This is a genomic window from Scandinavium lactucae, from assembly GCF_033843265.1.
In the GTDB taxonomy this organism is placed as follows: Bacteria; Pseudomonadota; Gammaproteobacteria; order Enterobacterales; family Enterobacteriaceae; genus Scandinavium; species Scandinavium lactucae.
Window position 1 is genome coordinate 57,488 of sequence record NZ_JAWXRD010000005.1, and the last position, 57,671, is coordinate 115,158.

50 protein-coding genes, 1 tRNA gene and 1 pseudogene (2 of these 52 running past the window's edge) are annotated in these 57,671 nt (G+C 50.9%); 28 read left to right on the forward strand and 24 right to left on the reverse strand.

Annotated features, from left to right (window positions below; all coding sequences use genetic code 11):
- Positions 1 to 504 carry the 5' portion of a MurR/RpiR family transcriptional regulator gene (locus tag SIK69_RS06275; RefSeq protein ID WP_319628760.1) on the reverse strand. 225 nt of this gene lie to the left of the window's left edge, so only the first 504 of its 729 coding nucleotides appear in the window; it begins with the start codon at positions 502 to 504; its stop codon lies beyond the left edge, outside the window.
- A 50-nt stretch (positions 505 to 554) separates the two neighbouring features.
- Here SIK69_RS06275 and yqfB point away from each other — a divergent pair, with 50 nt between their 5' ends.
- Together yqfB and trhA are read left to right on the forward strand one after the other, a co-directional pair.
- Entirely contained in the window at positions 555 to 866 is a 312-nt protein-coding gene (yqfB, locus tag SIK69_RS06280; protein ID WP_319628528.1) for a N(4)-acetylcytidine aminohydrolase, read from the forward strand.
- A 158-nt stretch (positions 867 to 1,024) separates the two neighbouring features.
- Entirely contained in the window at positions 1,025 to 1,684 is a 660-nt protein-coding gene (gene trhA, locus SIK69_RS06285) for a PAQR family membrane homeostasis protein TrhA (protein ID WP_319785673.1), read from the forward strand.
- Between the two features lie 156 nt (positions 1,685 to 1,840).
- Here trhA and SIK69_RS06290 read toward each other — a convergent pair whose 3' ends face one another.
- The 5 genes from SIK69_RS06290 to ygfZ all read right to left on the reverse strand — a co-directional run bounded on the left by SIK69_RS06290 (position 1,841) and on the right by ygfZ (position 6,147).
- Entirely contained in the window at positions 1,841 to 2,998 is a 1,158-nt protein-coding gene (locus SIK69_RS06290; RefSeq protein ID WP_319785674.1) for a fatty acid desaturase, read from the reverse strand.
- Positions 2,999 to 3,016: 18 nt separating this feature from the next.
- Positions 3,017 to 3,331, reverse strand: coding sequence for a branched-chain amino acid transport AzlD family protein (locus SIK69_RS06295; RefSeq protein WP_319628525.1), 315 nt, complete (start codon positions 3,329 to 3,331; stop codon positions 3,017 to 3,019).
- Complete coding sequence (locus SIK69_RS06300; RefSeq protein WP_319785695.1) at positions 3,332 to 3,997, reverse strand: AzlC family ABC transporter permease; 666 nt, start codon at positions 3,995 to 3,997, stop codon at positions 3,332 to 3,334. It lies immediately after the preceding gene.
- Between the two features lie 272 nt (positions 3,998 to 4,269).
- Complete coding sequence (locus SIK69_RS06305; protein WP_319628524.1) at positions 4,270 to 5,094, reverse strand: AraC family transcriptional regulator; 825 nt, start codon at positions 5,092 to 5,094, stop codon at positions 4,270 to 4,272.
- 69 nt (positions 5,095 to 5,163) lie between these two features.
- The gene (gene ygfZ / locus SIK69_RS06310) at positions 5,164 to 6,147 is read right to left on the reverse strand and encodes a tRNA-modifying protein YgfZ (protein ID WP_319628523.1); all 984 of its coding nucleotides are present in this window, start codon (positions 6,145 to 6,147) and stop codon (positions 5,164 to 5,166) included.
- 247 nt (positions 6,148 to 6,394) lie between these two features.
- On the opposite strand from ygfZ, the gene sdhE reads away from it, so the two are divergent.
- Both sdhE and SIK69_RS06320 read left to right on the forward strand, forming a co-directional pair.
- On the forward strand, positions 6,395 to 6,661 hold the full coding sequence (sdhE, locus tag SIK69_RS06315) for an FAD assembly factor SdhE (RefSeq protein ID WP_319628522.1): 267 nt from the start codon (positions 6,395 to 6,397) through the stop codon (positions 6,659 to 6,661).
- On the forward strand, positions 6,642 to 7,052 hold the full coding sequence (locus SIK69_RS06320; protein ID WP_319628521.1) for a protein YgfX: 411 nt from the start codon (positions 6,642 to 6,644) through the stop codon (positions 7,050 to 7,052). The genes sdhE and SIK69_RS06320 overlap by 20 nt, the downstream gene beginning before the upstream one ends.
- An 8-nt stretch (positions 7,053 to 7,060) precedes the next feature.
- On the opposite strand, the gene fldB is transcribed toward SIK69_RS06320, so the two are convergent.
- Positions 7,061 to 7,582: a flavodoxin FldB gene (fldB, locus tag SIK69_RS06325; RefSeq protein WP_319628520.1), complete on the reverse strand. Its 522-nt coding sequence runs from the start codon at positions 7,580 to 7,582 to the stop codon at positions 7,061 to 7,063.
- 100 nt (positions 7,583 to 7,682) lie between these two features.
- On the opposite strand from fldB, the gene xerD reads away from it, so the two are divergent.
- From xerD to lysS, 5 genes are all read left to right on the forward strand, one after another.
- Positions 7,683 to 8,579 carry a site-specific tyrosine recombinase XerD gene (gene xerD, locus SIK69_RS06330; protein WP_319628519.1) on the forward strand — a complete coding sequence of 299 codons (897 nt, stop codon included), beginning with the start codon at positions 7,683 to 7,685 and terminating at the stop codon, positions 8,577 to 8,579.
- A gap of 28 nt (positions 8,580 to 8,607) precedes the next feature.
- Positions 8,608 to 9,321 (forward strand): bifunctional protein-disulfide isomerase/oxidoreductase DsbC, encoded by a 714-nt coding sequence (dsbC, locus tag SIK69_RS06335; protein WP_319628518.1) that lies wholly within the window; start codon positions 8,608 to 8,610, stop codon positions 9,319 to 9,321.
- A 5-nt stretch (positions 9,322 to 9,326) separates the two neighbouring features.
- Entirely contained in the window at positions 9,327 to 11,060 is a 1,734-nt protein-coding gene (gene recJ / locus SIK69_RS06340; protein WP_319628517.1) for a single-stranded-DNA-specific exonuclease RecJ, read from the forward strand.
- 90 nt (positions 11,061 to 11,150) lie between these two features.
- Positions 11,151 to 12,249 (forward strand): peptide chain release factor 2 gene (prfB, locus tag SIK69_RS06345; protein WP_319628516.1). Its coding sequence is split into 2 segments (ribosomal slippage): positions 11,151 to 11,225 and positions 11,227 to 12,249, totalling 1,098 coding nucleotides; the frame shifts between segments, so codons are not numbered across the junction.
- Positions 12,250 to 12,258: 9 nt separating this feature from the next.
- Complete coding sequence (lysS, locus tag SIK69_RS06350) at positions 12,259 to 13,776, forward strand: lysine--tRNA ligase (protein ID WP_319628515.1); 1,518 nt, start codon at positions 12,259 to 12,261, stop codon at positions 13,774 to 13,776.
- Positions 13,777 to 13,822: 46 nt separating this feature from the next.
- On the opposite strand, the gene idi is transcribed toward lysS, so the two are convergent.
- Positions 13,823 to 14,377 (reverse strand): isopentenyl-diphosphate Delta-isomerase, encoded by a 555-nt coding sequence (gene idi / locus SIK69_RS06355; RefSeq protein ID WP_319628514.1) that lies wholly within the window; start codon positions 14,375 to 14,377, stop codon positions 13,823 to 13,825.
- Positions 14,378 to 14,610: 233 nt separating this feature from the next.
- Here idi and actS point away from each other — a divergent pair, with 233 nt between their 5' ends.
- The gene (gene actS / locus SIK69_RS06360) at positions 14,611 to 15,318 is read left to right on the forward strand and encodes an amidase activator ActS (protein ID WP_319628513.1); all 708 of its coding nucleotides are present in this window, start codon (positions 14,611 to 14,613) and stop codon (positions 15,316 to 15,318) included.
- A gap of 93 nt (positions 15,319 to 15,411) precedes the next feature.
- A tRNA-Gly gene (locus tag SIK69_RS06365) sits at positions 15,412 to 15,485 on the forward strand.
- Between the two features lie 108 nt (positions 15,486 to 15,593).
- On the opposite strand, the gene SIK69_RS06370 is transcribed toward SIK69_RS06365, so the two are convergent.
- The gene (locus SIK69_RS06370) at positions 15,594 to 15,947 is read right to left on the reverse strand and encodes a hypothetical protein (protein WP_319628512.1); all 354 of its coding nucleotides are present in this window, start codon (positions 15,945 to 15,947) and stop codon (positions 15,594 to 15,596) included.
- 480 nt (positions 15,948 to 16,427) lie between these two features.
- Here SIK69_RS06370 and SIK69_RS06375 point away from each other — a divergent pair, with 480 nt between their 5' ends.
- A complete protein-coding gene (locus SIK69_RS06375; protein WP_319628511.1) occupies positions 16,428 to 17,066 on the forward strand; it encodes a helix-turn-helix domain-containing protein in 639 nt (212 codons plus the stop codon).
- A gap of 114 nt (positions 17,067 to 17,180) precedes the next feature.
- On the opposite strand, the gene SIK69_RS06380 is transcribed toward SIK69_RS06375, so the two are convergent.
- The 9 genes from SIK69_RS06380 to fimA form a co-directional block, all read right to left on the reverse strand.
- Complete coding sequence (locus tag SIK69_RS06380) at positions 17,181 to 17,945, reverse strand: fimbrial biogenesis chaperone (protein ID WP_319628510.1); 765 nt, start codon at positions 17,943 to 17,945, stop codon at positions 17,181 to 17,183.
- Positions 17,946 to 17,957: 12 nt separating this feature from the next.
- Entirely contained in the window at positions 17,958 to 18,503 is a 546-nt protein-coding gene (locus tag SIK69_RS06385) for a fimbrial protein (protein WP_319628509.1), read from the reverse strand.
- Positions 18,504 to 18,514: 11 nt separating this feature from the next.
- On the reverse strand, positions 18,515 to 19,081 hold the full coding sequence (locus SIK69_RS06390; RefSeq protein ID WP_319628508.1) for a fimbrial protein: 567 nt from the start codon (positions 19,079 to 19,081) through the stop codon (positions 18,515 to 18,517).
- Between the two features lie 8 nt (positions 19,082 to 19,089).
- Complete coding sequence (locus SIK69_RS06395) at positions 19,090 to 19,623, reverse strand: fimbrial protein (RefSeq protein ID WP_319628507.1); 534 nt, start codon at positions 19,621 to 19,623, stop codon at positions 19,090 to 19,092.
- Entirely contained in the window at positions 19,620 to 20,720 is a 1,101-nt protein-coding gene (locus SIK69_RS06400) for a fimbrial protein (RefSeq protein WP_319628758.1), read from the reverse strand. The genes SIK69_RS06395 and SIK69_RS06400 overlap by 4 nt, the downstream gene beginning before the upstream one ends.
- 152 nt (positions 20,721 to 20,872) lie before the next feature.
- Entirely contained in the window at positions 20,873 to 23,611 is a 2,739-nt protein-coding gene (locus SIK69_RS06405) for a fimbrial biogenesis usher protein (protein WP_319628506.1), read from the reverse strand.
- A 102-nt stretch (positions 23,612 to 23,713) separates the two neighbouring features.
- Positions 23,714 to 24,421, reverse strand: a complete 708-nt coding sequence (locus tag SIK69_RS06410; RefSeq protein WP_319628505.1) for a fimbrial biogenesis chaperone — start codon at positions 24,419 to 24,421, stop codon at positions 23,714 to 23,716.
- Between the two features lie 90 nt (positions 24,422 to 24,511).
- Entirely contained in the window at positions 24,512 to 25,054 is a 543-nt protein-coding gene (locus tag SIK69_RS06415; RefSeq protein WP_319628504.1) for a fimbrial protein, read from the reverse strand.
- An 80-nt stretch (positions 25,055 to 25,134) separates the two neighbouring features.
- On the reverse strand, positions 25,135 to 25,686 hold the full coding sequence (gene fimA, locus SIK69_RS06420; protein ID WP_445582678.1) for a type 1 fimbrial major subunit FimA: 552 nt from the start codon (positions 25,684 to 25,686) through the stop codon (positions 25,135 to 25,137).
- A 561-nt stretch (positions 25,687 to 26,247) separates the two neighbouring features.
- Here fimA and SIK69_RS06425 point away from each other — a divergent pair.
- Positions 26,248 to 27,972, forward strand: coding sequence for a PglL family O-oligosaccharyltransferase (locus SIK69_RS06425; RefSeq protein WP_319628502.1), 1,725 nt, complete (start codon positions 26,248 to 26,250; stop codon positions 27,970 to 27,972).
- A 100-nt stretch (positions 27,973 to 28,072) separates the two neighbouring features.
- On the opposite strand, the pseudogene SIK69_RS06430 reads toward SIK69_RS06425, so the two are convergent.
- Positions 28,073 to 28,387 (reverse strand): annotated as a pseudogene (locus SIK69_RS06430) (transposase domain-containing protein); the annotation flags it as partial.
- Positions 28,388 to 29,126: 739 nt separating this feature from the next.
- On the opposite strand from SIK69_RS06430, the gene SIK69_RS06435 reads away from it, so the two are divergent.
- The 6 genes from SIK69_RS06435 to SIK69_RS06460 all read left to right on the forward strand — a co-directional run bounded on the left by SIK69_RS06435 (position 29,127) and on the right by SIK69_RS06460 (position 42,753).
- Entirely contained in the window at positions 29,127 to 29,726 is a 600-nt protein-coding gene (locus SIK69_RS06435; RefSeq protein ID WP_319628501.1) for a common pilus major fimbrillin subunit EcpA, read from the forward strand.
- Positions 29,727 to 29,881: 155 nt separating this feature from the next.
- Positions 29,882 to 30,538, forward strand: coding sequence for an EcpB family pilus assembly chaperone (locus tag SIK69_RS06440; RefSeq protein WP_319628500.1), 657 nt, complete (start codon positions 29,882 to 29,884; stop codon positions 30,536 to 30,538).
- Positions 30,539 to 30,599: 61 nt separating this feature from the next.
- The gene (locus tag SIK69_RS06445) at positions 30,600 to 33,125 is read left to right on the forward strand and encodes a CS1-pili formation C-terminal domain-containing protein (RefSeq protein WP_319628499.1); all 2,526 of its coding nucleotides are present in this window, start codon (positions 30,600 to 30,602) and stop codon (positions 33,123 to 33,125) included.
- A 73-nt stretch (positions 33,126 to 33,198) separates the two neighbouring features.
- Positions 33,199 to 40,644 carry a beta strand repeat-containing protein gene (locus tag SIK69_RS06450; protein ID WP_319628498.1) on the forward strand — a complete coding sequence of 2,482 codons (7,446 nt, stop codon included), beginning with the start codon at positions 33,199 to 33,201 and terminating at the stop codon, positions 40,642 to 40,644.
- A gap of 315 nt (positions 40,645 to 40,959) precedes the next feature.
- Positions 40,960 to 42,042, forward strand: a complete 1,083-nt coding sequence (gene wzz(fepE) / locus SIK69_RS06455; RefSeq protein ID WP_319628497.1) for an LPS O-antigen length regulator Wzz(fepE) — start codon at positions 40,960 to 40,962, stop codon at positions 42,040 to 42,042.
- Positions 42,043 to 42,264: 222 nt separating this feature from the next.
- The gene (locus tag SIK69_RS06460; protein ID WP_319785675.1) at positions 42,265 to 42,753 is read left to right on the forward strand and encodes a cold-shock protein; all 489 of its coding nucleotides are present in this window, start codon (positions 42,265 to 42,267) and stop codon (positions 42,751 to 42,753) included.
- Between the two features lie 3 nt (positions 42,754 to 42,756).
- Here the strand turns inward: SIK69_RS06460 and SIK69_RS06465 are convergent, their stop codons facing one another.
- Together SIK69_RS06465 and SIK69_RS06470 are read right to left on the reverse strand one after the other, a co-directional pair.
- Positions 42,757 to 43,632 (reverse strand): aldo/keto reductase family oxidoreductase, encoded by an 876-nt coding sequence (locus SIK69_RS06465; RefSeq protein WP_319785676.1) that lies wholly within the window; start codon positions 43,630 to 43,632, stop codon positions 42,757 to 42,759.
- Positions 43,633 to 43,677: 45 nt separating this feature from the next.
- On the reverse strand, positions 43,678 to 44,907 hold the full coding sequence (locus SIK69_RS06470; protein WP_319628494.1) for an amino acid permease: 1,230 nt from the start codon (positions 44,905 to 44,907) through the stop codon (positions 43,678 to 43,680).
- A gap of 218 nt (positions 44,908 to 45,125) precedes the next feature.
- Here SIK69_RS06470 and SIK69_RS06475 point away from each other — a divergent pair, with 218 nt between their 5' ends.
- The 4 genes from SIK69_RS06475 (at position 45,126) to wzz(fepE) (SIK69_RS06490) (ending at position 49,774) form a co-directional block, all read left to right on the forward strand.
- Positions 45,126 to 46,307 carry an acetyl-CoA C-acetyltransferase gene (locus SIK69_RS06475; protein WP_319628493.1) on the forward strand — a complete coding sequence of 394 codons (1,182 nt, stop codon included), beginning with the start codon at positions 45,126 to 45,128 and terminating at the stop codon, positions 46,305 to 46,307.
- A 326-nt stretch (positions 46,308 to 46,633) separates the two neighbouring features.
- A complete protein-coding gene (gene kduI / locus SIK69_RS06480; protein ID WP_319785677.1) occupies positions 46,634 to 47,470 on the forward strand; it encodes a 5-dehydro-4-deoxy-D-glucuronate isomerase in 837 nt (278 codons plus the stop codon).
- Between the two features lie 61 nt (positions 47,471 to 47,531).
- Positions 47,532 to 48,293 carry a 2-dehydro-3-deoxy-D-gluconate 5-dehydrogenase KduD gene (kduD, locus tag SIK69_RS06485; protein ID WP_319628491.1) on the forward strand — a complete coding sequence of 254 codons (762 nt, stop codon included), beginning with the start codon at positions 47,532 to 47,534 and terminating at the stop codon, positions 48,291 to 48,293.
- Positions 48,294 to 48,637: 344 nt separating this feature from the next.
- Positions 48,638 to 49,774, forward strand: a complete 1,137-nt coding sequence (wzz(fepE), locus tag SIK69_RS06490; RefSeq protein ID WP_319785678.1) for an LPS O-antigen length regulator Wzz(fepE) — start codon at positions 48,638 to 48,640, stop codon at positions 49,772 to 49,774.
- Positions 49,775 to 49,834: 60 nt separating this feature from the next.
- Here the strand turns inward: wzz(fepE) (SIK69_RS06490) and SIK69_RS06495 are convergent, their stop codons facing one another.
- A complete protein-coding gene (locus tag SIK69_RS06495; protein ID WP_319628489.1) occupies positions 49,835 to 50,158 on the reverse strand; it encodes a cupin domain-containing protein in 324 nt (107 codons plus the stop codon).
- Positions 50,159 to 50,293: 135 nt separating this feature from the next.
- On the opposite strand from SIK69_RS06495, the gene SIK69_RS06500 reads away from it, so the two are divergent.
- Positions 50,294 to 50,986, forward strand: coding sequence for an aspartate/glutamate racemase (locus SIK69_RS06500; RefSeq protein WP_319628488.1), 693 nt, complete (start codon positions 50,294 to 50,296; stop codon positions 50,984 to 50,986).
- On the opposite strand, the gene SIK69_RS06505 is transcribed toward SIK69_RS06500, so the two are convergent.
- Entirely contained in the window at positions 50,973 to 51,920 is a 948-nt protein-coding gene (locus SIK69_RS06505) for a LysR family transcriptional regulator (RefSeq protein ID WP_319785679.1), read from the reverse strand. The genes SIK69_RS06500 and SIK69_RS06505 overlap by 14 nt on opposite strands.
- A gap of 120 nt (positions 51,921 to 52,040) precedes the next feature.
- On the opposite strand from SIK69_RS06505, the gene lysA reads away from it, so the two are divergent.
- Positions 52,041 to 53,303 carry a diaminopimelate decarboxylase gene (gene lysA, locus SIK69_RS06510; RefSeq protein ID WP_319785681.1) on the forward strand — a complete coding sequence of 421 codons (1,263 nt, stop codon included), beginning with the start codon at positions 52,041 to 52,043 and terminating at the stop codon, positions 53,301 to 53,303.
- Here lysA and SIK69_RS06515 read toward each other — a convergent pair.
- Positions 53,264 to 54,307 (reverse strand): LacI family DNA-binding transcriptional regulator, encoded by a 1,044-nt coding sequence (locus SIK69_RS06515; protein ID WP_319628485.1) that lies wholly within the window; start codon positions 54,305 to 54,307, stop codon positions 53,264 to 53,266. The genes lysA and SIK69_RS06515 overlap by 40 nt on opposite strands.
- 299 nt (positions 54,308 to 54,606) lie before the next feature.
- On the opposite strand from SIK69_RS06515, the gene SIK69_RS06520 reads away from it, so the two are divergent.
- The 3 genes from SIK69_RS06520 to SIK69_RS06530 form a co-directional block, all read left to right on the forward strand.
- Positions 54,607 to 55,938 carry a PTS sugar transporter subunit IIC gene (locus tag SIK69_RS06520; protein WP_319628484.1) on the forward strand — a complete coding sequence of 444 codons (1,332 nt, stop codon included), beginning with the start codon at positions 54,607 to 54,609 and terminating at the stop codon, positions 55,936 to 55,938.
- A gap of 7 nt (positions 55,939 to 55,945) precedes the next feature.
- Complete coding sequence (locus tag SIK69_RS06525) at positions 55,946 to 57,373, forward strand: glycoside hydrolase family 1 protein (RefSeq protein ID WP_319628483.1); 1,428 nt, start codon at positions 55,946 to 55,948, stop codon at positions 57,371 to 57,373.
- A gap of 82 nt (positions 57,374 to 57,455) precedes the next feature.
- Positions 57,456 to 57,671: the beginning of a GntR family transcriptional regulator gene (locus tag SIK69_RS06530; RefSeq protein WP_319628482.1), read on the forward strand. The gene runs 558 nt beyond the window's last position; 216 of the gene's 774 nt are visible here — the first part of the coding sequence; it begins with the start codon at positions 57,456 to 57,458; the stop codon falls past the right edge of the window.

A 57,671-nucleotide genomic window follows, 5' to 3' on the forward strand; every position in this document is an offset into this window, starting at 1 on the left:
CTCACCTGAGACAGAAAGGACAATCGCTAACGCATTTCTGGCCATATCATTAGTGACCGGGAAATAAGGGTCGTCAATGTGATTACTGAATTTACCGACGTTAGAAAAGAATCTCGCACCATATTTCGCTAATGCCCCGGAGGTGCCTGCTCCGACAAAAATAATGCGTTCCGAGGCTAAAATAATATCCACGGCGTCATCAAGCAGTTTATCAAACTCATCGTTATTGACGCTTTTGAAAAAGCTGATAATTTCACTGGCGGCAAAATGACTTTGCTGCGGCTCATTCTGTTCCAGATACAGTTTAAAGCGTACGCGAAACTCCGAATAGCCTTCGCAGTTCAGCTTCCGGCAAAACCGCAGGACCGTGGTGGTCGACACGCCCGCCGCGTCGGCCAGTTCGCGAATGGTCATATACATGACTTTGTCACGGTTTTTAATGACATACTGATAGACCATCATCTCAAGATTGTTGAGACTTGCGATGGCGGCGTGGGAGAACAGACTCACGTTGGCAGGCACTCATCAGGCAAATTCAATACAGGAATCATAACATGGCCCCGAACGACATCACTTTTTTTCAACGCTTTCAGGAAGACATTCTGGCCGGACGTAAGACCATCACCCTCCGTGATGCCAGTGAATCGCACTTCAAAACCGGGGATGTATTGCGCGTAGGGCGCTTCGAGGACGACGGCTATTTCTGCACCCTTCGCGTGACCGCCACCTCGCAAGTAACCCTGGAGACCCTGACGCAGCAGCATGCCGATCAGGAAAACATGACCCTGCCTGAACTGAAAGCGGTGATTGCTGAAATCTACCCGGGTCAGCAGCAGTTTTACGTCATTGAATTTGAGTGTGTTTGATTTTAGGAAACATCTGTACGGTGGGATTAAGCGTTAAGTTAATGATTGTAATGTGATTATAGATTAGCCTGTTTTTATTTTAGCGAACAGGTGTTCACTGGAATCATTCTCAGTTAGGCTAGAGAAGCATTAACGTCTTTTCCTTCCGGAGTTCACATATGGTTAGCAAACCATTAATTACGCGCGGTTATTCACTGGCAGAGGAAATTGCCAACAGCATCAGCCACGGTATCGGGCTGGTGTTCGGGATTGTCGGTCTGGTACTGCTGCTGGTTCAGGCAGTCGATTCCAATGCCAGCGCCACGGCAATCACCAGTTACAGCCTTTACGGCGGCAGTATGATCCTGCTGTTTCTCGCTTCTACCCTTTACCATGCGGTGCCGCACCAGCGGGCCAAGCTGTGGCTGAAGAAATTCGACCACTGCGCCATCTATCTGTTGATAGCCGGGACCTACACGCCTTTTTTGCTGGTGGGGCTGGATTCAACGCTGGCGCGTGGATTAATGATTGTTATCTGGAACCTGGCGCTGCTGGGGATCCTGTTCAAGCTGACGATTGCGCATCGCTTTAAGGTGCTGTCGCTGGTGACCTATCTGCTGATGGGCTGGCTGTCGCTGATTGTGGTGTATCAACTGGCGATGAAGCTTTCTGTCGGCGGAGTGACGTTGCTGGCGGCGGGCGGGGTGATTTATTCCCTCGGGGTGATTTTTTACGTCTGTAAGCGTATTCCTTATAACCACGCTATCTGGCATGGCTTCGTGCTTGGCGGCAGCGTCTGCCATTTCCTGGCGATTTATCTCTACGTCGGACAGATGTAAGGGATTACAGGCGAAAAAAAACCTGATCGTCAGCCGTATACGGACCTACGATCAGGCGGTCAATGACCATTAACAACACCAGGGGATAATGCCAACCGCCGACGGGCAGAAGGCATTAATTCTTGAAAAATAACTATTAAGACAGAGGGTTAACGGTTAGTTCAGGCGATAAGCCAGATGCTCGATTTCCACTTCCTGCTCCTCGCTCAGTGAACTGAGCACATAATCCAGCGCGTTATGCACACCCCAGATATCGATGTAGTCATACTTCTCCTCCGCAGAGAGTTTCTGCGCATGGCGTTCGCGCAGTTGCGCGTAGTCATACCACTGGCGCACGCTGCCGAAGCGGTGGTGCCAGTCGTGACACACCAGCGACCCCTGCACAATCAACATCCGGCTTGGCAAGTGGACAAACAGGTGCATGGCGGTCCATTTACCCCAGCGGCCCCATTGCTTAACGCTGAAATCCGGTGGGCATGCCGACCCACAGAAGCGTGCCAGGCAGTTATTGATATGGCTGTCACGCACCGACTCACCTTCTTTGCGCACCAACCAGACGTGTTCGGTTATCAGGTGCATCAGCGACGCCATCTGGTACAGCACCACGAAAGGTAGCACCAGGATGAACACCGTTCCCGCCACACCAAGCAAATAACCCACGCAGCCGAGGGTAACCAGCCACACCAGGGTCATCATCAGTCGGTAAAACGGCACCCCAATCAGATTGGATTTAAGCCGACCGTAGAAGAAGACCAAATGGAATTTTGGGCTCAGCAGGGTCAGGATCAGCCGGGTGTACAGCGCCGATTTCTTTTTGCCCGGCGTAAAGCCAAGCTGATAAATGGCGGCGAGGTCCTTATCATCAAAGGTCGAAAATTCGCGGCCGTGATGCTCGTAAACGTGAAACTGGCGATAGGATTCATAGGGCTGAACAATGAACAGCGTCGACAGAATTTCGCACAGGACTTTATTCACCGTTTGCGATTTATACAGATGCCCGTGCACCCCATGGTGAATAATGGTGGCGACAATGTAACGTGCTCCCGACGTCGCAAAGAGTGCGCCAATCAACCAACACAAGAGTTGCAGCGCGGTATTTTGGAGGGTGAAAACTGACAGCGCGGTTAGCGCCACACCCACTACCACCCAGCTTAGCGACCACAATACTCTCTCGGTGGAATTGCTTTGCCATAGCGGTTTGCGCTCTGGCAGCTCTTTTCCGGTAAGCCACGTCCATACTCCCTGAAAAGGCAGGATTTCATATGACCGCCTTATTTCCGTTGACTGGTGATATCCTTTTACTGGACGACGCATAATCGCTCCTGTTGAGACTTACTGAAGAAAATGGTTAATGAGATAAAACACCGCGAGGCTCAATAAAACCGCGCTGACAATATTCCGGATAACCAGCGCAATCACCACACTGATGATCGCCCCAAGAAAATAGGGATTCAGCGGAAATTCCCGCACCACGCCGTGGTCCATTAAAATAATCGGGCCGCAAATAGCAGTCAGCAAACAGGGTGCCGAATATTTCAGTGCTTTATTAATCAGGCCCGGTATTTTCAGTGGAACGTTAGGCTCAAGAAAAACGTAGCGATTAAAAAAGACAATGGCGGCCAGGGTCAGAATTAAAAACCAACTCATTTACTTCTCCTTGAGGATGCCAGAGATAACCACCGAGCAGAACATGCCGCCCAGCCCCGCCAGCACAATCGCGCCTTCGAACTGGTAGTAGCTCAGCACCATTGACAGAACCAGTGAAATTACCACTCCCGCCAGGGTGCTCAATTTCTTCACCATCGGTACCACGATGGTAATAAAGGTAGCGACGATGGAATAATCCAGATGATACTCATCAAGGTTCGGCACCGATGAGGCCATAATAATCCCCATGAAGCTAAAGATATTCCATGAAAGATAAAACGTCAGCCCGGCACCAATCATATAACTCGGGGTTAATTCCGTGCGTTTATCCTTCGTTTCGCTGAGGGCGAATAATTCATCGGTCAGTAAAAAACCAATCGGCAGGCGTAATTTTGTTTTCAGGCAGGAAACAAATTCCCGTAACGTCAGCCCATAAATAAAATGCTGTGAGGTAATAAAGAATACCGACACAATAATCGTAAATACGCTGGCCCCGGTCATGGTCATACCCAGTGTTACCAGCTGTGCGGCACCGGCGAAAATGATGGCGGACATGCCGATGCTCTGCCAAAACGTCAGCCCGGCCTGAATGGCCATTGAACCGGCGAGGATCCCCCACGGAATAACCGACACGCAGAGTGGTAGCATTTCAATAGCACCACGCATGAATGATGAACGCGACGAGGTTTGCAGCTCTTCATACGAACTGGATTCAACAATGGCTTTTCTCATGGGAACGTTAACTGGTGTCAGGACATGTCGTTAACGCTATACAAGCGGCGGAGCAGTGTATTGAACGTTATTGCTCATAGCCGTTCTACTTCAAGCCGCATCTTTATTGGCGGCATTCGCTCACCAGAATTACTGACTCAGGTAAGCTCATAGGGATGAACACCCTACCGCCTCAATGCCACTCGAATTATTTTAGCTCTACAGGATCAGGCTTTGAGGAACTCCCCCGGCGTCAGACCGATAGAGTTTTTGAAGTGGCGATGAAAATGACTTTGGTCGGTGAAGCCGCAGATGATGGAGGTATCGAGGATGGTTAAGCCCTGACGCAGCAGGGCGCGGGCTTTACGTAACCGGGCCTGAACCAGATACGCATGCGGCGTCATGCCGGTGACCGCTTTGAATTGCCTGAGAAAATGCCAATGGCTGAGGCCTGCCAGTTCGGCTAAGCGGGTCAAGGTGTGGTCTTCTTCCGGGCAGCTGTCGATGAAATCTTTCGCCCGCAAAATACGTTGAGTAGCGGCAGGCAGCTCAAGCGGAGCCTTTCGCGTGCGGCTATAGCGAACGCTAAGTAGCGTCAGAGAGGAGAGCAGCAGCGTCTCTTTCAGCAGGTTATTGCCTTCTTTGTCGAGCATGCTGAAAGTCAGCAACAGCTGTTCTGAAAGACCTGGATCGTGGATCACCGCATCGGGAAACCACGGTATAAAATCTTTGCCGTCCGGCACCTGGCGGAGAATATTGTTCAGCATATCCGGGTGCGGATAGATGGCGCGATAGGCCCAGCCATGTTCCAGTTCCGAACTGCCGGTATGCACGTCGTCCGCGTTGACGATAATGATATCACCGCGCGGCGCGACGTGTTCAGCGCCTGAACGGTAAAAGCGTTGGGCACCCTGATCGATAACACCAATGCAGAAGGTGTCATGCACATGGCGGGCAAAACGCTGTTTGTAATAGCGCGCCTGCAGCATGTCGATGCCGCCCAGAGCGTCGATGCGATGGAAGTGGGTTTGTTCTTTGATATTCAGTTTCATGTCACCCCTCCGCATTAGCTTTGTATAAAATTGCTGTCGCCGGGGCGAATTAATCCGGCGACAGGTCAGTCAAACGTCTTCGAGTGAGTATGGCAGAGGTTCAATGCGCAGCGAGCCGGAATCCTCACGCACGCGGAAGACGCTGTCGGGCTCCATATCGTTGTTCATGACCACCTGAACACGCACGCTGCCGTCATCCAGCTGAACGGCAGCCAGAACCGTACCGGTGCGACGCCAGTTCTCACCCATTTGCATTTCCAGGTCTTCACCCGCTTCCGGGACACGGCTGGCACTGCCTGCCAACGACCATAGCGCGCGTTTGTTGGCCCCACGGAATTTCGCGCGTGCCACCATTTCCTGGCCGGTATAGCAGCCTTTCTTGAAGCTGATGCCGCCCAGCGCCTGAATATTGGTCGCCTGTGGAATAAACTGCGCACTGTTAACGGTGTCGATTATCGGTAAACCTGCCTCAATATTGAGGGCCAGCCACTGTTGGCTGTTGTTCAGTGCCGCTTCGCCACGCAACGCGTCGGTGACGCGTTGGGCAGTTTCTTCACTGACGACCAGTAAGAAACGCTCGGCAGGGTGTTCCAGCCACAGCAGGGTGCTGTCGCCGTCGCGAACAACCTGATTCTCGCCGTCAGGCAGGGTGGAAAAGACATTTGCCAGTGCGGCACGGGCCTGGAAGCCGGCCACGCCGAGCAGCACGCGGGTGTCGTCAGCGGCAATGGTGACCTTCGAGAACACGGCGTATTTTTTGAGTTCGGTCAGCTGTGAGTCGCGAAGGCTACGACGCTCAATCCAGGCAAAACCTTCCGGCTCGCGGAACAGACGCAGATTGCTCCACATTTTGCCTTTGGCATCACAGTGCGCCACCAGTAAATGCTGGTGCTCAGTCATTTGCGCGACATCCGCCGTCACCTGGCCTTGCAGATAGCTCTCGCCGTCGTTGCCGGTAATGGTCGCCAGCGCCCAGTCATCAAGGGTCATCAGCGTTAACGGCAGGCGTGCAGAGGAAGAGGGCTGACGCGGAGGAAAAGGAGTAAAAGCCATAGTCGTATCCTGAATAGCTTAACGCAACGTTAATGACTAATGGTAAAAGAGCTATTGCGCATTGCAAGCGCTTTCCGAAGCCCATTTGTGCCATTATTCTGTTTTACGGCGCTGCGCGGAAAATAATGTAACACCTTGCAGTTAGTGAGGTATTTCTCTGAAACCGCGCCGCATTAAACGATATTCCTGTAAAGTAAGTGAATAAAACGCGTTAAACTACTCTGTATCGATATTCAGGAAGGACAACATGGACATCAACAATAAAGCCAGAATCCATTGGGCATGCCGTCGAGGAATGCGCGAGCTCGATATTTCCATCATGCCGTTTTTTGAGTATGAGTACGACACGCTGAGCGACAGCGATAAAGCGCTGTTTATTCGCCTTCTGGAAAGTGACGACCCGGATCTGTTTAACTGGCTGATGAATCACGGCAAGCCTGCAGATACGGAACTGCAACGGATGGTGCAACTTATTCAAACACGGAATCGGGAACGTGGTCCTGTGGCAATCTGATTTACGCGTCTCATGGCGCGCGCAGTGGGTCTCTTTATTACTCCACGGGCTGGTGGCGGGGTTTATCTTGCTGATGCCCTGGCCGCTAAACTACACCCCGTTATGGCTCCTGTTGCTGTCGCTGGTGGTGTTCGACTGCGTGCGCAGCCAGCGGCGAATTAACACCTGTCAGGGGGAGATAAAACTGCTGATGGATTCCCGTCTGCGCTGGCAAAACCAGGAGTGGGATCTGCTCGGCACACCCTGGGTGCTGAACAGCGGCATGATGCTGCGCCTGCGTCGGGTTGATGGTCGTAAGAAAACGCACCTGTGGCTGGCGGCAGACAGTATGGATTCGGGGGAGTGGCGGGATTTGCGCCGGACGATTTTACAACAGCCAGCGCAACAGTAACGATAACGTCAGGAGAACTGTTCGGCCATTTCGCTGAGGATCTGTTCGCACCAGCTTTGCAGGCGCTCGTCGCTCAGGTCGTATTGATTGGTCTCATCCAGCGCCAGGCCGACAAACAGTTGGCCGTCGGCAATGACCGGTTTCGGGCTGGTGAACTCATAGCCTTCGGTCGGCCAGTAGCCGATGAACTTCACGGCTTTGGTGGCGAGCTTGTCATGCAGCATACCCAGGGCGTCGAGGAACCACTCGCCGTAGCCTAACTGGTCGCCCATGCCGTAAAGCGCCACGATTTTACCGTCCAGTTTCAGGTTATCCAGCTGTTCCCAGACCGCTTCCCAGTCTTCCTGAATCTCACCAAAATCCCAGGTGGGAATGCCGAGGATCAGCACGTCATACTGCTCCATCAGCGACGGGGAATCATCTTTCAGATTATGCAACGTCACCAGCTCTGCGCCGATTATGTCGCGGATCTTCTCCGCTGCCATTTCGGTGTAACAGGTACTGGAACCGTAAAACAGTCCAATTTTCATCGCGAAAACTCTCAGTGCTTGCTATGTCTTTGCGCTAGTGTATCAGAAAGGTGCCACCTTAAGGCATAATGAGGCTGAATGCCGCTTCCAGGAGGCTGATGTGGAAAAGGATCTCGCACAAATCGAACATTTTCTCGATGCGCTTTGGCTGGAGAAAAATCTCGCTGAGAACACGCTCAGCGCCTATCGACGCGATTTAACCATGGTGGTCGAATGGCTGCATAAACACGGCCTGTCGAGCGAAACCGTGCAGAGTTCAGATCTGCAACAGCTGCTGGCGGAGCGTGTCGAAGGGGGCTACAAGGCCACCAGTTCAGCGCGCTTACTGAGTGCGATGCGTCGCTTTTTTCAGCATTTGTACCGGGAAAAACAGCGCCCTGACGATCCTAGCGCGCTGTTGGCCTCGCCGAAGCTGCCGCAGCGTTTGCCGAAAGATCTGAGTGAGGCGCAGGTCAGCCGCCTGCTCCAGGCACCGGTGGTAGATATTCCTCTGGAATTGCGTGATAAAGCGATGCTTGAAGTGCTTTACGCCACTGGGCTTCGCGTGACGGAATTGGTAGGGCTGACGATGAGTGATATCAGCCTGCGACAGGGCGTGGTGCGGGTCATTGGCAAGGGCAATAAAGAACGGCTGGTCCCGCTTGGCGAAGAGGCGGTGTACTGGCTGGAGAACTATCTGGAACACGGTCGTCCCTGGTTGTTAAACGGTGTATCCATTGATGTGCTGTTTCCCAGCCAGCGCGCGCAGCAGATGACGCGCCAGACCTTTTGGCACCGCATTAAACACTATGCGGTACTGGCGGGAATCGACAGTGAAAAACTGTCTCCGCATGTGCTGCGTCATGCGTTTGCTACCCATCTGCTCAACCACGGCGCAGACTTGCGTGTGGTGCAGATGCTGCTTGGGCATAGCGACCTGTCGACCACTCAAATTTACACGCACGTCGCCACCGAGCGGCTGCGGCAACTTCATCAACAGCATCACCCTCGAGCGTGAGCTGATAACGGAATACACAGGAAAGGTTATGAAAAAAAGTTTAGCGATGTTCTCCCTGCTGGCAGCCGCACTTTGCGGCACTGCTCATGCTGACGATGCGGCCGTTCAGAAGTCGCTGGCAAAATTGGGCGTGCAGAGCACGGATATCCAGACTTCTCCGGTTGCAGGCATGAAAACCGTGCTGACCAACAGCGGCGTATTGTACGTGACTGAAGATGGCAAGCACATTATCCAGGGCCCAATGTATGACGTCAGCGGAGCGCATCCGGTGAATGTGACCAACCAGCTGCTGATGGGGAAACTTAACGCGCTGGATAAAGAGATGATTGTCTACAAAGCCGCGCAGGAAAAACACGTGATTACCGTGTTTACCGACATCACCTGCGGTTATTGCCACAAGCTTCATGAACAGATGAAAGACTACAACGCGCTGGGGATTACCGTGCGCTATCTGGCCTTCCCGCGTCAGGGCGTGCAAAGCCCGGCCGAGCAGGACATGAAATCTATCTGGTGTGCGAAAGACCGCAACAAAGCCTTCGATGACGCGATGAACGGCAAAGGCGTACAGCCTGCCAGCTGCGACATTGATATCGCGAAACACTACGCGCTCGGCGTTCAGTTTGGTGTCAACGGCACTCCGGCTATCGTGTTGAACGATGGTTACGTCGTGCCGGGTTATCAAGGGCCGCAGGAAATGAAAGCCTTCCTCGACGAGCATAAAAAACAGACCAGCGGTAAATAATCGGCGTGAAACAACCAATACAGCTTCGTCGCCGGGAAGTGGACAGCTCGGCGCAACTGCCTGCGGATCTTCCACCTTTGCTCCAGCGCCTGTATGCCAGCCGTGGCGTTCTGAGCGCGACCGATCTTGAACGTAGCGTGAAAGGTATGCTGCCGTGGCAGCAGCTGTCCGGCGTGGAGAAGGCGGTCGAGGTGCTTTATAGCGCCTTTCGCGAAGGGCTGCGGATTGTGGTGGTGGGCGATTTTGATGCCGATGGTGCCACCAGCACCGCGCTGAGCGTGCTGGGCCTGCGCCAGCTCGGTTGCAGTAACGTCACCTATCTGGTGCCGAACCGGTTTGAAGATGGCTACGGCCTGAGTCCGGAAGTCGTCGATCAGGCACATGCCCGTGGCGCACAGCTGATCCTCACCGTCGACAACGGGATCTCCTCCCATGCCGGGGTCGACAGGGCCCATGCGCTGGGCATCCCGGTGCTGGTGACCGATCACCACCTGCCCGGCGATACGCTGCCTGCGGCAGAGGCCATCATCAACCCGAACCTGCGCGATTGCGCCTTCCCGTCGAAATCACTGGCGGGCGTTGGCGTCGCCTTTTACCTGATGTTGGCGCTGCGTACCCATTTGCGCGATCAGGGCTGGTTCGAGGCCCAGGGCATTGCGGTGCCTAATCTGGCCGAGTTGCTCGATTTAGTGGCACTGGGCACCGTGGCGGATGTGGTTCCGCTTGATGCCAATAACCGCATTCTGACGTGGCAAGGGCTGAGCCGTATCCGCGCCGGGAAGTGTCGGCCAGGCATTAAGGCGCTGCTGGAAGTGTCTAATCGGGACGCACAAAAACTGGCGGCCAGCGATTTAGGTTTTGCGCTCGGACCCCGTCTGAACGCCGCCGGTCGTCTGGACGATATGTCCGTCGGGGTGGCGCTATTGCTGAGCGACAACATCGGTGAAGCGCGTCAACTGGCCAATGAGCTGGATGCGTTGAATCAGACCCGCAAAGAGATTGAGCAGGGGATGCAGGCTGAAGCCTTGACCCTGTGCGAGAAACTGGAGCGCAGCAGTGAAGCGCTGCCCGGTGGCCTGGCGATGTACCACCCTGAATGGCATCAGGGCGTCGTGGGCATTCTGGCATCACGCATCAAAGAACGTTTCCACCGACCGGTGATTGCGTTTGCCCCTGCGGGCGACGGTACGTTGAAAGGTTCCGGGCGTTCAATTCAGGGTTTGCATATGCGTGATGCGCTGGAACGACTTGATACGCTGTATCCGGGCATGATGATCAAGTTCGGCGGTCACGCGATGGCGGCGGGGTTATCCCTGGAAGAAGCGCAATTTGATGCGTTCCAACAGCGTTTTGGCGAGCTGGTAACAGAGTGGCTGGATCCGGCCCTGTTACAGGGTGAAGTGGTTTCCGACGGCCCATTAGCAGCGGCTGAAATGACCATGGAAATCGCGCAGATGCTACGGGATGCAGGTCCGTGGGGCCAGATGTTCCCGGAACCGCTATTTGATGGGCGCTTCCGTCTACTGCAACAGCGGCTGGTGGGCGAGCGTCATCTGAAGGTGATGGTCGAACCGCTGGGCGGTGGACCGCTGCTCGATGGCATCGCATTCAACGTGGATACCGCCTGCTGGCCTGATAACGGCGTGCGTGAAGTGGAACTGGCCTACAAGTTGGATATCAACGAGTTTCGCGGAAACCGCAGCCTGCAACTGATCATAGACAATATCTGGCCAATTTAGCGTCAGTATTTCCTATAAAAAAGGGCGTGGATCCGTTAAAATCCCGCTCTTATCACCGCATTTTTACAAGCCCAGAAAAGATAAACGACCATGTTTGAAATTAATCCGGTAAAAAATCGCATTCAGGACCTCACGGAGCGCTCCGACGTTCTTAGGGGGTATCTTTGACTATGATGCCAAGAAAGAGCGTCTGGAAGAAGTAAACGCCGAGCTGGAACAGCCGGATGTGTGGAACGAACCTGAGCGCGCACAGGCGCTGGGTAAAGAGCGTTCCTCACTCGAAGCTATCGTCGACACGCTCGATCAGATGGCGCAAGGTCTGGAAGACGTCTCCGGCCTGCTGGAATTGGCTGTTGAAGCCGATGACGAAGAAACCTTCAATGAAGCCGTTGCCGAGCTTGACGTGCTCGACGAAAAACTGGCTCAGCTGGAATTCCGCCGTATGTTCTCCGGCGAATATGACAGCGCCGATTGCTACCTCGATATTCAGGCGGGTTCCGGCGGCACCGAAGCGCAGGACTGGGCCAGCATGCTGATGCGTATGTATCTGCGCTGGGCTGAAGCTCGCGGTTTCAAAACCGAAATTATCGAAGAGTCTGAAGGCGAAGTGGCGGGTATCAAGTCCGTGACTATCCGTATTCAGGGTGAATACGCCTTTGGCTGGCTGCGTACCGAAACAGGCGTTCACCGCCTGGTGCGTAAGAGCCCGTTCGACTCCGGCGGTCGCCGTCATACCTCTTTCAGTTCCGCATTTGTCTACCCGGAAGTGGACGACGATATTGATATCGAAATCAACCCGGCAGATTTACGTATCGACGTGTACCGCGCCTCCGGTGCCGGTGGTCAGCACGTTAACCGTACCGAATCTGCGGTGCGTATTACCCACCTTCCAACCAACACCGTGACTCAGTGCCAGAACGACCGTTCGCAGCATAAGAACAAAGATCAGGCGATGAAGCAGATGAAAGCGAAGCTGTACGAGCTGGAAATGCAGAAGAAAAATGCTGAGAAGCAGGCGGCGGAAGAGAACAAATCGGATATCGGTTGGGGCAGCCAGATTCGTTCCTACGTACTGGACGATTCCCGTATTAAAGACCTGCGTACCGGCGTTGAAACCCGCAATACGCAGGCGGTACTGGACGGTAGTCTCGACCAATTTATCGAAGCAAGTTTGAAAGCAGGGCTATGAGGAACCAATATGTCTGAACAACAAGCACAGGGCGCTGACGAAGTCGTCGATCTTAATAACGAACTGAAATCCCGTCGTGAGAAGCTGGCTGCGCTGCGTGAGCAGGGCATTGCATTCCCGAACGATTTCCGTCGCGGAAATACCTCCGACCAGCTGCACGCCGAATTCGGCGCAAAAGAAAATGAAGAGCTGGAAGCGCTGAACGTTGAAGTGACCGTTGCTGGCCGCATGATGACCCGTCGTATTATGGGTAAAGCGTCGTTCGTGACTCTGCAGGACGTGGGTGGCCGCATTCAGCTGTACGTGGCCCGAGACGATCTGCCTGAAGGCGTTTATAACGACCAGTTCAAGAAATGGGATCTGGGCGATATCCTCGGCGCTAAAGGTAAGCTGTTCAAAACCAAAACCGGTGAGTTGTCCATCCACTGTACCGAACTGCGTCTGCTGACTAAAGCCCTGCGTCCGCTGCCGGATAAATTCCACGGTCTGCAGGATCAGGAAGCGCGCTACCGTCAGCGTTACCTGGATCTCATCTCTAACGATGAATCCCGCAAAACCTTCCAGATCCGTTCCCAGATCCTGGCCGGTATCCGCCAGTTCATGGTGGGTCGTGGCTTTATGGAAGTGGAAACCCCGATGATGCAGGTGATCCCGGGTGGCGCATCTGCGCGTCCGTTCATCACCCATCACAATGCCCTGGACCTCGACATGTACCTGCGCATCGCGCCGGAACTGTATCTGAAGCGTCTGGTGGTCGGTGGCTTCGAACGCGTGTTCGAAATCAACCGTAACTTCCGCAACGAAGGTATCTCCGTACGTCATAACCCAGAGTTCACCATGATGGAACTCTATATGGCTTACGCGGATTACAAAGACCTGATCGAGCTGACCGAATCCCTGTTCCGTACGCTGGCACAGAACATCCTCGGCAACACTGAAGTGCCATACGGCGAGCAGACGTTCGATTTCGGCAAACCGTTCGTGAAGCTGACCATGCGCGAAGCTATCAAGAAATACCGTCCGGAAACCAACATGGCCGATCTGGATAACTTCGAAGCAGCGAAGGCCATTGCGGCTGACGTGGGTATCAAAGTTGAGAAGAGCTGGGGTCTGGGCCGCGTTGTTACTGAGATCTTCGAAGAAGTTGCAGAAGCGCACCTGATTCAGCCAACCTTTATCACCGAATATCCGGCAGAAGTGTCTCCGCTGGCACGTCGTAACGACGAGAACCCGGAAATTACCGATCGCTTTGAATTCTTCATCGGCGGCCGTGAAATCGGCAACGGCTTTAGCGAGCTGAACGATGCAGAAGATCAGGCGCAGCGCTTCTTGGATCAGGTGAATGCGAAAGCCGCTGGCGATGACGAAGCGATGTTCTACGACGAAGACTACGTGACCGCACTGGAACATGGCCTGCCGCCGACCGCAGGTCTGGGTATTGGTATCGACCGTATGGTTATGCTGTTCACCAACAGCCACACCATCCGTGACGTTATCCTGTTCCCGGCAATGCGTCCGACCAAGTAAGTTTCAGTGAAAGTAAAAACCCCGAAGTCTTGGCTTCGGGGTTTTTTTATGCCTGCTGTGTCGCGAAACGGGTCAGTTGGTTTCGCATCTGCGGTGAGCCAGCCTGTAACACCATCCACGGACTGAAAGCCCAGGGCGTGGCATCCAGCGAAGCGAATATTGCCTGAGGCGAGACCCAGCGGCCTTCAAGTACCTCATTCGGATTGAGTTCAAGCGTGTTCGTCAGGCGGGCGGCGTAGACCGGGCAGAGTTCGTTCTCGACGATACCAGACGGATCGGTTTCGCGGTAACGAAACGCCGGGAGCACCGACGTTATATCTGCCAACTCAGCGCCCACTTCGAAACGGCAGCGGCGACGTAACGCTTGTTCAAAAGTTTCACCTTCCTGAGGATGGCCGCAAACTGAGTTGGTCCACACACCGGGCCAGGCTTTTTTCGCCAGCGCCCGACGGGTCAGTAACAGTTCGCCCTGATCATTGAACAGCCAGCAGGAAAATGCCAGATGCAGTGGGGTAGATGCATGATGAGCCGAATGCTTTTCCTGCGTGCCGCAAATCTCACCCTGATCATTGACTAAAATCACATGTTCTTGCTTGCTCATTCCCTCTCCGGACTCAACGACCCAACCTACGGGTCGGGTCTATTATACGACAATCTCTAACGTCCTGAATGCCCAGAGCGGCAGAGAAGCCTGATACCAGGACGTATCCGCAGTTTTTGTCAAAACACCGTTCATCAAAAAGCATGCTAACCATTGGCATACGGGTTATGGCTGGTATCATATGCCATCCGTTTGACTGACACCGAGGACTCGCTTTGAGAGCAGGACGCCTGATGAAACACCCGATACGCCTATTTCTGTGCCTGTTTATTGGGCTGGTTCTGGCTGGTTGTTCCGGCAATAAATCCGGCTCAGACGGGGTCTACACCGTTAAACGCGGCGATACCTTATATAAAATATCGCGCATGACCGGAACCAGCGTGCGAGACCTGGCCAGCATGAACGGCATTTCGCCGCCGTACACCATTGAAATCGGGCAGCGGCTGAAGGTTAAAGGCAGTTCGGGCACGAAAAAATCTTCTGGCAGTAGCCGTACAGCAAAGGTAACGCCGTCCTCTGCGGTACCGCAGTCGTCATGGCCACCGGTGGGACAACGCTGCTGGCGTTGGCCGACGAGTGGGAAAGTGGTGATGCCGTATTCCACGGCCGATGGCGGTAATAAAGGGATTGATATCGCGGGCTCTCGCGGTCAGCCGATTTATGCCTCGGGCGCAGGAAAGGTGGTCTACGTCGGCAACCAACTGCGCGGTTACGGTAACCTGATCATGATTAAGCACAGTGAAGATTACATCACCGCGTATGCGCACAACGATAAAATGATGGTCAATAACGGTCAGTCGGTGAAGATAGGCCAGCAGATTGCCACCATGGGCAGCAGCGATGCCGATTCGGTGAAGCTACACTTCCAGATTCGCTATCGCGCTACCGCCATCGATCCGCTGCGCTATTTACCGCCGCAGGGCAGCAAGCCGAAGTGCTAATCGGTTATATTATCGCCACTTAGACGCAGAAAGGCTTGTCAATGAAGGTGTTAAGTCTATAATGCCTTCACCCCTTTCACGGGGACGCCTTATGCGGGTGTAGTTCAATGGTAGAACGGTAGCTTCCCAAGCTGCATACGAGGGTTCGATTCCCTTCACCCGCTCCAGTTTTCACTTCAGAAGTTAACTGTCTACTCAGAGTATACCCATTCAGCTATTTTATTCCGTTCCGCGCCAACACTGGGATTAAAGAATAAAATCTTGCTAAAGGTGGCTTATTTTATACGGGACATCGCATTTCTAAATTTTCTACGCCAGCGGTAGGGCATGATATGAAGACCCTGGCTAACCAATTTACCACTGTGTCCCTGTCCATACCGAAGCAAGGTATCGAGGATTTTATCACTGCGGATAAGTGCCGACTCAATTGAGTCTGCATCAATGTTGTGTGCCCCCAGTAACGCTCTTAACTCAGCAATTTCTTGCTCAAATGCCCGACGTTCAATGCGTGTTTGTTCAATCAACAATGCGAGATGATGATTCAATGTAAGATCCTGGTCTAACTCAGTTGTGGGCATGAAACTCTGCCAAAATTTATTGTTATCATCTATTTTTGGACCACGAGTCATAGTAATGTGCTCTTTTAAAGGTGATTTTAAAATTATATTTAGTGGTTCGCCCACCAGATGTAAATTAACCTAATCTATTAGCATTAAATCGCTAGTTATTTATTGTCATGGTTGAATTTTAAGGTATTTAATTCCAAACAATAACTTGATGCTATTAGTTCGTATTACGTTAATTTTCACTTCTTTATTCAGTGACGTATTCCTTCCCGCGTTCATTATCCGCAGGCACACACCAGTTTCAAGTCCAAAAACAGATGATATGTGGTCTTTTACACCAAGCGACATAGGAGCTAACCAGCAAAAGCAATGATCAAAATTGACTATTTGTTAACTTGGAATATAATGTTTGGTAGACGAGTTATGGACTTGCTATTAATTTTATTTTTACATCCATTAATTCGCTACTTACCTTTGAGTTAAGCAAGACAAACATTGTTAACCTACCTTTTTTTGTAGGAGCCATGGCGGGAGAAAGAGCACATGACACTTTTATTTGATTCCTCTGAAAAAATATACTCATCGATAGACTTTAGCCTGTTGAAAGAAGAATTTCTTACCGTAGGTCGGGAGTTGACTATACAGGCAGGTATGACTATTAGGCCAAAAAAAAACGAGATACTGGTTGTTTTATCAGGTCAAATGACAGTCTCGGCGAGTCAAAATCATGAGCTGATATTAGGGCATACTTTTCCTTTTATGCCAATCGGGTTATTAGAGCGAAATTATAATTTACCACTCTATTACCATGCAGAGAATGACGTTGCTTTCGTCCAGTTAACGGAGGAAGAATTTGATAAAATCGTCTTTAGTGACCCTCAGCACGCCGAGTTACTCAGCCAAATATTGCTGTATATGTCCACGACGTTGATCCACATATATTATGAGCGAAATAATGATTCAGGATATGCAACGATACGGGAGATGCTTAAACGCTATTTATTTAAGAGTGAAGACGGCACCCTCAATGACGAAGGTATAGCTTCGTTCATCCTCAAAAGAACCCGGCTGTCACGAAGTTATGTTTTTCAGATTTTATCTGGGCTAAAAGCAGGGGGATATATCACAGTAAAGAATGGGAAGTTAGTTTCAATCAATCGCGAAATTCCGAAACGTTTCTAACGATAGAAATATTAATTTATTTCTTGATTGCGAATTTGTTCGACCCTCTAAATGCTCACCCAACCTGCATGTATTATGGTGTGGTGAGCAAAATTCGTTATCTTCACATCAGGCTCATTTGGCCACTGCATTTCCAGCCATGGCGACAGCCGTTGGTGAAACGGACCATGCCGGGCTAATCCCGCCAAAATCATTCAGCGACTGCCATTTTATATCGCAGCCACCCGCCGTCGGACACCACGGCTGAGTCCGGGTTGAATAAGGTGCAACCATACCGGCATTTCGCACAGGTTTATTGTTCACATTCATATCAAACAGGGTCACGTAGTAAGGTGTCGGATTGCGAACCACCACATTGGCCCCCTGACGTTTCCACTGCAGCTGCTCATAAGCATGAATGGCATCCCCTGGTAACCCAGCAGGACGGTAAAACAATTTAAAGGTTGAGCGTACGGCTAGTTGCACGCTGTTCGCCGCCGGTTTACCGCCAGGGATCGCGCTTATCCCCAATCGATACAGCGATTCACGGTCAGCAGGAAGCGTCTGACAACTTAAACATTCCAGTCGCAATTGGCTGCTTTTACCTGCACCGAGTAAAAAGAGGGGTGGGGTAATAACAAAGGGCATATCGCTATTACTCGCGTTGCCCGGCTTGTCGCTTACGCTACCCGACATATCTGCACCCGTATCGGCAATCACCACAGATTTAACGAGAAAAGCTTCTTTTCCCGTATTTTTGACACCAACACTTTTGGAATGATCCGCTCCAGAGAGTACAAAACGCGTGCCGCCCACCACCAGACCGGCGTGCCCTTGTGTTGAAAACAGGCCGACAGTGGCGATAACGCCTACTATCAGGCTATGTTGAAATGTGTTCATAATAACCTTTGCTTAGTCATAGACCAGTTTGAAAGCCACCGTCGTGTCAGCCCGGCCAGCCTGAACAGCTGTACCGTTGGCCGTATACAGTGCATAAAATTGTAGTGCAATGTCTGTTGCAGTGGCATCAAGCGGGTAACTTTTTGACAACGTATTCACCGGGATTTGTAATTTGTCTTTGTCCATCAACTGAATACCGATGCCTGTTGCTCCGCCTTTCGCCAGGGCATAAATATCTGGTTTGTTAGGGTCGGGTTTACCAAAAAAACCCACTGACACGCCAGGGGCGATGCCATTACAGCCTTTCAGATTAATGGTGAACGGCGTTGAGGGTAACCCTTTTGTCGTGCCATTAATAAAAACCTGACTGTCCACCTTACCCATATCTACCGTCATGTCGTTAGTCGAGACGGTACAGGTATTCGCCGTAATCTTGCCAGACACATTAACCTCCCCATCATAAGCATGACTTATTCCGGCAGGAAGTAACCAGCCAATCACAATGATAAGCTGGAACAGGAAAGGCAAATGCAGACGACTTTTGTATGCATTTTGCATTGAATCGGGTCCTATTGATAATAGAGGTCGAAGTACATGACAGCATTACCTGTACCCACCGTCACTGGAGTAGCTGTTGCCTCATATTGCAAGGTGTAAGTCAATGTATTATCGCCAGCCTCTAATGCACTGTCAGCCACGAGCTTCATATTCAGAGGTATAGAGACATAATTAGTGAAATCACCCCAATCAGGTTGGCGAATCCTAATGCCCACATTTTGTGCCACCCCAGCTTCCTGCGTCAATTCAAGCAATTGCCCGTTACCCGGAACGCTTTTACCTATAAACATGATCTGCGCTTCAGTAACCGATGAGGAACAATTCTTTAGAAGAATATCAAAGGGGACAGGGTTGCTGACATCACCTTTATTAGCAAAAGAGGCAGCCTGAACGCTCCCAAGGGCGACATTAATCGTCTGCGTGTCGGTACTGATATCGCAGGAACCGTCAACGATATTTCCGGTGACATTAATCGTGCCGTCATAAGCCCAGGTTTGGCTGGATAATAAAAGTGCCGAACCAGTGGCCATAAATAAAAGACCTTTAAGGCTAGTACTTAGTAAGGTTTTATACTGCATAACTTCCTCTATTGGTAAGCCAGGTCAAAATACATGACGGCATCTGCGGAACCCGCCGTCACGGTGCCAAGCGTTGATTTATAACGTAACTGGTATTTTAGATTATTATCACTGGCGATATTCAGCGACTTAACCGCTGTCGCTTTACCCAAGGGGATGGGGTCCCCGGTCGTTTCATCGATCACTTCTACCCCAACGCCGGTTGCAGAGCCGGTATCCTTGGTGATTTGCAGCAGGTCAGGGTTATCTGAATCGCTGGTACCCGTGAAGGTTATCGTTGCCCCTGCCACACCTTCGTCGCAGTCGGTCAGAGTGATGACGAATTCTTTTTTAGGGCTTGCATCACCTACCTGGGTAAACAGACCCGAGAGCATATCACCCATAGGAACATTCAAATTTTGCGAGTCGGTTCCCACAGCACAGGCGTCAGTGGTCACCGTTCCGGTAATAATGAGGTTTGGCGTTCTGTCATCAGCAAACGCCCTCATTCCCCCGCCAATGAGAGCGAGGGGAAGTAATATAGATATCGTAAACAGTTTCATTGGTAATCCAACTGTAAATAAGATTGAGCAGTATAATTACCCTTGGCTGGTTGATTGGCTCCCAGCCACACGGGTGATATCCCAAGCGTTGCTGCGCCAGTGCCATCTTCACCCAGTTGAATAGTGCTCACTGAAGATGCATCGTTAGGTACAATCGGTTGTCCATTGTTTCCGCTGCCAGCAGTACGGTCTACGAGTTTTACCCCTACATCAGCATTCGATGTCGCCAGATTAGAGGCATAATTCGTCGCATTAGTGCCATGTAAGGACATTGCGACTGTGCCTGCGCCGCCACCCTGACATTGAATAGGAACACTCACCGTTTTTTCATTGAATCCATGCGGCGAATTACCCGCACCGCCTTTTACGAAGGCGCTACCGGAGGCAGAACCTAGATCCACGTTTACGGTCTGCCCACTGTTTACCGTACAGGACTGCGGAACAGTAATCGTGATATTGGCAGCAAGATACGTAGTTGAGACAACCCCTGTTTGTGCGCTACACACTTCTTCTCCGTAACCCGGAGTGGACTTACAGATAATAAGTTTATCGATATTCATCGACGGGAAAGTATGTACTCCAACGGGCAGAGTATTCAGCAGCTTAACCGAAAAATGATAGTCCCGTGCCGGTATGTTATATGAGCCATCGGCTTGTGCGGTGTAACCTTCCAGTTTGTAAGTGGATTTGTAAGGCGTATACAGTAATCCATTAGGGGTAGATACCGCCGATGCGATATCAACACAATTACCCCCCGTACAACTTTTTTTATAAGTCCAGGTTGGTTGTGAGGTCGGCATCGGAGCATAGGCATTATTAGAGCACCACGTATTATTCCCGCTGGTGTCACATTCTTTTATGCCTACCTGACCGTTTATCAGGGTGGAACCGAGTACAAAAGGCACGGTGGCTTCGGTGGAACCGCCGACGATGTTATCGCTGGAGTGCAGCGTGAAAGCAAGATCTACCGTTTGGTCAGCAATTGCCGGTAAACATATAGACAAAATTAAGATAAGTAACTTACGCAAGTGGTCACCCGGTATCAGTTTGGTTATGTAACGTCGGAGCATCGCGCCTAAAAATATTTTGGCGATCACGCTCAACCTGTTCACCGTTATTTTCCGTCGGCCTGATAGCCGTTCTTATTAGAAAGAGCGTCTATAAGGCCGGTAAAATGTACGATGATTCGATAGCGCACTGGGCGCTATCGTTGTCGTGTTTTAATTGAATCAGATCTCAAAATGTAATATCAATTACAGGCAATGGTCGCCCGTACAATAGATTGAGTCAGACTGTCTTTCGGTAATTGATAGTTGGCCTTACACTGTTTATCTGCACTATCTCCCCACTGAGCCGTCAGTTTCCCGTTCAATTGCAGACCGGAAAGATAAACTTGCCCATCATCTCCGACGATGCCAGCATTGTTGTTTTCTCCAGTGCTTACCGTCGTCCCAAACGGCAGGGGTTTACCGTTATGGGTCATGATTAACATTGCGCGGACACCGACTCGGGCTTTAAATGATGCCTGAACCAGTGCGCCTTTCGTCGGCACTACCGTGGTTACCGCTTCATCAATATCGGTGTGGTCGTTAAGGGTGGTGGTATCTAATGCGATTCGGTTCAACCGATAATCATTGCCATATGGCAGGACCGCGTAACCGCGCCAGTCCGTCTTGACGCCTGTCTGGTTCTCAACATCGATACCTTTCGCACCCGGCGCAGCCACCAGAATATTGGTTTCCCCCAACGGTTGACTCAAAGTGACGCCATGCTGATGCACCACAACACCGCCGGAAAGGCCATAGTTAAGCTGACGATAACCCTTGCTGTAGCTATAGCTGACATTGCTGTTACCGTAGGCGCCCTGATAGTTCATTGACGCCATACCGTTATAGCCCTCACCATCATGATTGCTATAACCCTGCTGAACGCTGTAACTCAGGTTGTTGTCTCGTAACAGTGTCCCACTGATACCGGCCTGCTGAGTCATTTTGCCTTCAGCATCGACGTTACCGCTGTAAGTCGCATACGTCGCATTGTGAGATGACCCTTCATCGCCACCCGGCATTAACCATTTACTGATCGGTAACGACACATTAAATGAGAAGACCCGATCGGCGTGTTCTTGCTCGGTTGCTTTGTTGTAGCTGTAGTTCAGGCCATAGTTGATATCTTTCCAGACACCGCTATACCCTACCTGCAATAACGACGTGGTTTCGTCCGTGTGCCAATACGACTGGTTACTGGCCGTGATATATATTGAGCCTTCTTCCCCGATGCTTTGAGAGAGATTAAGCTGTATTTGGCCGCGCTTGGTATAATAGAGATTGTAATAATCGGAGTAGGTTGGTACATACCCCGCCTTATTCTCATCATTTGGGTCGTTATACCCTTCCATCATTTTAAGGGTCGTATCTTCAAGGGTATAATACCCTTTGGTCGAGTAACGATACCCCAGCAACTGGAAGTCAGTTCCCCAAGAGTTCAAGGACTTCGCATACAGGAAACGTACGGACGACCCATGATGTTCGCTATCATCGGCCAGCACGCTGTTTGCTTGCGTCACATCGACAGAAAGCCCGCCCCATTCACCGAGGTTTTTACCGACGCCTAAAGCCCAGGCATTATAGTTCTCGGAATATTGCGCCCCGCCATAGAGAGTAAAGCCTTTTGATACCCCCCAAATAGCCGTGGCCTGAACAAAACTTGGGTCATCTTCATCACTGCTGCCGCTACGGAATTTACCGGCGGTCAACGCATATTTCACCCGCCCCTCACGCTGTAGAATCGGCACGGTGGAATAAGGCACGGTGAAGGTGTTAATGCTGCCATCTGCTTCCTCGACGCTGACGGTAAGGTCACCGCTCGACGATGTCGGATACAAATCATCAATAACAAACGCGCCCGGAGGAACGGAAGTCTGATAAATCTTATAGCCGTTCTGCTTGATGGTAACCTGAGCATTACTTTTCGCAATACCGCGGATAGTCGGCGCAAAGCCTTTCATACTGTCCGGCAGCATATTGTCATCTGATGCCAGCTGCACACCGCGGAAACCAAGACTGTCAAAGACATCTGAAGACGTGTTGCTGTCACCCGCCACCAACTCACCTTTAAGGGCGATAATGGTTCGCTCAATATAGGTGGAGACATGCTGCCAATCGTGGGTCGCATTCTCACCATGTTTGCCGGTGCTATAGTTCCAGTTTGAGGTATCACGCAGACGCCAGGCACCAAAATTAAGCCCACCGTTCAAGCTCAGAAAGTAGTTATTGGTGGTCGAATCACCCTCATTATGGCTTCCGTTAAAATTGTAGTTCAACAGAAATGCGGGAATCCCCTGATCCCATTGTGAGGGGGGAATATACCCTCGAGCCGAATTGCTGAGCGCTGCTTGCGGGATACTGATATCCAGTCGTAAGTGCTCGAAATCCAGCGATGTACTGGCATCTTTGATGGCTGAAGGTAAGTCGACGCAATCATCCGGGGCTAATTTCGCCAATTCCGGAAAAGCCTTGATAGCCACACCCATAACTTCCAGATTTTTTACCGTAATGCAGGCAACAATCCCGGTGCCATCAGACGTCGTGGTTTGTTCTTCTGCATTATTCGAGGTGTCGGAAACGGGTTGACCGGCGGCAGCAGCGTTATCTGCATCCGCGTTATGAACTTCCGTGCCAGACGATTTAGTGGTTGCGGCATTGAAGGTTACATTCCGACGGGTAATGTAGTTATTATTCAGATAAACATCTACCCGATAATTCCCAGGCGCCTGTTGGTTTTTCTCGAAACGTGACAAATCTGCCACGCCATCCGTACTCGCGCCATTCAACCCTGTCAGAAAAGCAGGGTTGAAGTAGTTATCCGCGAATGCGCTGAAAGGGCTTAATGCTAAAAGTAATGACACGGCAACAGGTGTTTTACGCAACAACCTGCGATGTGCGCTCATCCTGTTATTTTTTGTGAATATATTATTTGTGCGAACCATTTATATCTACCGTGTCATATATGTTATTGCTTTGAATAAGCAATAAAGTAAAAGCCAATCGATCAAGCCCTTATCATCACCAATTAAGACTCTTCCCCGGTATCAGCTACCTTGGCATGTAATTTGTTTTGATGCCGCACCATAATCATTAATAGCGGTATATTTCACAGTACCCAGGCCACTCCCTGATGCTTTAACCGTGACCGAGCTTTTAGGCGGGACCATAGTATTTGGCAGGGTGGCGGTGCCACTGTACAGTTTGACTAAAGAAACATAATAAGGTGATGGGTTTTTCAGTGTTACCTGGTTACCTGAACGGCTACAAGTTAAAGACGTTTCCGCCTGAGTTTCTGTTGTATTCAGTCCGTTAGGACGCCAGAACACTTTGATCACACTTTCTACGGCAATCTGAAGAACGTTAGCACCGGATACTTTTTTGGGGTCAACAGACGGAATCGCTCTGCTGTGCAGATAAAACACGGACTCCCTGTCTTTAGGTAAAGCAGGCCCGGCATACATCAGTCGTAACGTATTTTCTGATTTTGCTTTACTGACAAATAAAGGTGGAGTCAGAACAAAGTCGTTTATTTTTTTACTATTCGCGTCAGCTATCCACGACTGAATTAAAAAACTTCCTGATTTTGTGGTGTTACTCAACGAGATCGAAGTTTCCTTTTGACCTTCATGATAAATCATGCGGGTTGCTCCCAAAGCAACGCCTCCCGCACCGGCCGCATGGGCAGTGATGGTTGAACAAAGTAATGCAGTTCCTGCCAGGGAAAGCCACAGGGTCATTGGTTTAATTTTCATAGTTAATCCACTGTTACGAAAAAAGAAATTGGATAATTAGTTTTAAAACAGCATCCCTGACAAAAAGATGAAACCTGATTAATAAAATTGTTATGGGTAATACAGAGAGAAATAGACAACGGCGCTGGCATCACCCCCTTCCACAATTCGGTCGGTCGCACGATACTTAGCCATTAAGGGTACTGTAACTGTTCCATTTTGCAGAAGCGTTAAATGTTGGGCTTTTGTTTCAGGAACGATCAAGCTACCGGAGCTGTCAAATATTCCGATCCCAACACCCTTTGCTGCCTCCGGGCCTTCACCGGCATGAAAAACAAGCGGGTCTTTTCCATCCAAAACACCGGTAAATATCATTCCCACCTGCTGGCTGATTTTGGTATCACAATTCACTAATTCGAGAGAAAATGCGACTGGGTCAGCCCAGCTGCCTAATTCTTTAAATTGGTTGTTTCGCACTTGCCCCATGAGTACCTTTTTATCTTCACTTTCGGTACTAACGGCGCATGCCCCCCCGATGACTGAACCGGTCATATGGACCGTTCCCCCGGGAAGAATTACGGTATGGGCTATCGCTCCCCCACCACACAACAAAGGTAAGAGAAATACATATCGCATTAAATTGCCGATCATCATCCTGAGCTTCTCTTAACTTTAGAAAATAAGGAGGCCATCCTGAATGGCCCTTTATTACATTCCTTGTAGTTTATCGAAACTTAGTTATAAGTGATGTTGAAAGTCGCATCAGCGTCAGCAGCACCCGCAGTCGCGGCACCACCGGTAGCAACAAACTGCGCGTTGAACGGCAGAACGTTGGTACCATCGACCAGCGTAATTGGAGAGCTCGTCTCGCCGCCATTTGGAGTAATCACTTTGCTATCGCTCAGGATCTGGATGCCGACGTTGGTCGCAGCGTTGCCCGGAGTGGTGATGCTGCTCACAGCCAGCGCAGTCGGGTCAGTTGCATCTACAGTACCGTTGAAGGAAACAGCTGCAGTGGAAGCCGCCGTGGTAGAACAATCATCCAGGGTGATATTGAACTGTTTAGTGTTTGCGATGTCACCAGCCGCTGCCAGATCGGCCATTTTTACCTGGCCCAGCTCAACAGTCTGCTCCTGGCTACCGGTATCTACTACACAAGCAGCATCAACAACTTCACCGGTGAAGTGAACGGTGCCACCAGCAACGGTGGTGCTGGACGCAGCAGCAAACGCACCAGCAGAAGCGAACGATGCGGTAGCGATAAGGGCGACAGACAGTGCTTTCATTTTGAACGACATTGTTAAATCCTTAAAAGTAATAATAGCTATACATTTATTTATGTATAGGCTCTTGAGTGTTTTCTTAAGCCAAACAGGTAGTAAACGTGTTCTAACTCAGGAGGTCATATTTTAAGCATGTTGTCAGTTTTTGTAAGTCCGCTTATTACACATCCGCAATCCAAAAATGGACGCGTTACTTTTTTTCCCAAACGGGTAAAAGCAGGGGGGCTCAGTAGTAAATTATATATTTCGATTTCAGCCTTATAAGTAAACGAAGAGTCCATTAGTGGATTGGTTGATCGGTGATATTGGACGTTTTTGTGGTCGTTGATTCTGTAATATATAAAGCAGTGACCTATCTCTTTTTGAAGAATATTTAGAAACACTGAGTCCACTCTGCAACTGCTAAATGGAAGGATGGGAGGTAATTACCGCTCCGTTCACCGGCCAAATGAGTATTTTAAACCTAACTTTTAGAAAATGGCGTCTATTTTATAGGTTGCAACTATTTGTTATCGCTGAAAAGCAAAATCTCAGCACTCAAAAATTTAACAGCTGGATAATCCCATGTACAACATTACTCTAAATGCTAAAGCCATCCGAAGACTGGATTTAGCCTGCTTGCTTCTGGCATTTGGATTGGCAGGGTATTTTCTCACTTTTTTACATATCGGATGGTTGAGTAACGGAGGAACAGGTTCAGACCTCCCTTATAATTTATTGGCGTGGTGCTTTACATCGTTAACGTGTGCGGCCTTTTGGATTGTTCGTCCTTCAACATCTAAAATGGTAATAACCCCATTACTATCCTTGCTGCTTATCGGCGCTGTACTGATGAGTTTACCATTGATGTGGTCGCCATCTTCGGCCGCATTTTATAATGCGTTACCAAGGATTGGCGGTTTATGGGCCGGGATGGTTTTTTTTCTGACGATCCGCCAGGCTCCTTTTACGAAAAATCATAAGCTGCTTTTACTCTATAGCCTTACCGGTGCAGGTGCGATAGAAGCCATTATTGTATTAGTTGAATTGTACGGTCCTACAGACTGGTTACCTGTTATCTGGCAAAAACTTATTGATAAGTATGGCCGTGGGGGGGTAGGAGTCTTTCAACAAGTGAATGTCACCTCCAGTTTTCTTGCGGTATCATTGGCATCCAGCTTATTTCTTTTCGCATTCAAAGATAAATCAACAGAGACGGTTAGATTCGAAAAATTCCGCCTGTTGAGCCTTGCTGTAATCGCTATCCTGGTGTCTTCAGTATTGACCCTTGTCTACTCTCGAGTTGGTTGGTTAGGCGGGATTTGTTCTATTGCTGGCATCTATATCATGCTAACGTTTAGCCAGTATAAGAATGAAAGTCGGTATCAAATCTTTATACTTTTACTGCCAGCTATCGGAATAATAGTAGGTTATAATTTAATGCACTTTTCAGTGGGGCAGGCACTGGCCGCGCATGCCGGATCGAATAAACAGCGAATTTTAACGCTGTATCATACCGTCATCTATGCCAACAAATATCCTGTTTTAGGTTATGGTGCAGGTACGTATGAAGGTGGTTATCAATCATTTATGGCAAAACTCCTCGATGGCAACTTATCGAGAGAATTAATGAGCCATCCCCATAATGAACTGCTTTATCAGTATGCTGAGGGAGGCGTTATTGCTTTAGCTGGCGTCCTGATTTGGTGCTGCCTATATATTAGATTATGGTTGCGGGCAAAAAATGTTACCCAAATTGCTGCTCTTTTAGCAATGTTACCCCTGATCTTGCACACACAGGTTGAGTATCCATTGTATTACTCTGTACCTCACTGGGTCATGTTGTTGATACTCATTCGGCTTGCAGATGATGAAAAAAAAATAAAATTCGAACAAAGCAATAAACGCCATTATGCGTTGGTGGGTAAATTTGTTTTAGTGCTGTTGTCTTTGTATGGGGCAGTGATTTCGTTTCAAGCCAATGAAAATGCAAAAGTATTGAGTAAATTCGAAAGTAATGAATTACCCACGGGGGCATCAATCGCCGGTTTGCGCGTCTCCTGGATTCAGCATTTACGATATGAAGAGGACAAAAACCTGGCTCGTTTGATTGACTTTCAGCAGACACATGACACTGAATCTTTACTTTTTTTTGTTAAAGAAAATGAAAGAATCATTTCTGTTCACCCCTGTCCTGAGCTTTATAGTAATCAAATTGCTGTCCTCAATTATTTGCATGAATATAAAAAAGCCAAACAATGGCTGATGCGCGCGAGATACACGCTTCCCTGGATGACAGAGTTTCAATGATAAAGATGATAGTGCGAATAAGAGAGTGTGCTTGATTCTCTAAAACTACGACTACAACGATATCAGCGAGGTATGTTTTCTCGGAAAGCGCCTGTTTCTGGCTATTTTCCCAGTAGTTTCCATCTCGACTCATATTCTGCTTGATCTGATACTGCCACAGTAACGGCCTGCTTGTACAATGACTGCCCTGGACGCAGCGGAACATCACTCCGCTTGGTTTGCCGCGCGCTTCCCATGCCACTTCCAGCGCTTATCTGTCCAGATTTACTTCACGTCTGCGCAACACACCTGATTTGGCTCTGTCACTGCGAACTGCCGCTCAAGGTGATTCGGGGGGATAGAAGACCACCGCGTTTATAGTGATGGGGATCAGTCGGCAACTGACGCGTCCCAGCGATTTCATGAGCCTGCCGGCATGCACCTGTTTGAGCTGAATGTCAGCACTTTGGGTCCACAGTAGTTGATAAAATATTTTTACCGGTGAGAGGCATACTGGCATATGGCGCGTTTCTCTGACTGGCACCGAGTGTGAACGGGTGTGGCAACTGCTGGGATACTGATACTAATAAACTTTCAAATATTGGATCGGACTGACCCATGTTCGAACTGGCTTCATTGTGAGGATAGGAACTGTCTCCTGTCAGGGGGAGTCCATTAAATTAAATACGCGAACCATAAATTTATATTTAAACGCATCCGGTATTCTCTTGAACATACCTGAAAATTCAGGCGGGTGGCATGAGTGTCTTATATGAAGGTTATCTTGATCCACTAATGGACTTAGCTTTCTTTACAAATCTTGGCATACTTTTGGCATGTCACTTAGGCATTAACTAGTGACTTTTTATTGACGCTTAACGGATAGGAAGTTAAATGGGCCTGCATAACTCAGGGCAACATTTTCATGCTTATTATTCGTAAAGGTGTTTAAGGAAATTTTTGCAGCTCGGGATGAATGTTTGATTTCAAAATCTCCTGATTGAAATCATTTTGTCCGGCCATCAACGGCTGTGCGGAATGTCAGGGAGTTTTACTGATGATTCATATTTGTCATGAGATGTAGAAAGCAAAAAGATTATTTTGCGCAACGGTGTTTAATGAAATTACATTGGCACCATTGTGGCGAATAAATATTGATTTATAAAGGATATAAAATGAAAAACATTGCGCGTATTGCCGTACTCACAGCTCTTGCTCTGTCCACCGCATCAGCATTTGCTGCGGATACCGTAGCTAACGATTCTGCTTCCTGGAATGTCACTGCAACCAAAGACAGCACTGCAAAACTGGTTGTGACTCCGCGTGGCTCAATTGATTTCCAGTATGCGAAAAGCACTGACGGTACTACCGGTAACTTCAACCAGGCACAGGCGCTGTTTGATGTAACCGTTGATAACACCGGTATGTCTGCAACAGCATTCAAACTGGAAAGCCGTGCTAACGCACAGAAATCTGTACAGGATGCGAACGGTGCTTCCATGGACGTCATCTTAAGCGCCAACGGCACTCCGCTGGAGCAGGATACCTGGACAGTCCTGAACGATGAGACTAACACGTTCCATGGTCTGGAAACGATTTCCGGTCTGTCTGACGGCATTGAAAAAGGCAGTTCTTACTTTGAAGCACGCCTGGGTAACTTCACCGATGCTACCGGTGCAACTGTTACCGATGCAAGCTTGATGCCAGACGGCATTTACTCCGGTGTTGTGACTGCTGAGTTCCAGGCAACCTGGACTGCTGACGACGCTGCATAAGCTAAATATTTGAGCCGCCATAACGGTTGACTCAAATTCCATTAAAAAAGGAACCCTTTAGGTTCCTTTTTTTCCGCAAGTTTACAGAGATTATTTTTATGCTCTTAAGTCAACCTAATAATTTTTTTCGCGACTCATTCACTATGGGAACATTGTTGACCACACTGTTCATTTCAAGTCAAGTTATGGCTATGGGAATCAGTGCGCCGACAGCTGAGATTAATCCAGCCACTAATAAAGTTTCGATAGCCATTGATAACCCGGATACCAAATCAGCGCACCTGATTACTATCAATGTTGATAAGATCGATTCTCCCTATACTGGAAAATCTCTCAAGCGCGCCAATGATGAAGTGCTTTACACACCATCAAAGCTCCTATTATCACCAGGGCAGAAAGCACGTATTCAATTTAATTACAAAGGCCCGAAGGATGACACCGAACGCTATTATGCAATTAAGTGGCAGGATGAAGCTATTTCCTCAAGTGACCACCCTGATTCGCAAAAGGTAACACAGGTAATGGCTGTGGCGAAAATTTCTACTATTTTGGTCGCCCCACCCATAAATCCAAATTATTCGGCGAAATATGATTCGGGTAAAAATGGTATCACCAACTCTGGGAATGTTTCCTTTAAAGCGGTGGCTTACGGGGACTGTATTAAGCCAAGTCCAGAAACGAATAATATTTGTCAAGAAAATAGTTATGTGGGTCCAGGCAGAGAATATGTTTTCAAGATGGTTAAAATTAGTAGCAAACACTCTTCTCTTGGATTCTGGCAGGGTAACGATTTTAAAACGGTAAATAAATAATATTTCTGGTTTGTAGCATGCAGCTCAGTCAGGAATACCCTCTGGTTAAAGGAATTAAGTTATGCTTAGGACAAGATATTCTTTATTTTTCTTGGGGATAGTGTCCTCCGTTGCTATCCCGCACTCAGCGGTTGCAGCGGAAACATCCGGGGGCATATTGCTGTCACCATCCTTAAAGGCGGTATTAAGCAGTGGTCTACCGGTATCATTATTAATTAAAAACACAGATAAAAATGCCAATGATAATGATCCCAATCAAAAGAATGCTGCTCTTCGAGCGGTAGGTACCCTGACGCTTGTTACAAAAAGTGATGATCTTTTCATCGATCATGTAGACCTGGATGAAAACCTGAATTATGACCTTAGCGATGATTTAAAACAGTCGTTGACCGCGATTAAAGATCTGCCTGTAACTAATCGCATTATGACGTTGCCAGGGGGATCTCAGTTGACATTCGACCCTGTCACTATGCAGGCGGTTCTGGAGGTCAATCAAAATTCCTTTGATATACAAAAAAAAGACCCCTATCTACCAGCGGTAAATACAGGTCTGAGTGGTATTGCCAATTACAGCATTAATGCCTATGACGGGAACGACAGTGACTTTGAAGCGAATATTACGCTGAATACTGTGACTTCTTACAATGAAAGCCATTTCTACCTTGACGGTGAATTTGATACCTCTGATAACGACGTGGAACTCGACAGGGCCTTGTTCGAACGCGATTTCAAAGGCCGAAATGTTGAAGTGGGATACGTTGACGGCTGGGGAATGCAGTCTTTCGCCCAGGTTTCTACGCTTAAAGATCAGGTGTTTTACGGTGCAAGCTATGGCAACTACAGTAACGCTCTGGTTGATAGCTCCGCCGTTTCGCTAATCCCGATTAACCTCTATCTTCCCTCTGCGGGCGAAGCGCGCGTATTTCGCAGTGGTAGGCTGATAGACATCCAGCGTTTCAGTATGGGGAGCCACCCGCTTGACACTACACGCCTGCCGGGTGGGACCTACAACGTCACGGTAAAAATAATCGTCGGAAACGATGAGGTTTCTTCACGCCAGTACCGGGTCAGCAAGCCAAAATCCACTGACAATCATAACGGTGACGGCGGAATAAACTGGCAAGTTTGGGGCGGGGTTTCCGCCTACGACCATGATTACAACAACTACTACACAGACCACCACGAACTGGATGGCGACAAACAGAATCATCCTGACAGCCATTACAGTAAAGAACGTGAAGACGAAGATATTGATGCGATGGCGGGGGTGTCGCTGGCAGGCAATGTTGGCGACCTTCAGTGGCTGACCTCTCTGTACCAGAAAGGGCCTACCTTCGTGAATGAAACCAGTCTGGCCTATTCACCCATTGAACAACTGAGTCTCGCAGTATCAACCGCTATTGCCACCGATCATACCAGTTCATTTGCCCCTTCGATCAGCTACGCCTTCCCGGTTGTTACGCTTTGGGGCAACTATGAAAACACCCGCGAAGGTAAAGAACTGGATATTGACGAGAATAAATTCTGGACGGTTGGTGCGGATGCCAACCTGGAAGAACTGGTCGATCATGCTGGCTCTCTGAGCTACAGTTACGAAAAGGATCTTCCGTACAGAAATAACGATAAAACAACACGTTATACCCAGTTTGACTATACCAATAACCTTTACACCAATTCCTGGGGCTCAATTCAGCTCCATGCGGGGATCAATATTCGCGACGATGGTGACGATACCTCGCGAGATAAATACGTCAGCCTGAACTTCTCTCTGCCGCTGGGCAACAGCGTTTCAGTGGGAGTATCTAGTGACGAGAATGGCAGTAGCCTGGATCTCGCTTATGACAAAGAACTCGATGGTTTTGTGAATGGTGTAGGGGCTTCTTCAAGCATTGCCCTAAATAACAGTCAGAGTAATCAGTCTACTTACAACGGCTATGCTAACTACGAAGGAAAATATGCGCAGGGTACGGTCTCCGTTCAGGGCACTGGCAGTGACAGCGTGAGCGCGAGCCTGACCAACCAGGGCAGCGTGGGCTGGGGAAATAAATTTGCGGCCAGCGGCACGCAGGGTACCAGCGGGGTAGTTATTACCCTACCCGAAGATGTCACTAATAAAGATCTCAACGCGGTTATCAATGACACACCGTACCCGCTGCACAGCGGCAACAACCTGATTTCACTCCCGGCGTATAAAAAATACAACGTACAGGTCGTCAATAGTGAGAATGCGGAAAATAGCTACCAGGTCAATACCGGTAAGAAGAATTTCACGCTTTATCCAGGCAACGTGGTGGATATGAGCGCCAACGTGAAAAAAACGGTAACGGTATTTGGCCGCCTTGTTGATGAACACGGACAGGTTATTGCCCGTACTAAGCTACATAACCATATCGGTAGCACCGTTACCGATGACGAGGGCTATTTTGCTATCGACATCAATAAACACTATCCAGAGTTTATCGTTCAGCAGGAAAATAAGCAGGATACCCGGCTTGATATGAGTAAAACGATGGGTGCCAGCAAAGATGGAGCTATGTGGATTGGTGATGTTTCCTGCTTCGGCAATCAATGCAAAATAATTGGTTAATAACTCCTTTTTACAGCATGAACAAGACGCCTGTCTTGTTCATGCTGCTATTCAACAAATGAAGATATAACTAATGAAAAATATATCAAAGTATGCGTTGCTTATGGCTCTGGGCACTCTGTGTATTCCAGGTCTGGCCACTCCCGATCGGCAGCAGGTTAAAAATTTCATTCAGCAGCATGGCGATCTGATACAACAGCTTAAACCCGGGGTCCGTGGGCGGGTGCTCAATACTCAGTTTGATCTTCTGGTGATTGACGATCAGGTTAGCCATAACCAATACCTCACCACGCTGAATACCAAAGCCCCGATACTTTCTGGTGATCATCCCCCTATGATGTTCGGGAGCAGGCATATGGGGCAAGGCAATAAACGCCTGGCGACCTGGTATCCCCATGCTGCGGATAATGCCATTGAATCAATGACTGCGGTACAGCCTGAACATGCATTTCGTGGTTTGAGCGATCGGCACGGCCACATGATTGGCGGCTCCCGTAAGGTGACGCTCCCGAACGGGGAGTACGTTAACCCAGTGCTGAGCAAAACAGCCTTTGATTTTCTGAATAACGGTGCAATGGGCGTAGAAAAGCGCATTACCGTTGCAGAAAAGATGAAAAGCGGCAGACGTCGTTTAGTGACCGCGAAAGTTAAAAAGCGCGCAGCGCTGCGTATTACCCTGCCGGCGACTAAGGGCTGCATCGACGATACCGTAAAAGGGCAAAGCGGCAAGGTGTGCTTAATTCGCCAGACAGAAGGTACTGCGATGGGAATGCGTGCCCCGGATCTGCGTTTTAGCGTGCAGGGCAGTCTGAATAGTGGTCAGGGATTTTTCCGGGTGGGCAACCACGACTGGCATAAGCTGAACGACCCGGTCATGTTGACAGAATTTAACGGCAAACAGGATATCGCGGTGTTTATCCCGCAGGCTTCGAAGCCGGTGCTGGCGATGGCGAAACTGAAGCTGAATTTCTTCGCGCCGGGCCGTTTGAATTACGGTGACAGCTACGTGTCTGCTGCAATTCTGGGGGCTGCGCTGCCAGGTGAGCACCAGAATGTACTCAGCCAGACGCAATTTGCCTGGATTCAGGATAAGGTCAAAGGCGATGAGTATATCCTGAGCCAAAGCGATCGCATTCTTAACCGTGCTCCTCTTCTTCCTCCGAGCGTAAGCGGGCATAAAGGTCCAGCATCTTCAGAACCTGCTCGCTGGGAGTTAAGCGATACCGTGGCGACGGTGGATAAGGGGACGGTAGCGCCAAAAGCATTGTTCACCGGCAGCGGTGCTTCCACTCTGTTTTCGCCTCAGGCATGGCAATGGTTTAAACAAGCAAAGCCTGGCGAGTCCAAGCTGCTTCGCTACAGCGACAGCGAGACAACGGTAAATACCGAGCTGAAAAACGCTTCAAAGCTGACGCTGAGCAAAACGTTGCCACACTGTCACCCTCAAATGGTGAATGGACAGGGCGGGACGGTCTGTTCCCTTCGCCGTATTGAGAGCGCGTTAAAAGGGGATACCAGTGGGATTTATTTTAATTTCATACGCCCAATGCGTAAAATGTATTACCAAGTGGGCGATGAGTGGACTGCAATTAATAAAAGCATATCTTTAAGTGCATTTGATACTGCTAAAAAGCTCGACGTTTTTTATCCTGGAAATACGAAGGCTGAAGATGCAATTTCAACAATGAAATTTGTTTTTTCAAAGAGTAAAGATGTCAATGACGAAAAGTTGACTGGTAACGTTTCTTCGGCACCCATCCTTACCTTTACTGGTGACGATAATTATCACTATAGTTACCCAACCTACTACGTGGCAGCCGGGTTGTGTCCGGTAAAAGGTGACGAGTTGAGCGCCTTTAGGAGTGCGGGACAGTCTGCCACGAATGAGTCAGGTCACTATTCTGGTTATGATAAAGATCCAATCGTCTACTGGGAGCATGATATCCAAAGTGGATCTGTTATATGTCCAGCATCAGTTGTGCTGCCAGCTACTCAAGGAAATCTTCATGAAGTGCCGGCAAATGGATCGAAATATCTGTGTGCGGCGCAGTACCAAACTGGTTGGACCAAAAACTCTGCTTCAACCATACTGGATGAGGATGTTACTTGTATACCGCTAACTCATTCAGATCCTGACCTGGATATCGTGAGCGTGAGCGCGCCGACGGTAGCAGAAGGCGGTAATCTGGTATATACCGTAACCCTGAACCAGGCGGCGACAACTGCGGATGCACAGAAGATAGGGCTTAAACTGCCAATGACCACGGGTACGGGTTATGCCGTGGCGGCAGATATTGACAGTACGAAGGTGGTGTTATCGGGGGCGACCTCAGGCAGCGGGGCAACCACTATCGACCTGTCGTCTGCTTCGTCTGTCTATAAAGTCAATGTAGCGGCAGGTAAGAGCAGCTTTACGGTGTCTGTCCCGACCAAAACGGACAGTCTGGTGGAAGGCGATGAGAAGCTGGATTTGCAGTCCAGCAGCGATGCCACGTCAAACACCAAAACCGGCACCGGCACCATCACCGATGTCGCGGTCCCGCTGGATCCTCTGGATATTAAAAGCGTGAGCGCGCCGACCGCAACAGAAGGCAGCAACCTGGTGTACACGGTGACGCTGAACCGCGCGGCGACGGCGGCAGATGCACAGCAGGTTGGCCTTAAACTGCCGATGAACACGGGCACGGGTTATGCCGTGGCGGCAGATATCGACAGCGCACAAGTGGTGTTAACGGATGCTACCGATAACAGTGGCCATACAACAGTCAGTCTTGCTTCATCTGCATCTTACCTTAATGTGAATGTGGCGGCAGGCAAGAGCAGCTTTAAGGTGTCTGTCCCGACCAAAACAGACAGCCTTAATGAAGGCAGTGAGAAGCTGATTTTGGATGTCTACAGTTTTTCCACGTTAAACATCAAAAGCGGCACCGGCACTATCACGGATCCCTCGATCCCGCTGGATATTGTCAGTGTGAGTGCGCCGACGGCGACAGAAGGCAGCAACCTGGTGTACACCGTGACCCTGAGTCATACGGTGACCGCCTCGGATCTGACACCTTATGTGAGCCTTACTCTGCCGATGACGGCAGGAACTGGTCATGCTTCCAGTGCCGACGTGGATGTCACGAAAGTTACATTGACGAATGCAACTGACCTCACTGGAAAAACGAGTATCGATCTTTCAAGCAATAACTTTGTGAATGTTGCCGTTGGGCAAAGCAGCTTTAAGGTCTCTGTTCCTACCATAAAAGATTCTGAAGCGGAGGGTAACGAGACGCTAGAACTGCAAGCTGCCAGCGCTGATTATGTCTATAAAAACACCAAAACCGGCACCGGCACCATCATGGACTCCGTGGTTCCGCTGGATATTGTAAGCGTGAGCGCGCCGACGGCGGCAGAAGGCAGTAACCTGGTGTACACGGTAACCCTGAACCGTGCGGCGACGACGGCGGATGCACAGCAGGTTGGCCTTAAGCTGCCGATGACCGCGGGCACGGGTTATGCCGTGGCGGCAGATATCGACAGTACGAAGGTGGTGTTAGCGGATGCGACCTCAACCAGCGGGGCAACCACTATCGACCTGTCATCTGCTTCGTCGGTCTCTAAAGTCAATGTAGCGGCAGGCAAGAGCAGCTTTACGGTGTCCGTGCCGACCAAAACGGACAGTCTGGTGGAAGGCAGCGAGAAACTGGATTTGCAGTCCAGCAGCGATGCCACGTCAAACACCAAAACCGGCACCGGTACCATCACGGACGTCGTGGTTCCGCTGGATGTCGTGAGCGTGAGTGCGCCGACGGCGGCAGAAGGCAGTAACCTGATCTACACGGTAACCCTGAACCGCGCGGTGACGGCGGCAGATGCAAGTACAAGGGAGGTTGGTCTTGAACTGCCAATGCCTACGGGGACGGGTTATGCCGTGGCGGAAGATATTGATCGTTCGAAAGTGGTATTAACGGATGCAGCCTCAACCAGCGGGGCAACCACTATCGACCTGACTTCTCATAAGTATTTCTATGAGTTGGTTGTGACGCCGGGCAAGAGCAGCTTTACGGTGTCCGTGCCGACCAAAACGGACAGTCTGGTGGAAGGCAGCGAGAAGCTGGAATTGCATTCCAACAGTTATACCACCTCTACCGTCAAAATCGGCACCGGCACCATCACGGACGAGGTGGTTCCGCTGGATGTCGTGAGCGTGAGCGCGCCAACGGCGGCAGAAGGCAATAACCTGGTGTACACGGTAACCCTGAACCGCGCGGTGACGGCGGAAGATACAAGGCAGGTAGGTCTTGAACTGCCGATGCCTACGGGTACGGGTTATGCCGTGGCGGAAGATATTGATCGTTCGAAAGTGGTGTTAACGGATGCAGCCTCAACCAGCGGGGCAACCACTATCGACCTGACTTCTCATAAGTATTTCTATGAGTTGGTTGTGACGCCGGGCAAGAGCAGCTTTACGGTGTCCGTGCCGACCAAAACGGACAGTCTGGTGGAAGGCAGTGAGAAGCTGGAATTGCATTCCAACAGTTATGCCACGTCAACCGTCAAAATCGGCACCGGTACCATCACGGACGTCGTGGTTCCGCTGGATGTCGTGAGCGTGAGCGCGCCAACGGCGGCAGAAGGCAGTAATCTGGTGTACACGGTTACCCTGAACCGCGCGGTGACGGCGGAAGATACAAGGCAGGTAGGTCTTGAACTGCCGATGCCTACGGGTACGGGTTATGCCGTGGCGGAAGATATTGATCGTTCGAAAGTGGTGTTAACGGATGCAGCCTCAACCAGCGGGGCAACCACTATCGACCTGACTTCTCATAAGTATTTCTATGAGTTGGTTGTGACGCCGGGCAAGAGCAGCTTTACGGTGTCCGTGCCGACCAAAACGGACAGTCTGGTGGAAGGCAGCGAGAAGCTGGAATTGCATTCCAACAGTTATGCCACGTCAACCGTCAAAATCGGCACCGGTACCATCACGGACGTTGTGGTTCCGCTGGATATTACGAGCGTGAGTGCGCCGACGGCGGCAGAAGGCAGCAATCTGGTGTACACGGTAACCCTGAACCGTGCGGCGACGACGGCAGATGCCCAGCAGGTTGGCCTTAAACTGCCGATGACCGCGGGCACGGGTTATGCCGTGGCGGCAGATATCGACAGTACGAAGGTGGTGTTAGCGGATGCGACCTCAGACAGTGGGGCAACCACTATCGACCTGTCATCTGCTTCGTCTGTCTCTAAAGTCAATGTAGCGGCAGGCAAGAGCAGCTTTACGGTGTCCGTGCCGACCAAAACGGACAGCCTGGTGGAAGGCAGCGAGAAGCTGGATTTGCAGTCCAGCAGCGATGCCACGTCAAACACCAAAACCGGCACCGGCACCATCACGGACGTTGTGGTTCCGCTGGATATTACGAGCGTGAGTGCGCCAACGGCGGCAGAAGGCAGCAATCTGGTGTACACGGTAACCCTGAACCGGGCGGCGACGACGGCAGATGCCCAGCAGGTTGGCCTTAAACTGCCGATGACCGCGGGCACGGGTTATGCCGTGGCGGCAGATATCGACAGTACGAAGGTGGTGTTAGCGGATGCGACCTCAGACAGCGGGGCAACCACTATCGACCTGTCATCTACTTCGTCTGTCTATAAAGTCAATGTAGCCGCAGGCAAGAGCAGCTTTACAGTGTCCGTCCCGACCAAAACGGACAGTCTACTGGAAGGCAGCGAGAAGCTGGATTTACAGTCCAGCAGCGATGCCACGTCAAACACCAAAACCGGCACCGGCACCATCACGGATACCACGGTTCCGCTGGATATCGTGAGTGTGAGCGCGCCGACGGCGGCAGAAGGCAGCAACCTCGAGTACACGGTGACCCTGAGTCGTACGGTGCAGGCCTCGGATGAGACACCTTATGTGAAACTTACTCTGCCGATAACGGCAGGAGATGGTCATGCTTCCAGTGCCGATGTGGATGCCACGAAAGTGACATTGACAAATGCAACTGACCTCTATGCTGGAACAACGATTACCGATCTTTCAAGCTTTACCTATGTGGTTGTTGCTGCTGGGCAAAGCAGCTTTAAGGTCTCTGTTCCTACCAAAACAGATTCCGAAGCGGAGGGTAACGAGACACTAGACCTGCAAGCTGCCAGCGTTGATTATATCTATCAAAACACCAAAACCGGCACCGGCACCATCACGGACATCGAGGCCCCGCTGGATATTGTGAGCGTGAGCGCGCCGACGGCGGCAGAAGGCAGCAATCTGGTGTACACGGTAACCCTGAACCGTGCAGCGACAGCTGCAGATTCGCAGGGGGTGACCGTCAATCTGCCGATGCCAGCAGGTGAGGGTAATGCCTCTAGTGCAGACGTTGATGCTACAGTTGTGCAGTTAACGGATGCGAAGGATGGAGCTGGCGGAAACTCAAACGTCATTAATCTTTCATTCACTACGTTGGACTATCCTGTGATTGTGACGCCGGGCAAGAGCAGCTTTACGGTGTCTGTGCCGACCAAAACGGACAGTCTGGTGGAAGGCGACGAGAAGCTGGCGTTGAAAGTGGGCAGCACGGCAACCCAAAATACTATCACCGGCACCGGCACCATCACGGACATCGCGGCCCCGCTGGATATCGTGAGCGTGAGCGCGCCGACGGCGGCAGAAGGCAGCAATCTGGTGTACACGGTAACCCTGAACCGTGCAGCGACAGCTGCAGATACGCAGGGGGTGACCGTTAATCTGCCGATGCCTGCAGGTGAGGGTAATGCCTCTAGTGCAGACGTTGATGCTACAGTTGTGGAGTTAACGGATGCGAAGGATGGAGCTGGCGGAAACTCAAACGTCATTAATCTTTCATTCACTACGTTGGACTATCCTGTGATTGTGACGCCGGGCAAGAGCAGCTTTACGGTGTCTGTGCCGACCAAAACGGACAGTCTGGTGGAAGGCGACGAGAAGCTGGCGTTGAAAGTGGGCAGCGCGGCAACCCAAAATACTATCACCGGCACTGGCACCATTACGGATGTGGTATCGCAGGTATTCTCAGTGACTCCTGTAAATAGCATCCAATTTGATTACACCAATGAGGCCGGTTTTGTCGACCAGGTGGTTGCTTTCGAACTCAATATTTCCAGCTTAGCCAGCAACCCTGCTTATAAATTGCAGGCTAAACGCGGAACGGACTATCAGTTGAAGCCCACAGGCGCGCAGGATGGCCGAACAATTGATGTTGATCTATTACTGGCGACAGACAAGACGGCGTTAACGCCGGATACATGGGTTGATTTGTCGGATTCCTATCCAGGATTGTTTACTTTGAACACCAACACGGATGAAGTACAAACAGTAACTTCTGGATTTATTGCTCATCTGACGAATTTCTTTGATGGGAAATCTCAGGTGCCGGCTGCATACATGCCGGATGGACAATATAAAGGAACAGTAAGTGCTGATATCCGGGTGCTATGGCAAGGCAGCAGCGTTGAAAAGAAAGTGCGCTCTCGTGACCGCAAGTCCAGAAACCATTAAATTTAATTAAATTAATGTAATGCAATAGGTTAAGTAACGGCGACGAAAGTCGCCGTTACTTTTATTTTGCACCCTTCTTCATCGCTTAATTATCAGTCATAATTTGAATTTGTAGCAGGCTGGAAGAATGGCAAAATTGAAGGTAAACACACCGACACAACTAATTGAACGATGTACCAAAGCCTGAGGGCAGGTCAGAAAGTTATCGAATAAGTGAGGGTCCATTTCTGGATAGGTATTGTCCTGTTATCGACTTCAGATGATATCTCCGCTGAATTATTATTGAGCGTCTTTGCTCTCTTTCCTGGATTTTCTATGTCTGCACCAGAAATTATTCCTACCTCAATGCCATATCCGACGTTGCCCAACAAAGAGCTTGACCTGTTATTATTGCTCGAACATTTGTTGAAAGCTAAAAAGCGCATTATGACGATTACCCTGGTATTTGCGGTAACAGGCTTGATGATGGTATGCCTGATGCCCCAGAAATGGACGAGCCAGGCCATTGTTACGGCACCAGAGCCGGCCCAACTTGCGCCTCTGCATCCTGTTCTCGCGACTATGCAAGCGCTGGGGGTTGACGTGAAAAAGACACCCGCAGATGTCTTCAACTATTTCATCAAGGAATACTCTTCGCGTTCGTTGTTTCAGAACTGGGTGATGACGTCACCCTCGGTGTTAAAAGGTCTGGTTGATGAAAATACTGATGCCGAACAAATGCAAAAGGCTATTGTAAAAATGGCTGAGAATTTGAAGGTGCAAAACAATCTTGATACCAAACATCCTGATAACACGCCCTATCAAAGCTGGACGTTGAGTTATACGGGAAAAGATCCTGAAAAGGCGCAACAGCTGCTGAACGATTATACCCAATTCGCCATCATCCGGGTGCGTACAGAACTGCTGGATACGCTGAAACACCAATTGAGCTTTAAAATTAACGTTGAGAAAGAAAAGCTCGCGCTGGCGATTGATGATCTCAATAATCAGCGGGATACAAAAATTCAGCGTCTTAAGTATGCATTAAAAATTGCGGATGCCGCCGGGATCAAAAAACCGGTGTATGGAGAGGGGCTTTCTGCAAAGGATGATCCCGATTACAGCATTACGCTCGGTGCCGATGGTCTTGCAGCCAAGCTTAATGTGGAGAAATCTCTGAGTGATGTAGCAACTATCAATCCCGATCTACGCAACCGGGAATATAAAATTGCACAACTTACCCGGCTGACCATCCCGAATGCGCAATTTATGCCCTTTAAATATCAGCTTTCTCCCTCACTGCCGGTAAAGCATGACGGACCAGGTAAGTTGCTGATTGTTCTTATGATGTCTGCCATTGGCTTTATGCTGGCGAATGCCAGTGTTTTACTTCGTCAGGCATTACAGGCGCGCAATTAGTCGCCAGTCCGTCCTAAAGCTCACTCCTGCGTGAGCTTTATTATTTTATATGGTCTGATTGTTGTTGGTTTTTCCGCCCGCATATCCACGCTCATCTCCTGTGGCACACTGTAAATTTATCGACCAGACTTAAGCCAAAGGCATAGTCTGCGCGGGCATTGTGCTTTAAACTGCGCGCTGCGAAATTTGAGTTGTTGAACGATTAATTAGGCGGTAAAGGCGATGGCGATGCACGGAACAATCACAACCTGGTTTGAAGATAAAGGCTTTGGATTTATCAAAGATGAAAACGGCGACAACCGCTACTTTCATGTGATTAAGGTTGCCAATCCTGAGCTGATCAAGAAAGATGCGGCGGTCACGTTCGAGCCGACCACCAATAACAAAGGCTTATCGGCGTTTGCGGTCAAAGTGGCTCCGGAAAGTAAGTACATCTATATCGCGGGCGAGCGCATCAAGATTACGTCGATCAAATCGTACCTGGTGTACAGCGAAGAAGTACCTGCTGACACCAGGATTGATAAAGAGAACGCGGTATTGTCGGTCGGGGTGCTGATGAACAGCATCCGCCCGAAGGCGGAAGCCAAAACCGGCGAAATGCGCACAGTGAAAAAGCTGGTAGTCACCACCTTCCAGGGGACAACCTTCATCTTCTCAGAAGATGAGATTGATATCGAAGAGACGGTAAAACTGCTGAAAAAAGTGAAGTAAGCGCTAACCCAGCGCCTGCGGCAGGTTGTTCAGCACATCCAGCGCGTCTTTCGGCAGCGTCAAATGAGCGGCGGCCAGGTTTTCATTCAGATGACCCAGTGATGAAGTGCCCGGGATCAGCAGAATGTTCGGCGCACGCTGCAGCAGCCAGGCGAGCGCCACCTGCATTGGTGTCGCGTTCAGCCTGGCCGCAATCTCATCGAGTTCTTGAGATTGTAACGGTGTGAAGCCGCCGAGCGGGAAGAACGGCACATAAGGGATATTCTGTCTCGCCAGGCTATCGATCAACGCGTCATCATGACGGTTCGCCACGTTATAGAAGTTCTGCACGCAGGCGATATCGGTCATCTTCTGACCCTCTTCTACCTGTTTGGCGGTGACGTTGCTCAGCCCGATGTGTCGGATTAATCCCCGCTCTTTCAGCCTGATAAGCGTTTCCAGCGGTTCTTCCAGCGAACCTTCCGCAGGGCCGTGGGCGCTTATCATGCTGCGCAGGTTCACCACCTCCAGCACCTCCAGCCCAAGATTGCGCAGGTTGTCTTCGACCGCCTGCGTCAGCTCCGGCGCAGAGAGCGCGGGCAGCCAGTTACCCTTGTCGTCACGACGCGCGCTGACTTTCGTCACAATGGTCAGCGCTTGCGGATAGGGATGCAGTGCTTTTTTGATGATTTGGTTGGTGACGTGCGGGCCGTAAAAATCGGAGGTATCGATGTGATTCACGCCAGCGTCAAGCGCGGCTTGAAGCACTTTTACCGCCATCTCCGGGTCTTTCGGTGGCCCAAAAACGCCAGAGCCAGCAAGCTGCATCGCCCCGTAACCTAGACGCCAGACTTCGCGATTGCCAAGAGTAAAGCTGCCGGACTGTTTAACGCTGGACATATCTGTTTCCTCATGATGGCTCAACGAATCAGTGTAAACCTATCGTTAACCGAAAAACATCACCGAGACGCAGAGCAGGCCGACAATCAACGTCAGCAGGCTGCCTACCGACCGATACGGTTTCAGCGCCGGAATGGCGTAGGTTGAAAGTGTTGGCATGATGAACAGGATCATCGCAATCAACGGCCCGCTGATAGCATAAATCATCGAAATCGCGTTGGGGTTAATACAGCACACCGCAAAGGTCACCGCGGAGACCAGCAGAATAGAGGTCGCCCGGTTGAAAGCACGGCTTTTGCGCACGCCAACCTGATTCAGAGTAGTACGCACCATTTCACTGGCCCCTTCAATCACCCCGAAATAGGTGCCGAGGAACGATTTCGACATCGCCACGATCGCCACAATAATGCCCGATACCGCCAGCCAGTGTGGTGCCGCAGGCATCATCGCCAGCGCGGAAAGTATGGTGACACCCTCATTTTTGGCGTGAGTGATGTAGCCTTCCGGAATAGCCAACAGGCAGCTGAAGACAAAGAACAGCACGCTCAGACAGATAATCAGGTAGGCAATCCGCATAATCTTTTTGCATTTATCCATGGCCGCGTCGCCGAACTTTTCGCGTCTGTCGATGGCGAAGGTCGAGATAATCGGCGTATGGCTAAAGGCGAAAACCATCACGGGAATGGAGAGCCAAATCTGATGCAGCGTCTGCGGCGTAAAGCTTAGCTGACCGCTGAATCTGGCCGGTTCCCAGGAACTGGTCAGGTAGAGCGACAGGAACAGGAAGTAGGCAATCAGTGGGAACACCAGAAAACCCATCACCTTCAGCGTCGCATGGCGGCCCATCAGGAAGATAAGGTTGAGTACCAGCACCACCGCCAGACTTACCAGCATCCGCACGCCAAGCGTCACCGTCATCTGTTTTGCCAGCTGTTCAGTAAGAGAATTGGTAATCGCCACGGCGTAGATGAGCACCACCACAAAGAAGGCGATGAAATAGAGCGCGGTGATGAGATTACCGATTTTCTTACCGTAATAGTGATTGACCGCGCCGGTGATCCCAACGTTAGCGGGCAGATTTGCAGAGAGAATAAAACGGCACAGAGCACGGTGCGGCCAATAGGTTAACGGCCAGGCGACCAGGGCGGTTACCAGCAGCACCATTGCTCCTGCGGAGCCAAGCTGAATCGGCAGGAACAGGGTGCCAGCCCCTACCGCAGTACCATATAAGGCGAAACTCCAAAGGGTTTCATCTTTTGACCATAATTTCGACATTAGTTGAACTTTTAAACCAGATAACGAAAAAACAGCGGCGAGTTTACCTTATTTCAACCAGCGCGGGGGAGGGAGAATTGTGGTTAGCATTCATACGGCAGATGAATGTTGCGTGAAGGCGATTTCCTTTGTGATAAAACTCACTTTTTTTAAACAATTACGATAATAGTTGATAACAATGCTCTACTATAGCGCTGATTCTTTGCGCTGAGGTCGGGATGAAAGACGTCGTTATCGTAGGTGCCGTACGTACGCCGATTGGCTGCTTCCAGGGGGCATTGTCGCGCTTTACGGCAGTGGAACTGGGGAGCGTCGTGGTGCAGGCGCTGGTGGATCGCACCGGAATAGATCCCATGGTGGTCGATGAGGTTATCCTCGGACAGGTGCTGACCGCCGGTGCCGGGCAAAACCCTGCGCGACAGTCGGCCATAAAAGGTGGGCTGCCAAATACCGTTTCCGCGATAACCATCAACGATGTCTGCGGCTCAGGCCTCAAGGCGCTGCATCTCGCCACGCAGGCGATTCAGTGCGGCGAAGCTGATGTGGTGATTGCTGGCGGCCAGGAAAACATGAGCCGTGCGCCGCATGTGTTAACCGACAGCCGTACCGGAGCGCAGTTGGGTAACAGTCAGCTTCTCGACAGTCTGGTCCACGACGGACTGTGGGATGCGTTTAATGATTATCATATGGGCGTGACCGCTGAAAATCTGGCTCGGGAATACGGTATTTCGCGTGAATTGCAGGATGCCTGGGCGCTCAGTTCGCAGCAAAAAGCGCGTCGGGCAATTGATTCCGGGCGCTTTCGCGATGAAATCGTGCCGGTAGTGAATGTGCAGCAAAACGGCCTCACTCAGGTGGTGGACACCGATGAGCAGCCACGCACTGATGCCAGCGCTGAAGGTCTGGCTCGTCTGATGCCCGCGTTTGATACCCTCGGTTCGGTGACGGCGGGGAATGCCTCGTCGATCAACGACGGTGCGGCGGCAGTGATGATGATGAGTGAATCCAAAGCGATGGAGCTGAATCTGCCGATTCTGGCCCGGATCCGCGCCTTCGCCAGCGTCGGAGTCGATCCTGCGCTGATGGGCATTGCGCCAGTCTATGCCACGCGCCGTTGTCTGGAGCGCGTGGGTTGGCAGTTGAACGACGTTGATTTGATTGAAGCCAACGAGGCGTTTGCCGCTCAGGCCATTTCGGTTGGTAAAGTGCTGGAGTGGGATGAATCGCGCGTTAACGTGAACGGCGGGGCGATTGCCCTGGGCCATCCGATTGGCGCATCCGGCTGTCGTATTCTGGTGTCGCTGGTGCATGAAATGATCAAGCGTGATGCCCGTAAAGGGCTGGCTACACTGTGTATCGGCGGCGGGCAGGGGGTTGCCCTGGCGGTTGAGCGCGAATAAATTGACTTTGCCCGGCGGCACCCTGCTGTCGGGCTGACATTCCTTCCTCTTTGACCTCTCATCTTTGATTTTAAACCCGCTTTTAGCACCTACGTGTCCTTTTTTAAAGGTTGTACAACTTATTGTTTGTCATGGATTTTTAATCTCTGTTCCTGGCGGGGTATTCGGCAGGAACGTGATCGCTTTTGCATTTTTGGTATTTTAATGCAGAAAAAGTGAAACGCTGTTTTATTTGTAATTGAAAACCTATCTGCGGAAGACTAAGATGACCATAACGGAAAAGCGAAACTGCTTTTCAAAATGGACAACTTTAGCTGGAGGTAAACGTGGAGATCAGACAAAGCATCCACAGCGCACACGCCAAAACCCTCGATACGCAGGGACTGCGCAATGAATTTTTAGTTGAGCAGGTATTTGTCGCAGACGAGTACACCATGGTGTACAGCCATATCGACCGCATTATTGTGGGCGGGATTATGCCGGTTGCCAAAACGGTGTCCGTCGGCGGTGAAGTCGGGAAGCAACTGGGCGTGAGTTATTTCCTCGAACGCCGCGAGTTGGGCGTTATCAATATCGGTGGCCCGGGCACCATTACGGTCGACGGCAAATGCTACGAAATCGGCCATTGCGATGCGCTGTATGTGGGTAAGGGTGCGAAAGAGGTGGTGTTTGCAAGCATCGACCCGACGAAACCCGCCAAGTTTTACTACAACTGCGCCCCGGCACACACCACTTATCCGACCAAAAAAGTGACGCCAGCCGATGTTGCGCCGGTCACCCTCGGCGATAACCTCACCAGTAACCGCCGCACAATCAATAAATACTTTGTGCCGGACGTGCTGGAAACCTGTCAGCTCAGCATGGGTCTGACCGAACTGGCTCCGGGTAACCTGTGGAACACCATGCCGTGTCATACCCACGAGCGACGGATGGAAGTGTACTTCTATTTCAATATGGCCGATGACGCCTGCGTATTCCACATGATGGGACAGCCGCAGGAGACACGCCATATCGTGATGCACAACGAGCAGGCGGTGATTTCGCCGAGCTGGTCGATTCATTCAGGCGTCGGCACACAGGCCTACACCTTTATCTGGGGCATGGTTGGTGAAAACCAGGTCTTCGATGATATGGACCACGTCGCCGTTAAAGATCTGCGTTAAATCGCGGGCAAACCATCATCTTGCCTGTCGAATGCAGGCGCAAAATGAGTAAGGATTTTTTATGATTCTCGATACATTTTCACTGGCAGGCAAAGTCGCAGTAGTCACCGGGTGTGACACCGGTTTAGGTCAGGGGATGGCTATCGGCCTGGCGGAAGCGGGCTGTGATATCGTCGGCATTAACATCGTTGAACCGACCGAGACTATCGAGCAGGTCACCTCCCGTGGTCGCCGTTTTCTCAGCCTGACTGCCGATCTGCGTAATATTGACGGTATTCCTCAACTGCTGGAACGCGCAGTCGCCGAATTTGGACATATTGATATTCTGGTGAATAACGCCGGTCTGATTCGTCGTCAGGATGCGATTGAGTTCAGCGAGAAGGACTGGGACGACGTGATGAACCTGAACATCAAAGCGGTGTTCTTTATGTCTCAGGCGGCGGCGAAGCACTTCATCAGCCAGGGTAACGGCGGCAAAATCATTAATATTGCCTCGATGCTCTCTTTCCAGGGCGGGATCCGTGTGCCGTCTTACACCGCATCGAAAAGCGGCGTAATGGGCGTGACTCGCCTGCTGGCGAACGAGTGGGCAAAGCATGGCATCAACGTGAATGCGATTGCCCCAGGCTATATGGCCACCAACAACACCCAGCAGCTGCGTGCCGATGAGCAGCGCAGTGCGGAAATCCTTGACCGTATCCCGGCGGGACGTTGGGGGCTGCCGTCTGACCTGATGGGGCCAGTGGTGTTCCTGGCCTCCGGTGCCTCAGACTATATCAACGGTTACACCGTGGCCGTCGACGGAGGTTGGCTCGCTCGTTAAGCACATCTCAGGCTACAAATGATAACCCTGCCTAATGGCGGGGTTTTTTGTATTTAATGGTTTTTTAATGTGTGTTTTTATATATCGTGAACAGCGGGATTTAAACATTTTGTAGCAATAAAGAGGGTGGGGTCATAATTTTTCTTAAAATAGTGAAAAGTCATATTTCAACTACCTGTTTAGGTAGGCGTTCAATCTCAATGGTTATAAATAGGCTGAATGAGGTCCGGTGATTCTCTCATTAGTCATCAAATTTTCATTTTTTAGTATGTAAAGGTTTTCAGATAATTCTGATGGGGATATATTAGCCAAAACTTAATCCGACAAAGTGAACGCGAAAAATTATGTCAACCATGGATATCAAACCGCAAAAGGACACTGTCGTCTCCTTCCCGCACGCTACACCGATGGCTTCATTCGGCCAGGAAATCGATCTGCTGGCGATGATTGAGATCCTCTGGAATGCGAAGAAACGCATCTTCAGCGTCATTTTTGGTTTTGCGATGCTTGGGCTGTTGGTGACTTTTTTCCTGCCGCAAAAGTGGACCAGTAATGCGGTGATCACGCCACCTGAGCGGGTACAGCTCACCCCGCTTAATACGCTCCTGGCCACGACCAAGGTGTTGGGCGTTGATGCGAATGTTGATAGCGGCACTCTGTTTAATCTGTTCATTAAAAAGTTTAACTCATCGGTCTTACTGGAACAGTTCATCACCTCGAGTCCCGCGCTGATGAGTCAGTTTAACGGGACCGATGTCGATCCCGGCGAACTGCACCGGGCTATCGTTGCGATTTCTGAGAAGATGAAAGCCGTGGATGATGCCAGTAACAAGAAAGAACCGGCTACGCCTTACAGTTCATGGACGCTCTCTTTCACCGGGCCACAACCGGAGGAAGCCCAAACTATTCTGGCGGGTTACACGCAGTTTGTAGCGGATAAAGTTGTTGAGCAGACATTGTCGAATATTCACGATAACGTAACGATGAATATTCAGATCGAAAAACAGCGACTGGTGCTGGATCGTGCCCAAATGGAAAACGCCAAAGAGACCAAAATCAAGCGCCTGAATTATTCGTTAGAGGTGGCTAAAGCGGCCGGGATTAATAAACCGGTATACAGCAAGGGGCAAACGATAAAAGACGACCCAGATTATTCCGTGACCTTAGGCACTGAAGGGATCAGTAAAAAGCTGGAAATTGAAAAATCGATGAAGGATGTTGCCGAGCTGAATGCGGATATCCTTAACCGTGAATATCGATTAAAACAAATCGAACAGTTGGATATAAAAAACATCCGGTTCCCGGTGGTAAATTATCAGCTCTCGCCTTCGTTGCCGGTGAAAAAAGAGGGGCCGGGTAAAGCGGTGATCATCCTGCTGGCAGCCCTTTTGGGGGGGATGGCGGGTTGTGCTGGCGTTCTGTTACAACACGCGCGCGAGTCGCGTCGTAGCCAGAACCTGCTTGATGAACAGCCTGTTTAACGCCAGCTATGGGTGATAACGCATCCCGCCAGAGATAAAAAAGGGCGTTGGTGTCCTTTTTTATTTCAGAAAATCTTCTCGCACCGGGGTGAAGGTATCAAGCAGTGTCCCGGCCTTTAGGCAGACACAGCCGTGCATCACATGCGGCTGTTTATAGAGCGTATCGCCCGCCCGCACAATTTGCGTTTCATCGCCGATAGTAAATTCAAACTCACCTGACAGCACGGTGGTTAACTGTTCATGCGGATGATTGTGCAGCGGGCCGATTGCGCCCGTTTCAAAATGAACCTCCACCGCCATCATCTTACCGCCATGTGCCAAAATTCGCCGGGTTACGCCGTTGCCCAAATCCTCAAGTACCGTGTCATTGTGTCGTACAAACATCGCAGAGTCCTCAAAGTGAAACGTTGTTTCATTAAGAGTATCTTAAGCAGGTAAAGTTGAAAACAGGCGTGCTGATAAGTGGAAAGTTGATCACATCTCTGGTTCACTGTGGAAAACATTCTGAAAGGACACTTCATGAAAACTATTGGCCTGCTCGGCGGCATGAGCTGGGAATCAACAATCCCTTACTATCGTCTGATTAATGAAGGCATCAAACAGCGTCTGGGCAGCCTGCATTCGGCGAAGATCCTGATGCATAGCGTCGATTTTCAGGAAATCGAAACCTGTCAGTCGATGGGAGAATGGGATAAAGCGGGCGAGATGCTGGCGCAGGCGGCGGCAGATCTGGAAAGTATCGGCGCAGAAGGCATCGTGCTCTGTACCAATACCATGCACAAAGTGGCGTCACATATCGAGCTGCGCTGCGGGGTTCCGTTCCTGCACATTGCGGATGCGACCGGGCGCGCCATCGAAAAGCAGGGCGTGCGCAACGTGGCGCTGTTAGGCACGCGCTACACGATGGAACAGGATTTCTACCGTGGCCGCCTCGAACAGGAATTTTCGCTCAACACCCTTATTCCTGACGCGGATGAACGTGCAAGAATCAACCAAATTATCTTCGAAGAGCTGTGTCTCGGCACCTTCACTGAGGCATCCCGCGCTGTCTATTTACAGGTGATCGACCGCCTGATGGGCGAGGGCGCAGAAGGTGTCATCTTCGGCTGTACCGAAATCGGCCTGCTGGTGCCCGCAGAACGCAGCCCGATCCCGGTGTTCGATACCGCCGCACTTCATGCGGCCGATGCCGTCGACTTTATGCTTTCCTGACGCGGTTGAGCTTCTCTTCCAGCGGCGTGACCAGAGTTTGCACGCTGTTTTGCAGATGGGAAACAAAGGCATCGACGAGGGCGGAGCCGGGTCGATGCAAGGGGCGGATCAGGCTGACGGTAAACGGCACTTCGATGCTGAAACGGCGAATAGCAATCCCACTCTCCTCACCGCTGTAAGCGTAATCCAGGGCGGTGAACGGGTTAACCACTGAAATCCCCACCCCTGCCCGCACCATCGCGCAAATGGATGCGGCGCTGTGGGTTTCTACCGCCATCCGCCGATGTACCCCATGTTCGGCAAACAGACTATCCAGCAGTTGCCGATAGCTGTCGGTTCGCGACAGGCTGATGTAGCTCTGGCCCTCGAAATCCTGTGGCGTAAGCACCGTTTTTTTTGCCAGTGGATGCGCTGCGGGCAGGACACAGACTTCATTCATGCTTAACAACGGCGTGCGTTCCGTGCCAGGCGGCGTATGCAGCGTCTCGGTTAGCCCCAGGTCATGACGCTGTGCGGAAAGCCATTCCTCCAGTAGGGGGGACTCCTGCGGCACAATGTGCAGGCTGACATCCGGAAAACGTGCCAGAAAAGGCTGTAACAGCGCCGGTAAAAAAGACTGTGAAAATACTGGCAGGCACACTACCGAAAGCTCACCCTGGCGAAATTCGCGTAGGCTTTCGGCGGTGCTCAGAATGCGGTCCAGGCCGTACCACGAACGTTGCACCTCTTCGAATAAACGAAAACCCTGAACGGTCGGATGCAAACGCCCACGATTGCGCTCAAACAGCTTTAGCCCTAACACTTTTTCAAGCCTGGCGAGTTCGCGGCTGACGGTAGGCTGCGAAGTATGCAGGATCGTCGCGGCCTCCGTCAGGTTTCCGGTGGTCATTACCGCATGAAAAATTTCGATGTGGCGTAAATTGACGGCGGGCATGGCAATTCCTTTCGGTACGTTGTCCATATCAATTTTGCATCAAGTCAGGATAAAACGATATTTTTTATTCTGCGCAGGCTGTGGCGTAATCGATGAAAAGCGAATACACCGGAGTTCACCATGCCACGCCCACTGACCCTTCCCGACACCGACCTCACTGCTGAGAACCTGCTGCGCCTGCCTGCCGAGTTTGGCTGCCCGGTGTGGGTTTACGACGCGGCGATTATTCGCCAGCAGATTGCTCAGCTCAGCCAGTTCGACGTAGTGCGCTTCGCGCAGAAAGCCTGCTCGAACATTCACATTTTGCGTCTGATGCGTGAACAGGGCGTGAAGGTGGATTCGGTGTCGCTCGGTGAAATCGAACGTGCGCTGGCAGCCGGTTACGATCCGGTGGCTCATCCGGACGATATTGTCTTCACGGCGGACATGATAGATGAGGCGACGCTCACCGGCGTTGCCGAACTGAAGATCCCGGTGAACGCCGGTTCTGTCGACATGCTGGCCCAGCTTGGGGCGGTGTCTCCTGGCCATCGCGTCTGGTTGCGTGTGAACCCCGGTTTTGGTCACGGTCATAGTCAGAAAACCAATACCGGCGGCGAGAACAGCAAACACGGGATCTGGTACAGCGACTTGCCTGACGCGCTGGAGGTTATCCAACGTTATCAACTGAAGTTGGTGGGTATTCACATGCACATTGGCTCAGGCGTGGACTACGGCCATCTGGAACAGGTGTGTGGTGCGATGGTGCGTCAGGTTGTCGAGTTCGGCCAGGATCTGGAGGCTATCTCTGCCGGCGGCGGGCTGTCAATTCCTTACCGCTATGGCGAAGAGACCATTGATACCCAACACTATTTCGGCCTGTGGAATGCCGCTCGTGAGCAAATTGCCAAACACCTGGGGCATCCGGTGAAACTGGAAATTGAGCCAGGGCGTTTCCTGGTCGCAGAATCTGGGGTGCTGGTGGCGCAGGTACGCAGCGTCAAAAACATGGGCAGTCGCCACTTTGTGCTGATCGACGCCGGTTTTAACGATTTGATGCGTCCGTCGATGTACGGCAGCTATCACCATATTTCTGCCCTGGCGGGCGACGGGCGTGATTTGAGCCAGGCTCCGCAAGTGGAAACCGTGGTGGCGGGCCCGCTGTGTGAATCCGGGGACGTGTTTACGCAGCAGGAAGGTGGCAAAGTGGAAACACGTGAATTGCCGCAGGTGGTGCCAGGAGATTATCTGGTGCTGCACGATACCGGTGCCTACGGCGCGTCGATGTCGTCTAACTACAACAGCCGTCCGCTGTTACCGGAAGTGCTGTTCGACAACGGCAGCGCGCGCCTGATCCGTCGTCGTCAGACCATTGAGGAACTGCTGGCGCTGGAACTGTTCTGATAATACGGGCCGGTGGTTACCGAGTCGCGCAGCACCAGTTTCCCGGTGAACGGCGGCAGTGTTTCTATCGGCACATCGTTGGCGAGTTTAATTGCCTGATCGATGGCGGTGGTAATCATGTTATCGATAGGCAGATAGACCGTAGACAGCCCCGGCTCAAGCCACTTTGCGCTGGGAGCGTCGTCGAAGCCGAACAGCGAAATATCGTGCGGAATGCGTAATCCTGCCTGATGCAGCGCCTTTGAGGCACCCAATGCCATATCGTCGTTACAGGCAAACAGGGCGCTGAATTTCACCCTCTCGTCCAGCAACTGCTGGCACAGTTCATAGCCGCGCGTCATGCCGGAATCCCCGTACTTCACCCGGCTCTGATCCCAGGCGATGCCGTGCTTTTCCAGCGCGCTGCGATAGCCCTGCAACCGCGCTTTGCCGGTCGGCGTGTGAATAGGCACGGTAATACAGGCGATTTCACGATGCCCCTGGGTTATCAGGTAATCCACCGCCTGAAATGCGGCATCCTGCTGCTCGAAGAACACGCAGCGATCGCGTGCCTGGCTGACGTCGCGGTTGATAACCACCACCGGCATGGCAATGGAGTTAATCAGCTTCATGATCGCTTTTTCGCTCATAAAGCGGGTGTAGAGCACGATGGCGTCGCACTGTCGGTCGGCGAGCATCTGCACGGCCTGCTCTTCGCGCTCCGGCGTATCGTGCCCATCGGTGACGATCAATTGTTTGCCGTGGGTTTCCGTCTGACGAGACGCCTGCTGGAGCAAACGGCCAAAATAGAAACCGTCAAACGTAGAGACCACCAGGCCGATGCTGTTGCTGGTCCGGTTCGCCAGGGAACGTGCCAAAAAGTTCGGGCGATATCCCAATTCTTCCATGGCTTTGTACACCTGCTTGCGGGTGCTTTCTTTAACCTGACCTGTGCCGTTCAGTACGCGGGAAACGGTCGCTTTCGACACGCCAGCGCGTAGTGAGACATCCAGCATTGTTGCCATTGTTGATTCCTGAGACCCGATAATGAATGCAGTTTATCACAGACATTCAGGGGCATATCTCCTGCGTTCGTAACAAATAACTATCGCGATCACGCTTTTGACAGCGCTTCGCTGAAATATCCCTGCAAAAACTACGTGGTATGCCAATGTCTTGGTTTAGGGTTTATTTGGAATACCAAATAACGACATGAGACCTCAGTCACAGAAGTTTAACCAACACATCGCTATTTTTGGTATGCCAAATGGATTAAGGCTGTAAACCCATTTTGATAAAAGCCCACCTTTGAGGTATCACCCTTATGGCATTTCAGGAAAAGCTGATCGATTCTCTGGGGAGTTTCGCCACTAAATTCAATAGCTACCGCTATATCATGGCGATCAAATCCTCGTTTATTACCCTCATGCCGGTGATCATCGTCGGCGCTTTCTCGGTATTGATTTCCAACATGGTGCTGGATCCGAAAAATGGCCTCGCCAGTTTCCAGTCCCTCTCTTTTTTGGCGGCACTCAAGCCAATAACCGGCGCGATTAACTACGCCACCCTGAACTTTCTCAACATCGGCGCGGTGTTTTTAATCGGTATTGAGCTCGGGCGGATCAACGGTATCAAGACGCTGTTCCCGGGCCTTCTGGCAGTGATTTGCTTCATCTGCGTGACGCCGACCACCGTGGAAATGATGGTCGACGGACAAATGCATCAGGTGAAAGATGTGCTGCTGCGCCAGTTCTCCGATACCCGAAGTCTATTCCTCGGGATGTTTATCGCCATTCTGTCGGTGGAGATTTATTGCTGGCTGGAAGGGCGTCCGGGTCTGAAAATTAAAATGCCGGATACCGTGCCACCCAACGTGTCGGCGTCGTTCTCGGCGCTGATCCCGGCGATCATCACCACCACGGCGATCGCCACGTTCGGTTTCGTGTTTCATCAGCTGACCGGCATGTATCTGTACGATGCGGTGTATCAGGTGGTGCAACAGCCGCTGGAGCGGGTGGTGCAAAGCCTGCCGGGTATTCTGCTGTTAATGTTTGTTGCCCAGCTGTTTTGGGTGATTGGTATTCACGGCAACCAGATGATCAAACCGATCCGTGAACCGCTCCTGCTGGGGGCGATCACGGTCAATATGAGCGCGTTCGAACAGGGCAAAGAGGTGCCGAACATCATCACCATGCCGTTCTGGGATGTGTACATGAGCATCGGCGGTTCTGGGCTGACGATTGGCCTGTTGATTGCGGTAATGATTGCCACCAAACGTAAAGAGATGAAGGAAATCGCCAAGCTGTCGATTGGCCCTGGCCTGTTCAACATTAACGAACCGGTGATTTTCGGCATGCCGATTATGCTCAACCCGATTCTGGCAATCCCGTTCATCATCACCCCACTGGTGACCGGATCCATCGGCTATTTCGCCACCGCCGCCGGGTTTGCCGGCAAAGCGGTGGTGATGGTGCCGTGGACCACGCCGCCGTTGATCAATGCCTGGCTGTCGACTGCCGGTTCGATGGGGGCAGTGGTCACCCAGCTTATCTGTATCGTCACCTCGATCATTATTTACCTGCCGTTTGTGAAAATTGCATCCCGCCGGGCCGAGCAGGCGCAGCTTCAGGCCCAGCAGGCCACTGAGAATGCATGAGGACGCCATGAGTCAGAAAACGATCGCCATTCCACAGGATTTTATTCTCGGAGCCGCTGCTTCCGCCTGGCAAACGGAAGGCTGGAGTGGCAAGAAAGAGGGGCAGGATTCCTGGCCCGATCTCTGGTACAAAAACGACCGCCACGTCTGGCATAACGGCTACGGCCCGGCGATAGCCACCGATTTCATCAACCGCTTCCGCGAAGACGTTGCGCTCATGAAACAGGCCGGTCTGACCCACTATCGCACCTCGATTAACTGGTCGCGCTTTCTCACCGATTACGAAAACGTGACCGTCGACGAGGAGTACGCCGCGTACTACGACGCGCTGTTTGCTGAGCTCAATGCTAACGGCATCACGCCGATGATTTGCCTTGAACACTACGAGTTGCCGGGCTATCTGCTGGAAACCTATGGCGGCTGGGCCTCTAAAAAAGTGGTCGAATTGTTCGTGCGTTATGCGGAGAAAGTGTTCGCGCGCTATCACACCCAGGTGACGCGCTGGTTCACCTTCAACGAGCCGATCGTGGTGCAAACGCGGGTGTATCTCGATGCGCTGCGCTGGCCATATGAGCAGAACACCGGCACCTGGATGCAGTGGAATCACCATAAAGTGCTGGCGACGGCGCGGGTAGTGAAGCTGTTTCGCGAGAAGGGGTATCGCGGGAGCGTGGGCTGTATTCTTAACCCGGAAGTGACCTATCCGCGTTCACGCGCGAAGCATGATGTACAGGCGGCGGAACGTTATGACCTGTTCTACAACCGCGTGTTTCTCGATCCCATGGTCCACGGTGAGTATCCGTCGGAGCTGTTTACGCTGCTTGAAAAACACCAGGTCGACTGGGCGTACACGGCTGAAGAGCTGTCGGATATCCGGGCCAATACCGTCGATGAGTTGGGCATTAATCTTTACTACCCGCACCGGGTGAAAGCCCCGTCGCGCGCCTGGCATCCGGAAACCCCCTTCCACCCGGCCTATTATTACGAACCGTTTGAGCTGCCGGGAAGGCGGATGAATACCTCGCGCGGCTGGGAAATCTACCCGCAAATCGTTTACGACATGGCGATGCGCATTAAAAATGATTATCGCAATATCCCGTGGTTTGTGGCGGAAAGTGGAATGGGCATCGAAAACGAAGGCCGGTTCCGCAATCGCGATGGCGTGATTGAGGACGACTACCGGATAGCGTTCATCAGCGAGCATCTGTGGCAAACCCTGCGGGCGAAACAGGAGGGTGCCAACTGCCACGGCTACATGCTGTGGGCATTTACCGATAACGTCTCGCCGATGAACGCGTTTAAAAACCGCTATGGGCTTATCGAAATCGATCTGGAAAACAACCGGGCGCGGCGGGCAAAAAAATCTGCCAGCTGGTTCCGTCAACTGCGTGACAACCGATCGTTGACGCTGAACGTGGATGAGGCACTGAAATAGCGGTTTTGCTACTATAGCCGCCGGTCAGACCGCGAGGAGTGGCGGTCTGTGCATCCACCCGCAAGCAGACACAGGTGATATTGTGGAAAAGGCCGTTGTTCCGCCGGAAAAAAAACCTTACCAGGAAATTGGTGAAGATTTGCGTGCCCAGATTATGCAGGGCCTTTATCCGGTGGGATCCCGATTGCCGCCAGAGCGAAACATTGCGGAAAAATATGGCGTCAGCCGGACCATCGTCCGTGAAGCCTTACTGATGCTCGAGCTGCAGGGCACCGTCGATATTCGGCAGGGATCGGGC

Bases quoted from the DNA above. Each gene is read 5' to 3' on its own strand.
- SIK69_RS06305 (WP_319628524.1), bottom strand. From the start codon at position 5,094: ATGAAACTGAATATCAAAGAACAAACCCACTTCCATCGCATCGACGCT.
- SIK69_RS06505 (WP_319785679.1), bottom strand. From the start codon at position 51,920: ATGCCCGCCGTCAATTTACGCCACATCGAAATTTTTCATGCGGTAATG.
- SIK69_RS06385 (WP_319628509.1), bottom strand. From the start codon at position 18,503: ATGCAAAATGCATACAAAAGTCGTCTGCATTTGCCTTTCCTGTTCCAG.
- yqfB (WP_319628528.1), top strand. From the start codon at position 555: ATGGCCCCGAACGACATCACTTTTTTTCAACGCTTTCAGGAAGACATT.
- SIK69_RS06380 (WP_319628510.1), bottom strand. From the start codon at position 17,945: ATGAACACATTTCAACATAGCCTGATAGTAGGCGTTATCGCCACTGTC.
- SIK69_RS06445 (WP_319628499.1), top strand. From the start codon at position 30,600: ATGCTTAGGACAAGATATTCTTTATTTTTCTTGGGGATAGTGTCCTCC.
- SIK69_RS06300 (WP_319785695.1), bottom strand. From the start codon at position 3,997: ATGCGTGGTGCTATTGAAATGCTACCACTCTGCGTGTCGGTTATTCCG.
- SIK69_RS06435 (WP_319628501.1), top strand. From the start codon at position 29,127: ATGAAAAACATTGCGCGTATTGCCGTACTCACAGCTCTTGCTCTGTCC.
- SIK69_RS06450 (WP_319628498.1), top strand. From the start codon at position 33,199: ATGAAAAATATATCAAAGTATGCGTTGCTTATGGCTCTGGGCACTCTG.
- SIK69_RS06295 (WP_319628525.1), bottom strand. From the start codon at position 3,331: ATGAGTTGGTTTTTAATTCTGACCCTGGCCGCCATTGTCTTTTTTAAT.
- SIK69_RS06390 (WP_319628508.1), bottom strand. From the start codon at position 19,081: ATGCAGTATAAAACCTTACTAAGTACTAGCCTTAAAGGTCTTTTATTT.
- dsbC (WP_319628518.1), top strand. From the start codon at position 8,608: ATGAAAAAAAGTTTAGCGATGTTCTCCCTGCTGGCAGCCGCACTTTGC.
- SIK69_RS06375 (WP_319628511.1), top strand. From the start codon at position 16,428: ATGACACTTTTATTTGATTCCTCTGAAAAAATATACTCATCGATAGAC.
- SIK69_RS06290 (WP_319785674.1), bottom strand. From the start codon at position 2,998: ATGCGTCGTCCAGTAAAAGGATATCACCAGTCAACGGAAATAAGGCGG.
- SIK69_RS06470 (WP_319628494.1), bottom strand. From the start codon at position 44,907: ATGTCGAAATTATGGTCAAAAGATGAAACCCTTTGGAGTTTCGCCTTA.
- SIK69_RS06410 (WP_319628505.1), bottom strand. From the start codon at position 24,421: ATGAAAATTAAACCAATGACCCTGTGGCTTTCCCTGGCAGGAACTGCA.
- SIK69_RS06395 (WP_319628507.1), bottom strand. From the start codon at position 19,623: ATGAAACTGTTTACGATATCTATATTACTTCCCCTCGCTCTCATTGGC.
- SIK69_RS06515 (WP_319628485.1), bottom strand. From the start codon at position 54,307: ATGGCAACAATGCTGGATGTCTCACTACGCGCTGGCGTGTCGAAAGCG.
- SIK69_RS06495 (WP_319628489.1), bottom strand. From the start codon at position 50,158: ATGTTTGTACGACACAATGACACGGTACTTGAGGATTTGGGCAACGGC.
- lysA (WP_319785681.1), top strand. From the start codon at position 52,041: ATGCCACGCCCACTGACCCTTCCCGACACCGACCTCACTGCTGAGAAC.
- lysS (WP_319628515.1), top strand. From the start codon at position 12,259: ATGTCTGAACAACAAGCACAGGGCGCTGACGAAGTCGTCGATCTTAAT.
- kduD (WP_319628491.1), top strand. From the start codon at position 47,532: ATGATTCTCGATACATTTTCACTGGCAGGCAAAGTCGCAGTAGTCACC.
- sdhE (WP_319628522.1), top strand. From the start codon at position 6,395: ATGGACATCAACAATAAAGCCAGAATCCATTGGGCATGCCGTCGAGGA.
- SIK69_RS06465 (WP_319785676.1), bottom strand. From the start codon at position 43,632: ATGTCCAGCGTTAAACAGTCCGGCAGCTTTACTCTTGGCAATCGCGAA.
- trhA (WP_319785673.1), top strand. From the start codon at position 1,025: ATGGTTAGCAAACCATTAATTACGCGCGGTTATTCACTGGCAGAGGAA.
- SIK69_RS06405 (WP_319628506.1), bottom strand. From the start codon at position 23,611: ATGGTTCGCACAAATAATATATTCACAAAAAATAACAGGATGAGCGCA.
- SIK69_RS06425 (WP_319628502.1), top strand. From the start codon at position 26,248: ATGTACAACATTACTCTAAATGCTAAAGCCATCCGAAGACTGGATTTA.
- fimA (WP_445582678.1), bottom strand. From the start codon at position 25,686: ATGAAAGCACTGTCTGTCGCCCTTATCGCTACCGCATCGTTCGCTTCT.
- actS (WP_319628513.1), top strand. From the start codon at position 14,611: ATGAAACACCCGATACGCCTATTTCTGTGCCTGTTTATTGGGCTGGTT.
- fldB (WP_319628520.1), bottom strand. From the start codon at position 7,582: ATGAAAATTGGACTGTTTTACGGTTCCAGTACCTGTTACACCGAAATG.
- SIK69_RS06460 (WP_319785675.1), top strand. From the start codon at position 42,265: ATGGCGATGCACGGAACAATCACAACCTGGTTTGAAGATAAAGGCTTT.
- SIK69_RS06415 (WP_319628504.1), bottom strand. From the start codon at position 25,054: ATGATGATCGGCAATTTAATGCGATATGTATTTCTCTTACCTTTGTTG.
- SIK69_RS06475 (WP_319628493.1), top strand. From the start codon at position 45,126: ATGAAAGACGTCGTTATCGTAGGTGCCGTACGTACGCCGATTGGCTGC.
- ygfZ (WP_319628523.1), bottom strand. From the start codon at position 6,147: ATGGCTTTTACTCCTTTTCCTCCGCGTCAGCCCTCTTCCTCTGCACGC.
- SIK69_RS06520 (WP_319628484.1), top strand. From the start codon at position 54,607: ATGGCATTTCAGGAAAAGCTGATCGATTCTCTGGGGAGTTTCGCCACT.
- SIK69_RS06500 (WP_319628488.1), top strand. From the start codon at position 50,294: ATGAAAACTATTGGCCTGCTCGGCGGCATGAGCTGGGAATCAACAATC.
- SIK69_RS06525 (WP_319628483.1), top strand. From the start codon at position 55,946: ATGAGTCAGAAAACGATCGCCATTCCACAGGATTTTATTCTCGGAGCC.
- SIK69_RS06370 (WP_319628512.1), bottom strand. From the start codon at position 15,947: ATGACTCGTGGTCCAAAAATAGATGATAACAATAAATTTTGGCAGAGT.
- idi (WP_319628514.1), bottom strand. From the start codon at position 14,377: ATGAGCAAGCAAGAACATGTGATTTTAGTCAATGATCAGGGTGAGATT.